The organism is Chryseobacterium sp. TQ-BC-N36 (assembly GCF_058382295.1).
Genome location: NZ_CM178175.1, coordinates 3,111,961 through 3,169,631, shown reverse-complemented (window position 1 = coordinate 3,169,631; position 57,671 = coordinate 3,111,961). Strand labels below are relative to the sequence as shown.

Genomic DNA, 57,671 nt, shown 5'->3' with positions numbered 1-57,671 from the left:
AATCAAAATGGTCTTTTATCCTGTGATAAAGTTCTTTTAAATGTAAATTTTCTTTTGGATGAATATAAAGCACGGGATTTTTAGGATTGGAAAAGCTTCCGAATCCATCCAGTTCTATCTCAAAAGGAGTGATATCTGTATTGATTTTCTGAAAAGCAGTGTGAATATCATCTTCCAGTTCAAATTCTCTTGAAAAAGGCGGCAGAAGAGTAATGTGAGCTTCATTCTGCAAAGCTTTGGAATTGTCATAGTGAATAGCCAGATCTGTTTTAAAGATTTTTACTTCTTCAATAATCTGTTGTGGAGGATAAATCGCTATGAAGTACATTTTTTTCATAAGTAAAACTAAAAATTTTACAGTAAATCTATATACATAAGAAAATTATGCATAAGTTTGCAATATATATAAATCATTTCATGAAAAAGAATAGTCTTTACAAAGGTACCCTGCAGAATATTATTTTAAAGCTCCTTTCAAAGGAAGTTAAAATGTATGGCTATCAGATCACCCAAAGAGCCAAAGAACTGACTCAGGGTGAGCTTGAAATGACAGAAGGTGCACTTTATCCATTACTGCACAAACTGGAAAGTGATGGAATGATCACCTCCGAAATTCAGAAGATTAACGGAAGAGACCGGAAATATTACCTGCTGACTGAAAAAGGAAAGAAGCAGCAGGCAGAAAAAGAGACTGAAATGAAAAGTTATTTTCTCAACCTTCAAGCAATATTCAATATATGATAACCGAACTACAGGAAAGTAAAATTACAGAGTATCTGATCGCTCAGCAACTTTCATTGGATATTCTGGTAGAAATCAGAGATCATATGATCAGCCAGATCTCAGAGCTTCAGTTCAATGAAAATCTGGATTTTGAAGCTGCTTTTCTGAAGATAAAAGAATCCTGGAATGGAGAGTTTGCAATGGTTAATTACGTGTTGTTTTATCCCGCTAAAATTCCTTTGATTGCCAAAAGAATTATTCAGGAGAGATACAATGGACTTTTTAAAAAATCACTGATGGTAGGATTGCTGGCTTCAGTAATTAATTTGTTGTTATTATTGATAGCGGGAAGTAAGGAGGAATATACAGTCTTTTTCAGATTACTGAACGCATCATTTGTAGTAATGACAATATTAATCTGGGTTTTTAATTATAAAATCTGGAAATACTTAAAAGCAGATTTTAAATACAGAGGGAAATGTCTTTACACAATGTATCAGCAAAATCTGGGATTGATGGTTGTATGTGCCAGCTCTATGACACAAGTGGCATCAAAGAGCGGATCTTATGCCTATCAGTTGATCAGGGAACAAAATCATCATGATGTTTTGACAGGCCTGATTACGTTGATTCTCCCTTTTATACTGCAGACCGCCCTTACCTTTGCCTTATTTAATTTTATTGAACATAAAAAGAATCTTGTAAAAATGCAGGAGTTTCTGAAGCCGGTATAGGTAATAAACTCATAAGACACTAATGCTTTGATCTAAGCTGTGAAAGTGTATTTTCAAGATGATCCGTGATCTTTTTTACTTCAATATGAGGTCTGAAGATGGCTCCTTTTCCTTTTTCTTCATCTGCTATATTGGATAAAATAATGACAGATGTTTTTGTATCCGGATAATAAATATTAAGAGAAGGAGAGCCCTTTACGTAGCCGCTGTGAAAATAAGAACTGGGCTGGCCGATATTCAGCATAATTCCATAGGCATACCCCATTTTCCCAAAGATGGCGTGGTGTCTTTCTGCGCTTTTAGCCATAAAGAGTTTAAGAGTTTCCGGTTTTAAGATTTTTCCACTGTACAGTGCATTGTTCCATGAATGAAGATCCTGAACGGTAGATAATATTCCCCCTGCAGGAGTTCCGATTTCCTGGCTGCCTAACCTTTTCGGCATGTTGGGAACTTCCTGAAATTTGGCAGGTGTACCAATATAGGCACTGGCAAAATTATTTCCTTTAAAATTATTTTCCGTCGAAGAATGCGTCATCCCTGCCTTTTTGAAAAGTTCCTGGGCATTTTCATCATAAGATTTACCCGATACTTTTTCCACAATTTTTCCAAGAGTATTGAAACCGTCGTTGGAGTAGAAGAAATCCGATCCGCTTTTAAACATCAGCTTTCCACCTGTCATATTCAATCCTGAAGTATGATTTAATAACTGATGGATTGTTATGTTTTCATATTCTTTAATCAGGAATTCTTTCAGGTATTTTGAAACTTTATCTGTTACATGGAGTTTTCCCTGTTCCATCTGAAGCAGGATCAGAACAGCGGTGAATTGTTTGCTTACAGATCCTATGGCAAAAATAGTATTGCTGTCAATTTTAATCTTTCTCTTAAAATCAGAATAGCCGTTTTCTCTTCTGTAAAGGGGTATAGAATCTTTAAAGACGGCGATGCTTCCATTAAAATGATACTTTTTAAAAGTAGAATCAATCTGCTGTTCCAAAAGTGTTTTCTGAAAAGCAGCAATGGTAGAATCAATAATTGTTTTTTTATCAACAGGAGAGACTTTTGGCGCCAGCGTTTCAGTTGTACAGGAAAACATTAAACAGAAAAGGGACAGGAATATTAAATTTTTGATCACAGGTGTTATTTTTTAATGTTGATTATACTCTTAAAGATACTAAAATATCAAAAAGAGGATTAAAGGAAGCAAATTGTGTGCTAGAAAGGGTTTTTACATCCGTTCAATATCGTTTTATGGATCTCTTTTAATACTTTTGAATATAATTTGTCACAAAAACTATGAATGAACATTTGAAAAACGATTCGAAAAACATCGGACATTTACTTAATCTCATAAAAGAACAGGGAACAGCATATTTAGACACCATAGAAGAGAGGCCTACATCCATAGTTCTCCACCACCCGGCCGAAAAACAGGAGTTGCCGGAATCAGGATTGGGGACAGAAAAAGCGCTGAAGGTTTTCAATGAAAAATTTGAACCGATAATGGTGGCTTCCTCGGGACCGAGATACTGGGGATTTGTAACAGGCGGCGCCACTCCGGCATCGGTTGCAGGAGATTGGCTTGCATCTGTTTATGATCAGAATACACAGACTATGAAAGGTCAGGGGGATATTTCAGGAATCATAGAAGTGGAAGCTATACAACTTTTGCTGGACCTCCTTCAGCTTCCGGGAAATTTCATGGGAGGTTTTGTAACAGGTGCTACGATGTCTAATTTTACCTGTCTGGCTGTTGCCCGTCAATGGCTGGGAAAAGAACTGGGAAGAGATATAGCCAGAGAAGGGGTTTCCGGAAGCATAAAAGTGTTGGGTGCTACTCCTCATTCATCTTCAATAAAGTCATTGGCTCTTTTGGGCTTAGGCAGTAATAATATCGTTCGGATTAAAATTCAGGAAGGAAACAGAGAATCTATCTGCATTCAGGATCTTGAAGAGAATATACAGAAGCTTAACGGTGAGCCGTTTATCTTAATTTCAAGCGGAGGAACTGTAAATACGGTGGATTTTGATGATTTTAAGGCAATCAGTAAGTTAAAAGAAAAATATAACTTCTGGTGGCATATTGATGCTGCTTTCGGTGGTTTTGCTGCCTGTTCAGAAACCCACAGACATCTGATAGAGAACTGGGAGTTTGCGGACAGTATTACAGTAGACTGTCACAAATGGATGAATGTCCCTTATGAGAGTGCGGTCTTTCTGATCAAAGAGCAATACAAGGTTCTGCAGATTGAAACTTTTCAAAATTCAAATGCTCCTTATCTTGGAGACCCTATGGAAAACTTCAATTATTTAAACTTTCTTCCTGAAAATTCAAGAAGGCTGAAAGCATTGCCGGCCTGGTTCTCTCTTATGGCTTATGGTAAAAAGGGATATCAGGAAATTGTAGATAAAAATATATCATGGGCACAGCTGTTGGGAAATCTGATTGAAAACAGTAATGATTTTAAACTCCTGGCCCCGGTAAGATTGAATACGGTCTGCTTTACATTAAAAGATGAAACAAGACAGGATGAGGTAGATGCATTTCTTGAAAAAGTTAATGATACAGGGAAAGTCTTCATGACTCCTACATTTTATAATAACCATAAAGGAATAAGAGCCGCTTTTGTCAACTGGATGACCAGTGAAAAAGATATTCACATGGTATTTGAAATCATGAACGGAATAGCTCCATTAAAATAATACATTAAAGCCTGTGGATATTAATCTACAGGCTTATTTTAGTAGCAGATCACAAAACCAGAAAATATATTCTCCACTTTCTTCTTCAGGAGCAGTTTTAGGTTTAGGATAGGTTTTCTTTACCGTTTCTCCGATTTCAAACTGAACCGGTTTTTTGAAAATAGGGCCATCAAAAGTGAAAGTATGGAACTCTCCGTTTTCTCCGCACGGATCTACATTTCCGGGAAGATCATCAATGAATTTCTCATCAATAATACGCCCTGCAAAACTTTTATCCAGGTAAGATCCGTTCACACAGGTTACAATAGTCTTAAAATCAAGTTCTAAAAATTCCCGGATGAGGTTGGATGTATTTTGCTTCCAAAGCGGAAATACGGCTTTCATACCGATAGCATTTAGTTGGTCTTCTCTGTATTTTCTCAGATCTTCCAGGAAAATATCCCCGAAAACGGAATGTGTAATACCCTGAGACTGAATTTCAGCCATCGTTTTATTCATGATTTCCTGATACTCTTCCATGGATGGTTCTTTAGGAAGCTCCATTTTAATCAATGGAATTCCCAGACTTTCAGCCTGTTTTTCTAAAAGGGAAATAGGTACCCCATGCATGGAAATCCTTTGAAATTCCTCATTGATGCTGGTAAGCAGTGTCGAGATCTCATATTGATCCTCCTGCAGTATTTTGTAAAGGGCAAGTGCAGAATCTTTTCCGCTGCTCCAGTTGAATAAAGCTTTTGGTTTCATTGTATAATAAAAATCTCCCAAAAATAGGGAGATTTTATTGATTTGTTTTTTTATAAAGAATTGAACAAAATAGAGAAGAAATCAATGGTATATGATTTCTGTCTTTTCGTGAAATTTACTTTTGGTAAGGTATTCTTTTTTTAATTGTTCGCTTGCTTGAGTATCAACAAGTTTTGATGTATATAGTTCTTCAAAATCGGAGTAACTGATTTCTCTTTTGTATTGAGTGTTGGAGTCAAAGGATTCACTATCTTTTTTTTCATATGTTGTAAGATAAATATGCTCCTGGATTAGAAGTTCAATCCAGTTCTTATGTTTATCAAACTGATAGGTGCTTTTTGTAAAGACATTATCACCTTCATTCCGTATTTCTTTATCATAAGTAATATACCCGGAATCATCATATGAAAGCAGATGATGCGTTTTGTTTTCATTGATCGGGCTCTCTTTCAGGCTGTTGCTGTAATTTTTTGTTATTGTTATTCTTTCTGCCTGATTTTTTGAGTTAAAAATTGTTTTATCTACGGAAGAGAATTTTAGTGGTTCAGAATCTAATGAATTATAAATAAGATCTCCATTATCATTATATTCAAAGACTTCAGTTTCCTTATTATTTCCAACAAAATTATGGGTTTCTTTTTTTGTTACTTTTTCAGGAAACTTTGAGTTGCCATAATAGAAGATCCTTTCATATTTTAGTTCAGACTTATTGGGAATGCGTAAAGCTCTCTCTTCTTTGGTCATTCTCTGCTGTTTGTCAAAAGTGAGTTTTCTTTTTTCGATATTTAATCCTGTTCTTTTTTCAATGATGTATACCTGCACAATTATATTGCTGTTTTCAATATGATATTGATATTCAGTATAATTTCTAAAATCAAGGTTTCCATCTGTTCTATTGTACTCATATTTACTTTTCAGGTTACCAATATTATCATATGTATATTCAGTTACAGCGTCGTAGTCCTCATAATAATCTATTATATGAGAAATAAGAGCATTTTCATTATATATGATTATTGAACGGAATCTGTCAGAATACTGTTGTACACTATTTAATTTTCCTAATTTGTTAAAATGTATTTCTGCAAGTAGTTTTTTTGCGTCTTTAGGGTTCTTTTCCAACAGGTATTCTTCATAAATCTTTGCAGAACCGATAGGATGATTAAAACTAAATCCTTTTTCAGGATAACGAAGGGCATAATAGGTAGTAAGTAAAAAGTTTTGCCCTAAAATCATTTCCAGTTTTTCAGGTGGTAAATAATTGTTTTTATTTTTACTCTGGGTAAAATATAAGTTGAAAATAAAAATTAGAGAAAGGAATATGGTTTTAGTCATTGAGGTTAGTTTAATGTTAAAAATACAAAACCTCAAAGAAATCCTTTGAGGTTTAATTTATAAAAAATGGAGTTCCAATTACGGATTACATATTTCTTCTGTATTTACCACCTACTTCAAATAAAGCATTGGTAATTTGCCCTAAAGAACAGTATTTCACAGCATCCATCATCACTTCGAATAAGTTCTGCTGATTGATCGCTGAGTGCTGAAGTTTTCTTAAAGCTTCCTCAGATCTGTTTTCATTGGCTTTCTGGAAATTGTGAAGAGATTCAATCTGTGCTTGTTTTTCCTCTTCTGTAGAACGGATGACTTCTCCAGGTAAAACCGTTGGAGAACCATCTTTTCCTAAGAAGGTATTTACTCCGATGATCGGATATTCACCGGTATGCTTCAGCCATTCGTAATGCATAGATTCTTCCTGGATTTTTGAACGCTGATACATCGTTTCCATTGCTCCAAGAACACCTCCTCTTTCTGTGATTCTGTCGAATTCTGCATATACTGCTTCTTCTACAAGATCCGTTAATTCTTCAATGATAAATGATCCCTGAAGCGGGTTTTCATTTTTAGCCAAGCCTAATTCTTTATTGATAATCAGCTGGATTGCCATGGCTCTTCTTACAGACTGCTCAGTAGGAGTGGTAATCGCCTCATCATAAGCGTTGGTGTGTAGCGAATTACAGTTATCATAGATGGCATACAATGCCTGAAGGGTTGTTCGGATATCATTGAAATCAATTTCCTGAGCGTGCAGAGAACGTCCTGAAGTCTGGATGTGGTATTTCAGCATCTGGCTTCTTTCATCAGCTCCGTATTTTAATTTCATTGCTTTTGCCCAGATTCTTCTTGCCACACGCCCGATTACTGAATATTCAGGGTCGATGCCATTGGAGAAGAAGAAAGATAAGTTAGGTGCAAAATCATTGATGTCCATTCCACGGCTTAAGTAATATTCCACGTAAGTGAAACCGTTAGCCAGTGTGAATGCCAATTGGGAAACCGGATTGGCTCCTGCTTCAGCAATATGATATCCTGAAATGGAAACAGAATAGAAATTTCTTACTTTTTCTCTGATGAAATATTCCTGAACATCACCCATCAATCTCAGAGCAAATTCAGTAGAGAAAATACAGGTATTCTGAGCCTGGTCTTCTTTTAAAATGTCAGCCTGAACGGTGCCACGAACGGTAGCAATTGTTTTAGCTTTAATTTCTGCATACACTTCGGCAGGAATTACTTCATCACCGGTTAATCCTAAAAGCTGCAGTCCCAAACCATTGTTGGATGGAGGAAGTTCACCATTGTATTTCGGTCTTTCTAATCCTTTATCGTCGAATTTTTCTTTAAGTTTAGCCTCTACTTTAGCTTCTAAACTGTTTTCTTTGATGTATTTTTCAACATTCTGGTCGATGGCTGCATTCATAAAGAAAGCCAGCAGCATTGGCGCAGGACCATTGATTGTCATTGAAACTGAAGTCAGTGCATTCACAAGATCAAATCCTGAATACAGCTTTTTAGCATCATCCAATGTAGCGATAGAAACCCCTGCATTTCCGATCTTACCATAAATGTCCGGTGGTAAAGCGGGATCCTGACCATATAATGTTACAGAATCAAATGCTGTAGACAGACGTTTCGCAGGCATTTCTGCAGAAACATAGTGGAATCTTCTGTTGGTTCTCTCAGGACCTCCTTCTCCCGCGAACATCCTTGTCGGATCTTCACCAGTTCTTTTGAACGGATAAATACCTGCTGTATAAGGGAAGCTTCCCGGAAGATTTTCCTGTCCTTTCCATTTGATCAGATCACCCCAGTCATTGTATTTTGGTAATGCAATTTTTGGAATTCTTAGGTGAGATAAAGATTCTGTTGAGGTTTCAACTTTAATTTCTTTTCCTCTTACAAAATAAGAATAGAATTCTGCGTGGAATGCTTTTTTCGTGTCATCCCATGTCTTAAGGAAGTCAATGTTATCCTGTTGAAGTTCTTTTTCAGCTTTTTGGTATTCAGCATCCAAAGTTTCATTGGAAATAATATTCTTAACCCCTTCAATATGATACATCTTTCTGGCAAGCTCAGCCTGTTTTTCAACATTGGCATCATATTGTTTGTTGTTTTCAACAATTTCAGAAAGGTAACGAACCCTTTTTGGTGGGATAATGGTTACTTCATCTGTGATTTCCTGCTCAACAAAAGTATTTAAGTGTAAATCAGCAAATTTCTCGTTTACTTTTGAAACCAATCTGTTGTATAATTCAGTAGTGCCATGATCGTTGAACTGAGATGCTTTTGTTGCATAAACCGGCATATCCTCCAGCTGACTTTCCCACAAAAGGTGGTTTCTCTGGAATTGTTTTCTTACTGCCTGAAGAGCATCCAATGCACCACGCTTGTCAGATTTATTTAATGCAACAAGATCCGCATAATCCAGCATGTCTATTTTTTCCAGCTGCGTAGAAGCTCCATATTCAGGAGTCATTACATACATGGAAACATCTGCAAAATCCGAAACTTCTGAACCAGACTGTCCGATCCCTGATGTTTCAAGGATAATAACATCCGGATGAGCCAGTTTCAGTACATTCAATGCAGAATGAATAAACGGAGAAACGGAAACGTTATTTTCTCTGGTTGCCATAGAACGCATATAAACTCTCGGATCATTGATCGCATTCATACGGATTCTATCACCTAATAAGGCGCCTCCTGTTTTCTTTTTGGAAGGGTCTATAGAGATAATGGCAATTTTTTTATCAGTATTGGAACGTAAGAAACGTCTTACCAATTCATCTGTTAAAGAAGATTTACCTGCTCCTCCGGTACCTGTGATACCGATAATCGGAATGGTTAAATCCTTGGATTTTTCATCAATAGCTTTTACAAGTTCAGGTTTCTCCTCTGAAAAGTTTTCAACAGCAGAAATAATCTGAGCAATGCTGGAAGGGTTTTCAAAACTGATATCCTCAAGGTCTTTTGCAGTAACATCTTTTCCTGTAGCAAAATCTGATCTTTGAACCAGATCATCAATCATTCCCTGAAGTCCAAGTTCGCGGCCGTCATCCGGAGAATAAATTCTATCGATTCCGTAAGACATAAGATCTTTAATCTCTTCCGGCAGAATTACACCGCCGCCGCCACCAAAAATCTTGATCTGAGGAGAATTTTTTTCTCTCAGCAGGTCGTAAATATATTTAAAATATTCATTGTGACCTCCCTGATATGAGGTTAATGCAATGGCATTGGCATCTTCCTGGATCGCTGTATTCACAACTTCCTCTGCTGATTTATCGTGTCCTAAGTGGATCACTTCGCATCCTGTTCCCTGAATAACACGACGCATAATATTGATCGCAGCATCGTGGCCGTCAAATAATGAGGCCGCAGTGACGATTCTTACCTTGTTGGTTGGAGTATATTTTTGGGTTTCCATAAAAATTTTAGAAAGTTTCTAAGTTTCCAAATATAATAATAAAAAAAGAACCATGTGTTTGGTTTTATTTTATTGATTTTCAGTTTTTTATTTGTGTTTGTTGAATTGTATCTCCCCTTTTTGAGCCAGAGATCTGAATGTTTGGAAACAGAGTTAAAGTCTGATGAATTGCAGAGGCTTTATTTTGAAATAGACACAGTTTTACATTCTCAAATTAAATTCTCTACTTTTGCAGAATATTTTCACAGACATGCAAAAAGCTTTGATGTACTTCGCTTTGGGAACGGTAGTAAGCTTCCTGATTAATTATTTATTTTTAAGTTCGGAAAATATCGGACTGGATATTTATTATGCTTTTGCCTTTGGCTCTGCATGGGGAATTGCTTATTATCTGGATACCCCTGATTTTACACTGCCTAAGAAATTAGGACTGTCATTTGTAGCGATGGGAATTCTGGTTCTTATAGGAACTTTAATTTTTACACTTGAACTGGCGATTCCTTCTATTCTGAAGTTTTCAACGGTTTTTGTAGCATATTATCTATTTGCAAGCTTCAGAGGGAATAAGTCCCTCAGAAACTAGTGCAGCATAATAAAGCTCAGATACATCAGAACCAGAAACATCAGAATCAATCCGATATAATTGACAATAAATAATAAGGAGCCTTTCAGTATGCTTATTCTTTTCTTGGTTTCATATACCTTGTGATGGGCTGCAAAGAAATAGATTGTCATATAGGCAGCCAATCCTAAGAATCCTAAAACATATAATAAGGTAAGTATATTATTGTCCGGTAAGAAGCTGGTGATTTTTTCCCCAACGATAAACATCAGCACCCCTAATAACAGGAAAGAGAAATAGTGAAGCGTAAAAATTCCATGATCAAAATACCACCATTTCTTCTTGTTATGGAACAGCCATAAAAAGAATGCAAATATCGGAAGGTATGCAAACAGTGCTTTGGGAATCGTATGAATGAAATTTTCCTTATATTTTTCCCAAATCTGATGCTTGCTGTATCCTTCTTCTTTTAATTCAAATACTTTTTTTGCAATAGGTCTTGCCATGGTATAAATCCCTGTATTGTCTTTGGCAAGGATGGAATCATATTGTTTCAAGGTGTAGGCATTCATAACGGATGCTTCCTTGGTGTCAAATGTACGGTCAAGAATTTCGTCTTTTTCCTTCGCATCCTTAAGTTTAATACTGTCTCTTACTTTTAAAGTATCTAATGCTCTTTGAGCAGTAGCTGCTGTTTCATGGGAAAGTATTCCTTCTTTTTGCAGATCTTTTACAAGATCTTTGGATATCTCTTTCTGTTTTTTTGTTTTTGCTTCTGTTTTAACATGGCTGGGCTTTTCCGCTTCTTCTTTGGCGTGGGGTAAGATGTTGGGAAGGAAGAATGTGATAAAACTTATAAATATATAGAGTTTTACAGGAGCCACATATAATTGTCTTTTACCAGCCAGATATTCTTTGGTAAGTGTGCCGGGACGGGTAAAGAGATAGTGTATGGTTTTCCAGAACTGTCCGTCATAATGAGTGAAATCCTCAATAAAGTGAGTAAAGAGAAAATGAAAAGGCTGTCTGCTTTCAATATTTTCCTGCCCGCAGTGGGGGCAGAACCTTTCTTCAACCTGGTGCCCGCAGTTGAGGCAGGTTTTGTCATCTCTTAGTTTTCCGTGGCTCATGAATTATGGAATATAATTGACGCAAATATAATTATTTCAAAGAAACTGTAATTATATTAATGTGTTTTACGGAAATCGTTAAAGTAAATTTAATAAAAAAAGAGTTGAGGGAATGAACTCTTTTGGGTATCATTTGTGTTTTTAGAATCTTCGAAGTGTTTTTTTCATCGCAACAACAGTTCGCAAGATTTGTGCCAAAAATGTTAAAAATGTTAAAAATGTTAAAATCTATTGATACAGGGCTACACAGGTCATAATATATAGATTAAATAAAATATGTTTTTGGGTTACAAAAATAATTTGTACCTTTGCACACCCTTTTAGGGGTAAATTATGTTTAATCTTTAACTAAAACGTGTGAATACATTAAGTTACAAAACTGTTTCAGCGAACAAAGCTACTGCTAATAAAGAATGGGTTGTGGTAGACGCTGAAGGACAGCCGTTAGGTAGATTAGCTTCTACGGTTGCAAAGATTTTGAGAGGTAAGCACAAAACGAATTTTACACCTCACGTAGATTGTGGTGATAACGTAATCGTTTTGAATGCTGGGAAAATTACACTTTCCGGAAACAAGTGGGCTGATAAGACTTATATCTGGCATACAGGATATCCTGGTGGACAGAAGTCTATGACTGCGGCTGAACTTCAAAAGAAAGATTCTTTAAAGGTATTGGAGAAATCTGTAAAAGGTATGTTGCCTAAAAACAGACTAGGTGCTGCTATCCTTAAGAACCTTTATTTATATGAAGGAACTGAGCACAAACATGAAGCTCAACAGCCTAAAACAATTAATGTTAACGAATTTAAATAATTAATTATGTCTATAGTTCACAAAATCGGAAGAAGAAAAACTTCTGTAGCTAGAGTTTATGTAAAACCAGGGTCTGGTGTTATTACAGTAAACGGTAAAGATGCTAAAGAATATTTCTCTACAGATGTAATGGTTTACAAATTAAACCAACCGTTCATCCTTTCTGAGACTGTTGGTCAGTATGACGTTACCGTAAACGTATTCGGTGGTGGTAATACAGGTCAGGCAGAAGCTATCAGATTAGGTATTTCAAGAGCTTTATGCGAAATCAACGCTGAGTTCAGATTAGCATTGAAGCCAGCTGGTTTACTTACAAGAGACGCAAGAATGGTGGAAAGAAAGAAGCCAGGTCAGAAAAAAGCAAGAAAGAGATTCCAATTCTCAAAACGTTAAGATTTCTCGTTGGCAGATGGCTTATGGCTATTGGCTACAGGAATGTATTAAATTTTTTTTAAACTTAATCTCGGCGAAAAGCCAATTGCCAAAAGCAAAAAGCAAACCGCCAATTGCCCGTTACGTTTAGCATCCAAACACTTCTCCCATCTAAAGAAGTTGTTGATTGTTTAAAAGACGGAAAGTAAACTAACAAAAACAGAAAACATGGCAAAAGCAAATGTAAAAGACCTTTTAGAGGCTGGCGTACACTTCGGTCACATGACGAGAAAGTGGAACCCAAATATGGCTCCATACATTTTTATGGAGAAAAACGGTATTCACATTGTAGACTTACATAAAACAGCAGTTAAATTGGACGAAGCTTGCAACGCTTTAGAAAAATTAACTTCTGCAGGTAAAAAAGTTCTTTTCGTAGCTACTAAAAAGCAGGCGAAAGAAGTGGTAGCAAAACACGCTTCTGAACTTAATATGCCTTATATCACAGAAAGATGGCCAGGTGGTATGTTAACGAACTTCGTTACTATCAGAAAGGCTGTAAAGAAGATGAATGCTATCGACAAAATGAAAAAAGACGGTACATTCGAAACTTTATCTAAAAAAGAAAGATTACAAGTAGACAGACAAAGAGCTAACCTTGAGAAGAACTTAGGTTCTATCGCAGACATGGTTAGACTTCCATCTGCTGTATTTGTAGTTGATATCTTAAGAGAGCACATCGCGGTAACTGAAGCTAAGAAACTAGGTATTCCAGTTTTCGGTATCGTTGATACAAACTCTGACCCTAGAAAAGTTGACTTCGTTATCCCAGGAAACGATGATGCTTCTAAGTCTATTGATATGATCCTTAGCGTAGTTTCTGAATCTATCAAAGAAGGTCAGTCTCAAAGAAAAGCTGATAAAGAAAAATCTAAAGAAGAAGGAGAAAAAGTATCTGCTGATACAGATGCTGATTTCGATGCAGAATAATTAAAGATTTTCTTTACTATAGGAAAAACGCTGGATTTTGGTCCAGCGTTTTTTTATTGTTGATATACTAAGACTATTTTTTAGGACATACCAGCATATCTCCAAGATCCGGATCTGTGCTGGGCACAACTACACCGATTCTGCATACTCCTCCGCAGCAGATTTCCCCGATTTCCATACTGCAGCCATCCAGGCAGCTTCTGTATCCCCCTTTAATTGTTCTTAGTTCACTTCTTGAAACTTTTTTAAAATTTTTCATGGTTTTTAGTTTTAGTTTTTTCCTACTCTTTATGCTTTTCGGATACCGCAATTTTATGTTTTTAAATATAAGTAAATATTTCGTAGGTATACCATCTGAAAATAATATTTTGATTTCGTGAAGTTTAGACTTCAATAGTGCTGTTTTAAAAGGTCTGCAGAATCATAGGCCTTAGATACTTTGGTATTAAAAAACCTGCAGAATTCGCAGGTCTTTATGATTTTTAATTTGAAAGTTTTATAGAATAGGAAGTCGTTATAAATTTTGTAGACTGATAAGTAGCGTTACATAGAGTTCCGGATAATCTGTAATTTTGATTTTTAGGAACCATTGTATATCCTATTTTTCCGGCCCCGATGGGGATCTTTTTGAAAAAACTGCCCCCACTTACTGTAAGCACCATATTGCATGGAGATTTATTTTCTACTGAAATAGAGGTTCTGGGGTTCTTAGGATCATCATTGTTCAGAAGATCATTAAGAACGTCAGCTGTTTCCGGTTTATAAGTTTTCAAGAGCTCATTATACTCTCTTTCCGTATTGACACTGCTCCCTGTATTCCTGTTGGGGTAAGGGTAGGAGGTTCTTCCCGGATAGCCAGTATAGTTTGCATTACAGCTGACAAGAATCAATGAAATGCCGGTAAGAACTAATAGCTTTCTCATCCTATTTTACTTTTTGATTTTTGTTTTTTCGGAGATTGTTCTGAAATCGGTTCCTTTTGGGTAGATTTCAGCTCCATCCTGGGTTGATTCGGATTTTCTATGGTTACAAATATACTTTTTTTAATATCTTTCTGGGAAGAATATTTTATATCACAGATATTACTGCTAAGTGTATATGAGTCCTTTGTGAGTATAATAAAGTTTTCTGCGCGGGCAGGAACAGCCAGATTGTAGAATTCATTTCCTTCAATTCTAAGGACGATATTACAGTCTGAATTATTTTTGAATAAGAGAATCGCTTCATTACGGTTAATGTCCTCGTTAAACATTGCATTCAGAAGCTTCACTGTTTTTTCTTTGTGTTCAGAAGATGTTTCGGCAATGAGCTTTTTAAACATTTCGGCATCGTCTGAATTGGGATTTCTCATAGCATTTTTAGGGATATCTCCAATAACAGGCCTCGCTTCCATAGGTTTGGCTGTACGGGCTCCCTTTGTCCATTCGGCGTTCTTTAAAGCTATGAGCTTGGGTTTCAGCACACTCTTTTTAGGGTCATCAGGGTGTGTATTCTTTAGGTATTCTTCAATTTCTTTAATGTTTGTGCTTTTCAGAATGTCTTTACTGCCTTTTTGGGCTTGGGTAAAGTTGGAGAAAAGAAATGTAAAGAATAAAATTGTTAAAAAATTTTTTTTCATCAATTTTTTATTTCATCAGCTTATCCGAAATTTAATGTAGGTAATAGTTTTTCCTTTTGCTGAGAAAAGCTCTTCATAATATGTTTTGATATCTCTCAGGTGTTCCGTATCGGGATTATATTCAGGTGCTCCATAGATATCATGGTGAGCGGTGATAATTTCATGTCCTGCTCCCTGTAAATAGCCGAGTGTATAACCATGTAAGAATTCTGAATCGGTTTTTAAATGGATAATACCACCTGGCTTCAGAAACTTTTTATATCGGTTTAAAAAATCTGGGTGAGTAAGTCTGTGCTTTGTTCTCTTGTATTTGATCTGCGGGTCCGGGAATGTGATCCAGATTTCATCCACTTCATTTTCCGCAAAAAAATAATCAACAAGTTCTATCTGTGTTCTCAGGAAAGCTACATTATTCATATTGTTTTCTACCGCTTCTTTGGCGCCAAACCAGAATCTTGCTCCTTTAATATCAATTCCTATAAAGTTTTTTTCAGGAAAAGTTTTGGCGAGTCCTACAGAATATTCTCCTTTTCCACAACCTAGTTCAAGAACAATCGGATTGTTATTTTTAAAGAAATTCTCTCTCCATTTCCCTTTAAGTTCGAATCCTTTTAAAGCCTCTTCCCTTGTAGGCTGGATTACATTTGGTAATATTTTGTTTTCTGCAAATCTTGCTAATTTATTCTTGCCCATTGAGTTATAAAATGAGTGCAAAAATAGTGAAAATTTATGGAGTATTTTTGCCTTTTCGTGGTAAAAGACATAGAGATAATTCGTTTTTGATTGAAATTATTGGCCTCCTAAAGCTACCATAATTGCCCGCTCAATTGTTTTTTGTGAAGCATATTGAGCTCCGCAAACAAGGCTGGTAAAAAGATACTGTCCTTTTTCTATAACAATTGAACCTTCACCATGAGCAGGAACGGCAAGTCTGTATTTAGTAGTGCCTACCCCTTCCATTCTTACAATGATATTACAATCTGATTTATTTTGGATTAATATGATAGCTTCTTTCGCATTAGGGTCATTATCAAATAAAGAGTTAAGGATTTTTACAGTTCTGTTTTTATGCTCTACAGGAGAGACAGCCATCAGCATGTTGAATTCTTCAGCTTCAGTATTGGGAATTGCCGTATTAGCAGTGGCATTTACAACATAAGTATTCTGAGCAGTACTTGGTGTATAAACCGTAGTAGGTTGTTTTGCAGCCAGTTCAGCTTTATATTTTGCAATCTGTTTCTGTTTGATAATGGCGTTCATTTCATCAAAGGTGATTTTTGTAGATGGCCTTCTTCTCAGCATAGCGAGCATTTCCTGCATGTCTTTTACTTTTTGATCAGCAGGATGGGCATTCTTGATGTATTCCTTCATCATTTCCATTACCCTTGGTTTTAGAACGGATCTTCGGGGATCATCAGGGTGGGCATCTCTTAAAAAGGCGTTGATCTCATAGATGCTATTACTTTTTAGGATGTTACTGTAATCTTTTCCTCTTTTCTGAGCAGACACAGTAAATAAAAACATACAGGCAAGAAGTAAAAATACTTTTTTCATTAATTAATATTAAGTTAGAATTGGGATGCTTCACACTTAATTTGTGTTTTGGTTTAATTAGTTTTACTTGATAACGAAATCTTGGTGTTTTTATTTTAAACACATATTTGTGAGATAAATTTAAACATATTTTTGAAAACTCGTGAATGATATATTGTAAAAGTTGTATAATTCATATAAGGAATATTGTATCGTCCCAGATAGAGAGTTCCCAGCAGTGCACAGCAAAAAAAATCCATGTGTATCACATGGATTATAATATAATTTTAAGGTTATTTCACAGAATTTTTAGTTGCTGCTTACAACCTCCTGGAGGTGTGAGCTTCTTAGTCTTTTCTGATAGATTGGGAGGTATTTTTCAATAGGAATTTTTATCGCTTCAAAGTTTCCTGCTAATACATATCCCTGGATATTTTCAGAAGTATAAACGAACTGAAGAAAATTGTCAATTAAATTTTCAGGAATTTTAAATTTTGTAAAATAATCTTTACCCAGATAATTTTTGATCTGTGCTACAGAGCTGTTCATTCTTTCGTAAGCCTGATAGCGCTGTTTTTTCTTTCTTTCCCCGGAAAGGATATCATAAATACTTTCAAGACTGAAGGTAAGTCCGCCATCACGCAATCCGGCAACAGGAAGCTCCGGTGGGGTTCCGTCGCCTTTTGGTTCAGGAAGTCCAATTACTTTTTTAAGAGCATATGCTTTATCTTCTTTTCTTAGAGAGTTTACGTCATACCGAAGGTTTCCTGTAGGCTTGAACCTGCTGAGTACAATTTCCTGGATTTCATAATAGGCTATTTTAAGCTCAACCAGGTTTTTTTGTTGCATTGATTGGGGGGGCAATTTGATGTCTTTTCTTTCGGTGACAATAGAAGTAAAACGTATCACATCCCCGGCATTGGCAGGGATATTAAAATTACCATTGTAATCCGTAAGAACGGTTTTCTGCGTATTCAGGTTTGTGACATAAACCTGATTGAGATATAAAATAGAGTTGTCTCTCAGAAATACCTCACCGGAATATATTTGTGCATTAATTTTTGCCAGAAAAACCAATAGCAGTAGAGTAAACAGTTTCTTCATATAATGCGCAAAATTACGTAGAAATAAAGCAATTTTGTATAATTAGATGAATAATAGTGGTTAAAGTTATATTAAACTTTAGGATTTAATTGTTAAGGAGTGTTAGAAACCAGCCCTTCAGGTAATAATATTTAGATTTAAATAAAAATTCCGGAAGAAAGAACAGCTGAAATTCAGTATTACTTTCTTCCGGATTTCTTTTTATCTGTGTTTTACCAGAAGCCAGCTGGAATACTTTACAGTGAGTGAAGAGCCATATTCTGTCCAGGTAATAAAATACCAGTAATTTGCTGTCGGAACATATCTTCCGCCAACTCTTCCATCCCAGGTATATCTGTTTTCTGGAGTGCCTCTGAAGACCTCTGCGCCATACCGGTCAAAAATACGGAATACAAGATTATCATTCTTCATTAAGGCAGAGTAATCTATTCCTTCATTATGACCATCCCCGTTAGGAGTAATGGTGTTGATCAGATTAATAATGGCAAATGATTTTATAACGTCTTCACACATTCTGGAGTCCCTTACAAATATGTTGTGCGCTCCTCTGGGTACATTATAGAAAACATTGGAACTCTGCCACAGAACACCGTCCAGAGAATACTCGTAAGGAGGTGTACCGCCGCTTACCCCTATCTTTACTGTTGCTCCGTCAATTTCAATAGATGTAATTACGGGAAGCGGCAATTCTGTTACGCTGACATACTGTTTGTAAACACAGCCATTGAATGTGAGTTCTACCCAATAATTTCCAGGAGCAACATTGGTGATGGAAGGTGTGGTTGCTCCTGTACTCCATAAATATCTTTCAAAACCGGGCCCTGCATCAAGTTTTGTAGTGGTTTTCGGACAAATCGTCTTATCTTTTAATATATCCGATTTCTTAGGAACTTTAATGTTGATAATAAGAGTGCCTACTTCCGGACAGACTCCGTTTTTTTGGAAACGGATATAATAAGTCTGGGAAGTTATTATATTTACAGGTAATGAAACTGCATTTACATTGTTCTGAGCATCTGCTAAGGTTGCATGAAAAGTGAACGTAATATTCGGATCCAACGTAAACTGAGGAATAAACTGAGCTAAGTTGACACTTTTTATTCCATCCAGATCATCATCACAAGTGCTTTCTGTGACGGTTTTAGTGATCAGTGTTAATCGGTCTCCAATACTGAATTGTAATGGGTTAATGACAGAAGCACATCCGTCAGGGGAATCTACTCTGATGTAAATCGTGGTGGTGGCTGTATAGCTCCAGTTATTAGGAAGCGTATTGTTATTTCCTGCATTGGCATCTGCCAGGTTTGCATAATACCTTACATTGGTAAAATAACTTGGATTATTAAGTACAATAGGGGTGATATTGGAAAGTATAACATTAACTGTTCCGTCCAGATTATCATCACAGAAAACGCCATTGTAGTTATCCAGAATGATAGCTTTGTTGAAAAGAGATAACGTTATTTGTGCAATAGCTTTACATCCAATGTTATCATTTACAACGGCATATATGATTGTCCCATTAGGGGCAGTGTAAGCTGTTGTATTGGTTATTAATGCTGCTGCATTTTCATTCTGGGCATCTAAAAGGGTAGGATAGTAAGTAATAGTGGCAGGAGAGCTGGTAACATTTGCTGCAGTCAAGTTGAAGGTTCCCTGTCCGTTAATATCACAAGCAAATAATGTGGGATTTGTTACTGTAAGAGTCTGAATATTGATAGTAACAGTTACTGCTTCGCAATCTGGGAAGTCCGGATCATTTCCACAGAATGCATAGGCGAATGTATCTGTTCCTGCTGTGCCAGGGGTATTTACAGTATAAGTAATGGCTCCAGTAGTAGGATTTATTACAACTGTACCCAATGAAGGAGCTGTGGTAATAGCAACAGTACCGGGAACAGGAGTTTGAGATGAACTACTGAATGTAGGAGTTATAGTTTTAGTGCTACATACGTTATATGATGTATTCGTCAGTTTTGTACAGTTTAGTACTTTAAATTGTTCAGTAACTAAAGGGGCACAGCTTCCCATGGTTACAGAGCATGTATAATATCCTGGTAGTGCAGGAGTAATTGAAGAAGTTGTGGCTCCTGGAACAATATTTCCGTTTCTGTACCATTGATAAGTATCATAGATGAGAGGGTCTACAGTAAGAACCACTCCTGGAATACAGCCGTTACCAGATTGTAAAATAACGGGTTGGGTAGGAAAGCCTGCAAAAAAACCTCCATATCCTACTGCATCACTTCCTGCAGTAATTCCAGCCATAATGGCCTTGTTTGAAACTACAGTAATATTCCCAGTTACATTGGGAATCCCATAGGTAACCCAATTGGTAGTACCTGTCATATTATAAGGTCCGGTTATTGCTGGAGGATTTACTCCATTTACTGTAATGCTAGCCCCTCTTTCCGTAATGATATTCAGTTTTGTAGGAATGTTCAGGATACCTCCAGGGTTACCATTAGAATGAACAAAATTTTCATTAATAAGCCCGAGTTCATTAATCTGTTTAGGAAGATAACAGTTCAAGGCAGGAATAAAATTAAATCCTCCGGTATATATTTCACTTCCTGCATTCGAATCGCCTGCTAAAATCTGGTAGACATAAGCGTTTTTAGATGTTTTAAGATATAGGTTATAATGATTGCTTCCCTGAAGAATATACTTGGAGTCGGGCACAACGAAATATTTTCCTGCATTAATGGTTGCTATGGGAGGGATTTCATTATTAACGAAGATTTGAGTATTGTCTTCAGTAGCAATTACGATGGCTCCTTCCGTGTGGGAACCAATAGGTCCACTACCTTTTACAATGGCAAATTCATTTCCGAGCCTGTTAACAGGCACTGACTGATCCATTAGGATATCTGAACTGGATGGAAAATTTCCGGCATATTGTCCATTAAAATTTCCATTGGTGACATTGATAGGTTTATTTGAAGTAATTTTTGAGCCAATGAAACCATTAAAATTTCCTGCTATGTTACCGATTCCGTCAATAATGTAAGATTGTCCTTTATTTAAAGTAAATGTTAATGTAGGATTGGTAGCGCCGGTCATCCCGTTGGAAAACTGAACGTTAGGATTGTATCCGGTAATGGTAACAGTTGTATTATCTTCAGTTGCGAGTACACTGGTCATGAAATTTAGAATGGGGTTGCTCACAGTGATAGGAGCAGATGCAGCGTAAAATTTTTGTCCCGTGGAGGAAATTCCTTTGGATGTAATGATTTCTGCATGGTTGAATACTGAAAACCTTAAATTGGCATAAAAAGGAAATTCTGCCTTAAGATATAAACCTTTCGTCGTTGTGGTGAATAGATCTGTCTGAAGTTTGGTAATGATATAATCTCTTAATACATCAAATTTCTGCGGATTATTTTTACTGATATTCACTGTCCCAATCAGAACGTTATTATTATAAATATTTACAGGAAAAGGGATTGTTCTGTTGGTTGATAAATATAGTTTCTGATAAGGATTGGGAGCAGCTGTTCTATCTATCATCGGTGCAAACCAATGCTCTCGGTCCAATTGGGCAAAGGCAGAGGTGAAAATGCAAAACATAAATAAAAAAGATAAAATTTTTTTCATTCAGCAGTAGTCTTTCCCACAAATTTAATAATAAAAAGTATTAAATTTTTGAAAACAGAATAAAAAAAGCCACGATTTAAACATCGTAGCTTTTAAAATTTATATCGGCCAAATTACTCCCGGTTTTTTACCATAATCCAACCTGTGAATTTTATTGGGGTTTGTCTGGCATTGGGTTCGTTCCAGCCAACTTCATACCAGTAGTTTCCTGTTGGTACTCTTTTGTTTCCGTCAGTAGTTCCATTCCATTTATAACCGTTGGTTTTATCTGCCTGGAAGATCTTGCTTCCATATCGATCAAAAATGTTAAATACAAGATTGTTTTTAATGGCTAGTGAAGAGTAATCTACCAAGTCATTTACTCCATCATTATTAGGGGTAATCACGTTGATCAGATTTGGGATTGTGATATCTACTTTGATGGGTTCACAATTATAGTCGTCTTTCACATATATGCTGGCATTTCCTCTTGAAATATTGGTGAAGATATTAGAATCCTGCCAGTTGATATTATCCATTGAGTATTTATATGGAGGGGTACCTCCTATAACATTTACTGTTACTGTATTGTTTGAAATATTAATATTTGAGATAACGGGCTGTTCAGAAGCGTACACTTTTACTGTCTGCGTGGTGATACATTCTCCGGTTTTCAGTTTTACCCAATATACTCCTACTCCTACATTTTTGATAGTTTGAGTTGTAGCACCGGTACTCCATTCGTAACTTTTAAATCCTGGTCCTGCATCAAGGGTTGTTTTTCCTTCCATACAGATAATTTTATCTGCCAGTACATCGGATTTTACAGGCGGAAGAACAACCAGTGTTACCATGGCCACCCTGTAACATCCGTTCGCATTGATTACTTTTATATAAACAACACCATTCGGAGCAATGTAATTTGATGGGGTTAAAATTTCGTTTGTTCCGGCATGTGCATCTGCAAGAGAAGGGTAGTATTTCTTTGTAACTCCTGTAGCTAAGGTTACGCTGACATTTATAAGGTTAAATAATCCGGTGGCAGGATTAGCTTCCAGGAAGCAGGTTCTGATTAATGCGTCATTTACCACAGGACTTTCAGAAACTGTCAGATTCAGAGTGACTTCTTCACAGTCTGTAAAATCAGGATTGTTTCCACAGAATTTATAAACAATTTTATCCGGTCCTATATAGCCATAAGCCGGTGCATAGCTAATCACTCCTGTCACAGGATCAATAACCGCATTTCCATTAGCAGGAGGTGTCAGTATGGTTACTGTTCCCGGTACTACAGTTTGTGTAGAGCTGGAGAATGTTGGTACAATCTGTTTTACCCCGTCACATACTGTATCATTTATTGTGGTTTTCTTAAGGCAGGTATATACTTTATATACAGGTGTAATTACTGGTGGGCATGATCCTACCGTAATTCTTACGGTATAATTTCCAGATTGGGTAGGTGTGTATGAGTGGCTTGTTGCGCCGGGGATAGGATTGTTTTCCTTATACCATTGGTAAGTGTCAAAGCTGTCATCAACTTCCAGTACAATTCCCGGAATGCAATCACCATTTTGTTTGGCGATAACAGGGATTGAGGAGAATCCTGCAAAATATCCGCCATATCCCACAACACCACTTCCACCTGAAATACCTGCAGTAACAGCTTTTGTAGAGTTAATAGTAACATTTCCTGTAATATCCGGGACGGAATAAGAAACCCAGTTTGGAGTTCCTGTCACCTGGTAAGGACCATAGGAGGGAAGTAAAGGACCTCCGTTTATGGTAACTGTGGCTCCTGCTTCTGTCAGGATATTCAGTTTTACGACGTGCCCGGACAAAGTTGTAGAATAAGGAAGGTCTTTGATTTTTCCAATTTCATCAATTTTTCTTGGAAGATAACAGTTTAATGGGGGAATATAATTGAACCCAAGTGTCGCATTGCTGGCTCCAACACCTGCCATCAGCTGATATACATATACATTCTTTGTGGTTCTGATGTACATATTGTAATGTTCATTCCCTTGGTTGATATAGTTGGTATTACTGATTTTATTCACTCTGTAGCTTTCACCCTCAGCCAATGTTGCTGCTGGTGTTGTGCCGTTATTGATGTATACCTGTGTTCCTCCTTCTGTAGCAACAATAAGGGCATCTTCCATTCTTCTGCTAATGTCTCCGTTTCCTTTTACAACTACAAATTCATTTCCTAGCCGGTCTACCGGAACAGACTGGTCCATAATAATATCAGATCCCTGATAGGAACCTCCGGCGGCCATAGCAAACTGTCCGTTGAAATTTCCATTGGTCACCGATATTGGCTTGTCAGCTTCTATTTTGGCCCCAATGAAAGCTTCTTTATTTACTGTTTTATCACCTATTCCTTCAATAATGTAAGATTGCCCTTTGTTTAATGTAAATGTAAGGGTAGGATTGGTAACTCCGGTCCATCCGTTCGTAAATACAATGTTGGGAGAGTAATTGGAAACCGTTACCTTAGTATTGTCTTCTGTTGCAAGAATTCCTGTTGTGAAATTATACTCACTGTTAAGCTCTTCAATAGGAGCAGTAACTGCGTAGAATTTTGTACCAATTCCGGCTTTCCCTTTTGATGTCAATATTTCCCCATGCTGGCTTACTGAAAATCTGTAAGTAACAAAATAGGGTTTGGAACCTTTGGTATACAATCCTTTATTTCCCGGTGCGAATAATTCTCCATTGGTTGTCGCAACCATTCTGTTTAATGGAATATTAAATGTCTGTGGAGAACCTTTGCTGATTGTTACAGTACCTAATACCGTATTATTGCTATAGATGTCTACTGTAAACGGAGTTGCAGAATCTGTAGAAAAATAAAGGGCCTGCATCGGGGTTACCACTTTGGGAGATCTGGCAGCCATGGGAGCGAACCAGTGTTCTGTATCTCTTTGAGCAAAAAGCATATAGCTTGAAACAAAAAATAACAGAAAAATCGATAGAGTTTTCTTCATGGATATTTAATTAGAGTTTTTACAAAAATAAAAGAATAATTGATTAATTGTTAAAATATTTAATGTATTTAGTATTAATGTGATAAAAATAAGCCACGATTTTATAATCGTGGCTTATAAATATAGCTTTAAACTAATTATTACTCTCTGTTTTTAACAAGAATCCAGCCAGTATATTTTATTGGAGTCTTTTCTTGGTTGGACTCATTCCACGTGATATGATACCAGTATGTTCCTGTTCCTAATTTCTTATCAAAGTGTTTTCCGTCCCATCTGAAGTTGTTGAACTTATTTCCGGTAAATACCATATTTCCATATCTGTCATATACTACAAAAGAAAGATTTTCTTTATAAGCCAGTTCACTGTAATCTATATAATCATTTACATTATCTCCATTAGGCGTAATAGCATTTAACAGATTAGGAACCGTAACTTCTACAGCTACTGGAGTACAGTTATAGGCATCCTTTACATAGAATGTGTGCTGTCCCCTTGTTAAACCTGTGAAGGTACTCGAATCCTGCCAGGTGGCAGTTCCGTCAACAGCGTATTTATAAGGGGCTTTGCCTCCATTTACAATTACTGTTGCTGTATTATTATTGATCTCAATGGTTTGGATTACCGGATCTTCAACTTTTTTAACCCTTACTGTCTGTGTAAGGAAACATCCGCTTTTGCCAAGAACTACTGTATATTCTCCAACACCTACATCTCTGATACCTGAAGTGGTAGCACCCGTACTCCATTGGTATGAATCATATCCAGGGCCTGCATCCAGGTTAGTCTTAGCATCCATACAGATATACTGATCTACCAGAACCGGCGATTTTTTGATTGGAAGTACAATTAATTCAATTTTAGCATTTGCCGTACACCCTTCAGCGGTGGTTACTTTTACATATACAAATCCTCCTGTTGAAGGGAAGTTTTCCGGAGTTGTAATTTCATTAATCCCTGCAGTAAGATCATTCAGTGTACGGTAGTATTTTTTTACAACAGCGTTATAGTCTGTTACCTTAGCTTTTGTAAGATCAAAATAAGCATAAGGAGCTACGTCATACCAGCATGCCTTAATAGATGTATCTGTTACAATAAATGGTACTACAGTAAGGTTTAATGTTACCTGCTCACAATCTGTAAACTCAACTGAGTTTCCACAGAATTTATAAATGATTTTGTCCGGTCCTAAATATCCGGGGTTGGGATTGTAAGTAATTGTTCCGTTTGGATTCACTACAGCTGTTCCTTTTGTAGGAGGAGTTAAAATTACTACTGTACTTGGAACCACAGTTTGTGTGGAAGAAGTAAATGCAGGAGTTATGATTTTTGTAGAACAGGCATTAAGTGCTTGTGTTGTTTCTTTTAAACAGTTTTGTACTTTATAGACAGGAGTTGTCACAGGAGGACATGTTCCCATGGTTACCTTTACGGTATAGTTCCCTGACTGTGTAGGTGTGTATGTATAAGTAGTGGCGCCAGAAATAGCTACTCCTTCACGGAACCATTGATATGTTTCATATCCGTCGTCTACTTCAAGAATGATTCCCGGAACACATTCTCCTGCTTTTTTAGCAATAACAGGAATGGATGAAAATCCTGCGAAATATCCACCATATCCTGCAGTACTATATCCTCCATTGATACCGGCGGTTACAGCTTTGGTAGAAGTGATCTTAATATTTCCTGTTACTCCTGTTATTCCGTAGGTAACCCAGTTACTGTTTCCTGTTAATGGATATGGGCCGTCTGAAACGGCAACTGGATTGTCGTTTACAAGCACTGTAGCACCCGCCTCCGTTAGAATATTTAATTTTACAATTAAGTCGCCTTGCGTCACACTTGTTCCACCTGGGCCAAGAGGCATCTCATTAATTTTTCCGATTTCATCAATTTTTCTTGGCAGGAAACAGTTTAATGGCGGGATATAGTTAAACCCATTAGTTGCTGCATTGGAGCCAATTCCTATAAACTGATAAAGATATACATTTTTAGTAGTGGAAATAAACATATTGGAATGTCCCAAAGTGCCTTGTGCCACATAACTCGTTTCGTTGATTCTATACCATTGTCCTGAAGCAAGGGTCGCTACTGGAGTAGTGCCTCCATTCAGGTATACTTCAGTATTATCTTCCGTTGCAATAATAAGTCCTCCTTCCATATTCAGATTGGGGGCTGTAGATCTGGTTTTTACCATGGCAAACGTATTTCCAAGTCTGTCTACCGGAACTGATTGGTCCAAAATAGGATCTGTACCGGATGTTGGTGTTGAAAAGTTACCGTTGCAGCTTCCATTGGTAAGAGTTACAGGTTTGTCTGCAACCACTTTAGCTCCTATGAAGCCGGTTTTATTAGCCGATTGAGAACCAGAGCCTGCGAAAATAAAAGATTGTCCTTTCTGTAATGTAAAAGTATGAGAATTACTGGTAGGAGTTCCGTTGATAAAAACTACTCCTGCAGTAGGGTTCCATGTTACTGTTACACTGGTATTATCTTCAGTAGCCAGGATACCGGCTGTAAAGTTGTAAAAACTGTTGGTGTCTGTATTAGGGCTTTGAGCAACAAAAAATGTTTTTCCAATTCCGGCTTTTCCTTTACTGGTAATAACTTCCCCATGGATATCCTGGGCAAGTCTTAAACTGCAGTAGAAAGGTTTTGCTCCTTTCAGATAAAGTCCTTTATTACCCACAGTGAAAGCATCAGTTGTTGTACCTGTGGAAATAAGATTGTTGGCAACCTTATAAGTTTGAGGATTACCTTTGCTGATGGTAACTGTAGTAACCACAGCATTGTTGTTATAGATCGTCACATCAAAGGGGGTTGGCGAGTCAGTGGAAAGATATACCATGTTGTTATAACCTCCGTAACTGTCATAATAAGGAGCGATCCAGTGCTCGGTGTCCCTTTGTGCAAAGAGCGTATTAATTGTCAAAAAAATTAATACCAGACTGAGTAGAAATCTTTTCATGTGTATGGAATTAGGATTTCTACAAAAATAAAATAAAAAATGAAATACTTTTAATAAAATTTAAATAAATGTTAAAAAAATACTCTCTATTTTTTAACTAAAAGTCATATTGAGTGTGAAACTGGTAATTGGGAACAAGTGGCTGCTTTCGGTTTATATACAATATATTTTTACGGAAATGCTCTCTTCATTGGCCTTCTGGACAGTCTGAAGATATAATATAATCCATACTTGAAAAAAAAAATTTTGATTTATTGGCTGGGTTATATTCTTGTTAATAATCCTTAAATTTTTAAGCATAAAAAATCCCGGTGAATTGCACCGGGATATTATATTTTTTGGAGAGGGCTTATTATAAGCTTACTCTTACAAATCCTGTTACTTTTAGCTCTGGATTTACAGATTTTACATAATCAGCAACTGAAATAGAGCTGTCTTTGATGAAATCCTGGTGTACCAAAGTGTTGTCTTTGTAGAATCTCTGCATTTTACCTTTCAGGATATTGTCGATAATGTTTGCAGGCTTACCTTCTTCAGTAAGTTTGTGTCTTTCGATTTCTAATTCTCTGTCAATAGTTTCCTGAGAAACAGCGTTTTCGTCAAGAGCGATTGGGTTCATTGCAGCAACCTGCATAGAAACAGCTTTAGCAGCTTCGTCAGCTCCGTCTACTTTAGCAGAAAGAGAAGTGATTGCAGCAATTTTGTTTCCAGCGTGGATGTAAGCTCCTAAGAAATCTCCCTGGATTCTTTCGAAAGAACCGATTTCAATTTTCTCACCGATAACTCCTGTTTGCTCAACTAATTTTTCAGCAACAGTGATTCCGTGGAAATCCGTAGCTAAAAGCTCTTCCTTAGTAGCAGCAAAGATTGCCATTTCAGCCAATTCGTAAGCCAGCTCAACGAATGCTTCGTTTTTAGCAACGAAGTCAGTTTCACAATTTAAAGAAATTACAGCACCTAAAGTGTTGTCTTCGTTTACTCTTGCGATTACTGCACCTTCAGTAGACTCTCTGTCAGCTCTGTTAGCAGCAACTTTTTGTCCTTTTTTTCTAAGGATATCTACCGCTTTTTCGAAGTCTCCTTCAGCTTCAACTAGAGCTTTCTTGCAGTCCATCATACCTGCACCTGTTTGGTTTCTTAATTTAGCTACGTCTGCAGCAACTGGTGTATAAGACATAATATCTATTATTTTTTATTTAAGATTAGTATTAATTTTTAGCTTAATTTTAGAGCAGTGCAAAGATAATGATTTTAATGATAAACTAAAAAATGACTTTTCACGTTATTAATATATTTAATACTATTTTAAAGATTTGATTAATGAAAAAAATCTTCTTCCTTCTATTTATATGCATTTTTTCACTTGGTTTTTCCCAAAAAAAGAAAAAAACAAAATCAAAAGCTGTTGTTGAAAAAGAAACCGTTATTATCTATACAGAACAGGAGGCTGAAACTTCAAAGGAGGCAAGAGTGATTGCAGGCTTTTTGAAACAGAATCCCGGACATGCCAAAACAGATTATTTTAAAAGAAAGCTGATTGATATTATTATGGCAGGTAATTCTCCCGAAGCTAAGCCTACCATAAGACCTATCAGTAAGGATAAGATTGAGAATATCGTTAAAAATAATGAGCTTAACAGTGGTAAAACGATTGCAGCCAATAAAACTTATACCGCTAACGGGAAGCCTGTTTCCAATAATACAGCTGCTGCTATAGAAGCTCTTAAGGAAGAAAGAAGAACTACCTATGCATCTGTAGGTTCTGCAGGATCAGCAAAAAGTGCGGGAACATCCAAGGCGGAGCCAAGCGAAGAAAATAAAAGAAGAGCTGCCATGCTTACCCATCTTTTTAATAATGATGTGAACAAAAATGAGGCATACGTTAATATTAAAAATAGATCTGCCTGTAATCTTATTGTAAAAATAAGCGGGAAAAAATATTACAACCTGAGTGTCCCTGCAAAAGGCGAAAACTTTATCCTTATAGATAAAGGAGAATATGTGATGACAACAATGGTTTGTGATGCAAAATATTCTGCATTGAAGAAAATAGATCAGGATATTGAAATTGCACTCAATGTTGCAGAATAAGAAGAGAAGAAAACTAAAGAAAAAAGGTTAAGAAAATTTTTCTTAACCTTTTATTTTATCCTTTAAACTGACCCATCGCAATGAATTTATCCTGTCTTTGGGTTTCAAGCTCCTGTCCTGTAAATTTAGAAAAAGCTTTGATGTTTTGTAAAATAGAATTTTTCAAGTTCAGATAGGTAGTCTCCTGATCATAATGAGCTCCTCCAAGTGGTTCTTCAATGATTCCGTCGATGAACTTTTCTCTTAAGGCATCCTGTGGAGTAAGGTTTAATGCATTGGCTGCATCTTCCTTGTGATCCCAGTTTCTCCATAAAATCGAAGAACAGCTTTCAGGGGCAATTACTGTATACCATGTATTTTCCAACATGTATACTTTATTTCCAACACCTATTCCTAAGGCTCCACCACTGGCTCCTTCTCCAATGATGTAAGTAAAGATTGGAGTTTTCAGCTGCACCATTTCAAAAATGTTTCTTGCAATAGCTTCTCCTTGTCCTCTTTCTTCAGCTTCCAATCCAGGGTAAGCTCCCGGTGTATCTACTAAAGTCACCACAGGGATATTGAATTTCTCAGCAAGCTTCATCAGTCTTAAAGCTTTTCTGTATCCCTCCGGATTTGGCATTCCAAATCTTCTGTGCTGTCTTTCTTTTGTCGTTCTTCCTTTTTGAGTCCCTATGATCATTACTCTTTGACCATCTAAGGTAATCAATCCTCCAATCATTGCCGGATCATCAGCGAAATTTCTGTCTCCATGAAGTTCTAAGAAACTGCCTTTGTCTGCCATTCCCTTAATATAGTCCAATGTATAAGGACGGTCCGGATGGCGGGACAGCTGTACTCTTTGCCAAGGTGTAAGATTTCCGTAGATTTCTTTTTTCTTTTCCAGAATCTTATCCTCAATCTGGCTGCATGCTAATTTTACATCAACACCACTTTCTTCTCCTACTAAAGAACAGGTCTGGTATTGATCCATCAATTCTTTGATAGGAAGTTCGAAACTTAAATATTCCATTTCTTGAAGTAAATTAAATCTTTCAAATGTATGAAAAATTATGGTTATTCTATTTAAAATTATTTATAGCATTGTTTATTCTGCTGATACTTTCCTCTTTACCAAGGGTTTCCAGGATATCCGGAACGTCCGGTCCTTTCAGCTCTCCTACTAAAGATAGGCGTAACGGCATCATAACTTTCCCCATACCCAGACCTTTATTTTCAGCGAAATCATGCATCGTTTGTTTCAATGTTTCTGCAATAAATTCTGTGGATTCAAAACTTGAAGCCAATTCTCCTAAAACTGCTGAGGTTTCATCATTCCATGCTTTTTTAGATGCTTTTTCATCATAAGATGTTGGAGCTTCGAAGAAGAATTTTCCGTTTTCATAAATATCTTTTGGGAAAGTTGCTCTTTCTTTCATCAGATGAATAACTTTCAACAGTTTTTCATCTGAAACCCCTGAAAGTTCAAGATCTGTATTTTTAAGTACCTGAAGAAGTTCTTCATCAGATTTCATTTGTATATACTGGTGGTTGAACCATTCAGATTTTTCCTTGCTGAATCTTGCTCCGGCTTTATGTACTTTATGAAGATCAAATTCTTTGATCATTTCTTCTAAAGAAAGAATTTCTTTATCATCTGCAGGCGACCAGCCCAGTAATGCAACCATATTAATAAATGCATCAGGAAGATAACCATTCTCTCTGTACCCTTTGGAAATAACTCCTGTAGCAGGATCTTTAAAGTCAAGCGGGAAAACAGGGAATCCGAATTTGTCTCCATCTCTTTTGCTTAATTTTCCTTTTCCTTCCGGCTTTAAAATTAAAGAAAGATGTGCAAACTGTGGTGCTTTCCAGCCCATTGCTTCATATAAAAGTGTGTGAAGCCCTAAAGACGGCAGCCATTCTTCTCCACGGATTACGTGAGAGATTTCCATTTCGTGATCATCAATGATGTTCGCAAAATGGTAGGTTGGCATTCCATCATTCTTTACCAGAACTTTATCATCTAAAGTGTTGGTATTCACTGAGAATTTACCACGGATAATGTCTTCAAGATTTAATACCCTGTCAACCGGCATTTTGAACCTTACCACATAAGGAGTTTTTTCATCCAATAATCTTTGAACCTCTTCTTCTGAAAGGGCAAGGCTGTTTCTCAGATGATTTCTTGTTTTATTATCGTAAGAGAAAACATCACCTCGTGCTTCGTACTCCGCACGAACTGCATCCAATTCTTCTGCGGTATCAAAAGCAATGTATGCATAATCTGTTTTCAGGATCTGCTCTGTATACCTGTCATAGATATCTCTTCTTTCAGACTGTCTGTAAGGGGCGAACTTTCCTCCTTTCTTAGGGCTTTCATCAGGGATGATTCCGCACCATTCCAATGCTTCTTCAATATATTCTTCAGCGCCCTCTACATATCTGGCAGTATCCGTATCTTCAATTCTTAATACAAACTCACCACCTTGATTTTTAGCAAAAAGATAATCATATAACGCAGTTCTTACGCCTCCCAAATGTAACGGCCCTGTAGGACTTGGAGCAAAACGTACTCTTACTTTCTCCATTTCAATTTTTAATTTTTGCAAATTTACTTAAAATTATGCGTTTACGGGATGATTTATCATCGTGTATTATATTTTTGATTCAGGCCTTTCTGTTTATTTCTATAGATATTCATAAAATACTGTTGAAATGTATCTTCGTCCGGAAGGTGACTGGTTGTAGAATGTAAGTATAGCTGGATTGCTAAAATTGAAATCATAAAGAAAATATTTTGGATAAATAATATAAATAATAAGAATGCTTTTTATATTCATTGAATAGGTTTTGTTTTGATTATAAATCTCTTATTGGTGACTATATTTTATTTTATTAATCGATGTTTTTATTAGTCATTAAATTCACTATAAAATGATATATATCACCTGGTATTACTTACTTCACTCAATGTGGAGTTTTATATTTGTGGAGAATTTTTGAAATAATACTATGAAAAAACAAATTTTATTTTGCTTCAGTACAGCACTGATGCTTTTTATGGGATCATGTTCGTCAGAGCAGTTAAGTAATGAAGCAACGCCTGATAATCCCACAAAATCCAATCGTTTGTCCGCAGCTAAATTTGCAGGAGATGGGGTTTATGATGTCTTAGGGCATGGTTTTGATGCCGCAGGTGAGTATGCCAACGCAAATTCTGCTGGTTTTAAGGTCATTGATATCGACAGATTCAAAACAGAGCAGGCAGCGAGATTGGTTTCTGAAAATGCCAATACTCAGCAATATGTTGAAGAATATGGAGAGAATGCTCAGACTTATTCCAAAATGGTTTCTACAAAAGTAGATGCTACTGCCGGAATTCCTTTGTTCAAAAAAACATTATCAGTAGGATTCAATTCAGCAGTAACTACTAATCATAAATTTGATGCAAAATATATTTATGGTAGCTACAACCTTTTGATTAAACAGAAAAGACTGAGATTTAATGCTACAACGGATATGCTTGCAGACTATGTAACTCCTGAATTTACACAGGATTTGCAAACTAAATCTCCGCAGCAGATTGTACAGGACTACGGAACTCACGTAATGGTTGATATTTATACTGGAGCTAAAATGGATATCATGTTCCAATCTGAAACCAGTAATGAAAGCCGTGAGCGTGCTGCAAGAATTGGAGTGAAGATCGGAATGCTTAAAGTTTTTGATGTAGATGTTCAAAATGATGTTAATACATCAGAATCTTCCATGAACTATTCTAAAAAACTGTCATACAGAACAAGAGGTGGGGATCCTTCAAAAGGTCTGGTAGGAGAATTAAACCTTGACCAGAATACACCAAAAATAAATATTGCTAACTGGCAAAACAGTTCGACAGTCAATAATTCAGTTTTGGTAGAATTTGGAAACAACGGATTGGTTCTTATTTATAATCTGGTAAAAGATCCTGCTAAAAAAGCTCAGCTCAAGGCATATGTAGATCAGTATTTGATTGATAACCAGATTTCATTGGAATATAATACTACTATGTTGTATGGTTATCAAAATCAGGCAGACAGTAATCATTATTTTACTTTTAATACCAATCTTCAGCCATCTTCTTATTGGACAAACGAAGGGCCTACATTTAAAGTTTTCCAATATAAAGCACCTAATACAGTTCCTATATACTGTTTCAAAAGTACCTCAGGTGCCCATCATTATTTCACACAATCAAGCACATTGCAGCCTTCTTCATATTGGGATGTGTATATGGGGATAGCATTTTATGCATATAAAGATCCTGCTGGTGACAGAATTCCGGTTTATAACTATAAAGCAAGAAATCAATCAGATCATTATTTGACTGTAAATCCTAATCTTGGACCAACAAGTTATTGGGTAAAAGAAGGAATCGCTTTCTATATTCCTGCTAACTAACTTTTAGAAATATAAATCAATTTGTGGTCATTATAAAAGTAAAGCCAGTTATTTCCTGTTTCACTTTTTGTTTAATCATCATTTGGTTTGAAATGAAAGCATATTTTTTATTACGATTTAAATTGTTGCCAGTTTAAGTGATTTAAAAATGCTTATTAGAAGAATCTGAATAGAGTGTAAATTCTTATACAATGATATATACTCATTGTGTAGTTGTTTCCACTTATTGTCGAATAGCATATTTGCGAAAACTTTTATTAATCTATGAAAAAACAAATTTTATTTAGCTTCAGTACTTTACTGATGCTTTTTATGAGTTCTTGCTCTACAGAACAGCTCAACAATGAGGTAACACCTGAAAACCCTGCGGCAAAGACCAATAACCGAATATCTGCTGCAAAATTTGCAGGCGACGGAATTTATGATGTCCTGGGACACGGTTTTGATGCTGCTGGTGAATATGCCAATGCCAATTCTGCCGGGTTTAAAGTAATTGATATCGATCGTTTCAAGGCAGAACAACCTGGAAGATTGATCTCTGAAAATACTAATGCACAGGAATATGTAGAAGAATATGGTGAAAATGCAGAGTCTTATTCTAAAATGGTTTCTACGAAAATCACTGCTACTGCAGGAATTCCATTATTTAAAAAAACTCTTTCAGTTGCTTTTAACAGTGCCGTTACTAATACAAATAAATTTGATGCAAAATATATTTATGGGAGTTACAATCTTACCATAAAGCAGAAGAGAATAAGATTTAATTCAACAGTAGATGCTTTGGGAGATTATTTAACTCCGGAATTTACTCAGGATTTGCAGACAAAATCCCCTCAGCAGATTGTAAATGATTATGGAACCCACGTAATGCTTGATATTTATACAGGGGCAAAAATGGATATTTTATTCCAGTCTGAAACAAGTAATCAAAACAGAGAACATGCAGCCAGAGTTGGGATAAAAGTTGGAATGAAGGATATTTTTGATGTAGATGTAACCAATGATGTGAACACTTCGTCTTCTAACCAGAACTTTTCTAAAAAATTATCTTATAAAACAAGAGGAGGAGATCCTTCCAAAGGCCTGATGAATGATCTGAACTTAGATCAGAATAATCCAAAAATTAGCATTTCAGCATGGCAAAATAGTTCTACTCCGAGTAATTCTGTTCTGGTAGACTTTGGTTCTAATGGGCTGATACTTATTTATGATTTGGTAAAAGATGCTGTTAAAAAGGCCCAGCTTAAAGCTTACGTTGATCAGTATTTGATTGATAATAAGGTTTATTTACAACACAATACGGTCCCTGTATATTCATATTACAGTTCTAAATACAATGATCACTACTATAATACATCAAATGTCACTCCTAATTACTATGTAAATGAAGGAGCTGTTTTTAATGTTTTAAACTATAAGGCAGCTGGGGCAGTACCTGTTTATGGATATTACAGCAGTAAGTATAATGATCATTATTACAATACTTCAGCGGTTACTCCGAATTATTACATCAATGAAGGTGTTTTCTTTTATGCTTACACTTACCAGGCTCCCGGAACTGTTCCTGTGTATGGATTCTATAGTGGAAAATATCAGGATCATTATCTTTCTAAAAGCCCGGCAACACCTAATTATTATGTAAATGAAGGAATTATGTTCTATGCATATTAATTAAAAATATTGATATTTTACAGCAAAGAAACCGCCTCAGCATAGGGGCGGTTTTTTTACAATAAAAACTTAACCGCTGGATTTCTGCTTAAATAATGGGCCTTAAGAGAAAGGAATGAGATTCAATTAAAAAAAGGATAATTGCTAAATTATCCTTTTTAAGTTATCGTATAATATTATTCCAAATATTTACAGTATCACCGGTCTCATTTTTTAAACTATAATTTTCTAAAATGAAATGAGAAGAAAGCTTTCCTTTATTTAATATTTCCTGAGAATTTTCCTCATAAATTTTTATTGTTTCTTCTATTTTTTCTACAAACTCAATAATATTACCATCTTCTATAGGCGTAGAAAACTCAGGCTTTAGATATTCTTTTCCACCCTGGCCGGAATATCCAATTACATAACAACCACAAGACATAGCTTCCGCAGGAGGAAGGCCAAAACCTTCTTTATGATTAAAGCTCAGAAAAATAGCACTTTCTTTCATGATTTCTGCTACTTCCTGCTCTGTTTTGTTATCTATAGCAACGAGGTTCCATCCTCTTAATGTATTTCTTTGTTTTAATATACAAATAACCTGTGTGACATCATCGCCAAGCTTTCTTGGCATAAAACAAATTTGCTTTTTTTTATTTTCACCGTAATTAAATATTTGATTGTCAATGCCTAATCGCATTTTGAAAACTTTAGAATCGGGAAACGTATATTTTAAATATCTTTCAGCATCCTCTGAAGCTACAATTGTAGCCAGCGTTTTAGGATGATTATAAGGATTCACTTCATAGTTTTCATAGATTGAAAAGTAACCAAATGTATAATAACAATTTTGATTAAAGATCACTTTGGAGTTTTCAGGAGCTAGTTTATGAATATTTGGGCCATAAATTTCAGGAAAAACGAGAATAGCATCTTTTTCAATATCGATACTTTGAGTTTTTAAAAAACTTAAAATTAATTTTTTAAAGAAATTGATCTTTTTTCCTTTATACAGATATTTCAGCTCCTTGAATAAGTATGGGCTAACTTTTATCGGAACATTATTATTGAACCAGTTTTCCTTTTTTCCTCTTTTTTTAAGTAACAAATAAGCTTCGAATCCATTTTTGTTTAATGTTTCGACTTGTCGGTAAATTTGTTTCACACCTCCGCTCGCAAATTTATTAGTGGGGCATACAAAATAAATTTTAGTTTTCATGAAATGAAAGTATTGTTTTTATCCAGTTCTTAATATAATACTTTTCTTTTATCCAATCTTCAGCAGGTTCATAATCTTCACTTAAGAAGTTCTTGGGAATTGTAAAGTTTGAAATATCTTTAATGACAAAAATATTGTTTGGATTATAAAAATCATATGTGATGATTTCCTGGTTGGTTGTTATCAGTTTTTTATTTAAACCAATGGCTTCGTATGGTCTGAATGATAATCCTTTCTGATGAGGATGTGCTATATCAAGAATGATTTTACTATCTAAGTAATATTTATATGAATTTGAAAAAGGAATGATTTCATGAATGACCTGAATATTCTTAGGAAGTTTTTCTTTAATGGGAATAGACTTGTAAGTAAATAATTTCCCTTTTGCAGAGATATTGTTATCGTTAAAATATTCGAAAAGAATTTGTGCTTCAGCTATTCTTTTATCATAAGTTGCTAAATAGCAAACATCAAAATTTGTGACTGATTTTTTGTCTTTGACAAAGTAAAAATTGGTCACATAATTTAAATTATAATTCTTACAGTCATCGCTGTCAAAACTGCAGCATATATCAAACTTTTGAATATAGGCTTCCTGAGAAGGTATTTTCTGAATACTGTCCCAAAAGAGAACAATAGACTTTTTAGATTTATCAAGAGCAGAATTTAGATCATCATTGCTCAATACATCAGGTCTGTTTACTAATAATACATCATAATCATGAAGTTGAATGATCCGTTGAATATGCTCTCCTCTTTTTATATTTTTGAGATTTTTTTTAAGAAAGGTTTTTAAAAAGAAATTATATATCTTTTCAAAAATATTTTTGTACTGATATGGCAAGGTTGAATTAATATGAGTGACATCATACCCACTATATTTTTTCAGACCTTCAAAAACGACATCATTAAACCCATAATAACCAGGAGCGATAAATAAAAGTTTTTTTTTCATAAATTATTGCCATTATCAGCTATTTCAAAAACCTTGTTCACCCAGCTGTCCAACGTATATCTGTAATAGATTTCCTCCGGAATTTTTTCATAGGGTTTCTCAAAGAAAGATTTGTCAAGATTACTAATATTTTTGTTTAAAATCAAAATATTATTGGGATTGTAAAAATCATACGTTTTAATGGCTTCATTATCAGTAATGATTTTCTTTTCCAGAGACATGGCTTCAAAAACCCTGAAGCTGAGGCCGTATTGGCCTTCGCGCATCAGATCAAGTAAAACCTTTGAATTTTTATAATACCTTGGAAGATCATTATGAGGAATCTTTTTGATACTGAAAATCAGAAAAAGGTTTTTAGGTACTGTTGTAAAGATATTGGTCAGCTGATGTTTCCAAGACTTTTTTCCAATAACCATAATCTGAAATTTGAGACCCTGTTCAACCAGTTTTTTGGCCAGTTGTTTTATTAGTGAAACCCTTCTGTTATCATAAGATGTAATGTAGAAAAGGTCCATTTCCGGATGTTGTTTGCTTTCCGGACAATGCGGAAGATAGATGTAATTCGTCAGTTTTTCAAAACCATGCTTCTTTACATCGATATGATCAAATGAAAAGACTTTATCAAAAAGATACAGTTTATCTTCTACCGGAACCCTTTCCAGATTGTCATAAAGATAAGTAACCAGCCGGTCTGTATATTTTCGGATTTTTTTTAGAGTGGAAAGATCAAATGTATCCGGGCTCATGACCAGTATCTGGTCCTGATATCCTAATTTTTCCAGGGAGTCCAGAACGTATTTCTGTCTTTTTTCAGTCTTAAGATTTTTGTTTAAAAAAGTTTTACTTAAAGCATTTACAGCTCTTTCATTGAAGTTGGAATGAGTAACGGTACTGATCTTTATATGATGGGCATCAATACCACGTTTGCATAATGTTTCAACAATATACTTATCATAATCCCAAAAATCATAACTAATGATACAAATCTTCATTCAACTAATTTTGCTCTTTTTTTAATGATTCATAGGTCTCGAAAACGCTCAAAGATTGCAGGTAGGACAGCTGATAGCCTTCTTTCCCGTCTAAAATACCCAGTCTCATTATATAGGCTTTAAAAAATTTAAAAGCTGTTTTAATATATTGAATTAAAACATTGTATTTCTTCCCTTTTGCTGCCAGCTCTTTTCCTTTTAAAACGCCGTAATGAACCATTTTTTTTCTATAAGATTCATAATCTGAAACGGAGTAATGAAGCAATTTATTTTTTAAAACTCCGATGGATCCATTTACTTCAAGCGTTTCATGTACCTTTTTTCCTGCCATATATCTGGCCTTCGATTTTCTGAAAAGTCTGAAGTTTTTATCAGACTGTGTTCCTGAAAAATGAATCGGCTTTTGGGCAAAAAAGAATTTCCTGTAAAAATAGTAAGCATCTTTTTGCCCGGGTTTATTCAGTACGTTAATAATTTCCTGCTTCAGGGCCGGGGTAATTCTTTCATCGCCATCCAAAAATAAGACCCAGTCGTTTTTTGCAGCATCCAGAGCCAGATTTCTTTGTTTTGTAAAGTCTTCAAATTTATTTTGAATCACTTTTACATGGGAGAATTTCTTCGCAATTTCTACAGTTTTATCCGTACTAAAAGAGTCTATCACAATTATTTCATCACAAAAATCAAAAGACTCAAGGACATCCTGTATATTTTTTTCTTCATTATATGTTATGATTAAACCACTTATATTCATCACAACGATTTGTTTGATAGGTAACTATGTGAAAATATTTACCTAAAATTGTTTTTTAAAATAGTTTTAATCTTCCAAAGATAAGTTTTAATTTGAATTTTATGATCGAATCTTTGCCTTTTATATCAATTCTACACAGCTCGTATGGATACTGCGTAGGGTAATAATTCACTTTATTACCAATTCTTACTGCAAAATCAATTCCTATTTTTTTCAAAATAGAAAAAAAAGCATGTTTTTCTTTATTTTTATTGGGATATTTACCGTACGGATAGGCCAGAACCCTTGAATACTGTATGTTTTGGGCATCAAGAATTTCCATATTCTTTTTTAGGTCTTTTTCTATAAAATCAGGAGATCCATTTTTAAGATTTTCATGAGCGTGGCTGTGAAGGGCAATCTCAAAATATTTTTTATCCAGACTTCTGATTTCATCAAAGGTCATCATAGGGTAGTTTTTATATCCTTTTTCAATAAAGCCTGTTGGAATAAAGATAGTAGCCTTCAGGTCATACTTTTCAAGTAAGGCAGGCAGGTATTCAAGATTATTTCGATATCCGTCATCAAAGGTGATGATAATATTCTTTTTTGATGGAGTATTAAGCTCTGAAAAAAAATGGGGAGTATATTTTTTATGGTTTAGATAAGAAAACTGCTGCTCAAGATTTTTTAAGCTGACTGTAAGGTCTTCATGGCTTTCTTTTTCAATCTGGTGATACATCAGAATAACCAGTCTGTTATGTGGAAACATAAAAAGGTATAGACGGAAATACACAGCGATAAATGCCGCCAATACAACAGGAATCAGGTATAGGATCATGCTATTTACCGTGTTTTTTCAATTCAGACAGTCTTATTTTTTCACGCAGTTTGATATATTTCAAAAAGGTATAATAGGACATTGTTTTGGCGATATAAAATCCGGGGAATCCATCCAGAAAACCCAGTTTGAAAATAAATACTTTAATAAATTCAAAAACAGGACTGACAATGATTTTGAATCTGTTGATTTTTTTTCCTCTTTCAAACATCTTTTCCGCCATCATATCAGAATATTTATTGATTTTTGATACATGATGGTAAATACTTTTGTAAGTATAATGGTCAAGCTTTCCTTCCAAAAGGCCGGATTTCTGATCGGTAATCAAAAATTCATGTACCTTGTCATCAGAATATCGGGCATACTGTTTTTTGAAAAGCCTGTCACGATATACATTTCCCCACCCTCCGTGCTTGATCAGGTGTATGCCAAGATGGTTACTGAATTTGGCCATATAAACATTGAATTCCGTATTTTCCGAAAAAACAATCTTTTTTATGGATCTTTTCATGTCTTCATCAGGAACTTCATCAGCATCCAGAAAAAGAATCCATTCATGAGAGCATAAATTAAGGGCATGGTTTTTTTGTTCACCATACCCATTGAATTTTTTCTCAAAGAACTTTACTTCAGGATATTTTTGAGTGCAGATTTCTTTGGTCTTATCTGTTGAAAAACTATCGACAATAATGATTTCATCAGCAATATCTGCTATTGAATCTAAAAGTCTTACAATATTTTCTTCTTCATTATAAGTAATGATTGCAAGGGAGAGAGCCATTTTTATCTAAACTCAAGAATAGTCTTTTCTATAATCTTCACACAGTCCAATAATTGCTCTTCAGTAATGACCAATGGCGGAGCCAGTCTGATGATATTACCGTGAGTGGGCTTTGCAAGTAATCCATTTTCTTTTAATTGAAGACAAAGATTCCATGCGGTAGAACTTTCAGGGGTGTCATTGATCAGGATCGCATTTAAAAGTCCTTTTCCTCTCACTTTGGTAATAAGGTCTGTTTTTCCAATCAGTTTTTCAATTTCGGCCCGGAACAGGTTTCCTAATTCTTCTGCTCTTTCAGACAGTTTTTCATCAGCTACCACATCGAGTGCTGCTACTGCTACTGCACATGCAATCGGATTCCCTCCGAATGTAGAACCATGTTGGCCCGGCTTGATTACATTCATGATATGATCATTGGCCAAAACTGCTGATACCGGATACATTCCTCCTGAAAGGGCTTTCCCTAAAATTAAAATATCGGGCTGAACGTTTTCGTGGTGACATGCAATCAGTCTTCCCGTTCTTGCAATACCGGTCTGAACTTCATCGGCGATGAAAAGCACATTGTGTTTTTTACACAGCTCAGAAGCATTTTTCAGAAAGTTTTCATCCGGAACATATACTCCGGCTTCTCCCTGGATTGGTTCTACAAGAAAAGCAGCAATATTTCCGGCTTCTCTGTGTAGTACTTCTTCTAAGGCTGCAATATCATTGTAAGGAATCCTGATAAATCCTGGTGTAAAAGGCCCGTAATTCTGGTTAGCATCCGGATCGTTAGAGAAAGAAACAATAGTGGTTGTTCTTCCATGGAAATTGTTTTCGCAAACGATTATTTTTGCAGCGTTCTCCGAAATTCCTTTTATTTCATAACTCCATTTTCTGGCTAATTTTACTGCTGTTTCCACTGCTTCAGCCCCAGAGTTCATAGGTAAAACTTTATCAAATCCAAAAAGCGCTGTAATTTTCTGTTCATACTCTCCCAGTTTGGAGTTGTAGAAAGCTCTTGATGTTAAAGCCAGCTTTTGTGCCTGCTCTACAAGCGCTCCTACGATTTTTGGATGAGAGTGCCCTTGGTTTACAGCAGAATACGCTGAAAGAAAATCATAGTACCTTTTGCCTTCTACATCCCAAACGAAAACACCTTCTCCTCGGTCCAGAACTACTGGAAGTGGATGATAGTTATGTGCTCCATGTTTGTCCTCAAGGTCAATAAAATACTGTGAGTTTTTTGTTTGTTCTGCTGTTGACATATATTTTGGTTTTCAACAAATTTACGCAATATTAATGATATGCTTAAACAAATATCCAATGTCGTTTTGGGATCAAATAGAAGTAGATTTTAACGCGGAATAATACCGTATAAGAAAATATTTTCTTTGCCAATAGGTTGTTATAGGTATTATATCTTTATAATATCCGAATTTTATTTTTTACTTATCTATTAATTTTTATTAACAATCGGAGAGGATTGTCTTAGTGTGCCTTTTAAGTCTTTCGTGAAAGATTCTATATGATAACCTGAAGAAAAAAACTGCCTCGGAAGGAGGCAGTTTCAATTTTTATTTTACAATAATCTTAGTGATTATCATACTTTCTATCCATTACAAAATCTTCCATGAATTTTGTAGTATAGTTTCCTGAAAGATAATCTTCATTATCCATCAATTGTCTGTGGAAAGGAATTGTTGTTTTTACTCCTTCAATATAGAATTCCTCAAGCGCACGTCTCATTTTTGCGATAGCTTCTTCACGGGTCTGAGCCGTAGTGATCAGCTTAGCGATCATGGAGTCATAATTGGAAGGAATAGTATATCCGGAATACACATGAGTATCTACTCTGATCCCGTGCCCGCCAGGGATATTTAATCCGGTGATTTTTCCTGGGGACGGTCTGAAGTCTGCGTAAGGGTCTTCTGCGTTGATTCTACATTCGATGGAATGCAGTTTAGGGTAATAGTTGATTCCTGAAATAGGAGTTCCGGCAGCAAGAAGAATTTGTTCTCTGATCAGGTCATAATCAATTACCTGCTCGGTAATAGGGTGCTCTACCTGGATTCTTGTATTCATTTCCATGAAATAGAAATTTCTGTGCTTGTCTACAAGGAATTCGATTGTTCCCACCCCTTCATATCCAATGAATTCTGCTGCTTTTACAGCGGCTTCCCCCATTTTCTCACGAAGTTCATCTGTCATGAAAGGAGATGGGGTTTCTTCCGTTAATTTCTGGTTTCTTCTCTGTACAGAGCAGTCTCTTTCTGAAAGGTGGCATGCTTTACCATATTGATCTCCGGCAACCTGAATTTCAATGTGTCTTGGCTCTTCAATCAGTTTTTCCATGTACATACCTCCGTTTCCAAAGGCAGCTACAGCTTCCTGAATTGCAGATTCCCAATGGTCTTTAAGGTCTTCGGCTTTCCAGACAGCTCTCATCCCTTTTCCACCACCTCCTGCAGTAGCCTTGATCATTACAGGATATCCGGTTTCTTCAGCGATTTTTACAGCATGTTCATAAGATTCAATTAATCCGTCAGAACCTGGTACACATGGCACACCAGCTGCTTTCATGGTAGCCTTGGCATTCGCTTTATCTCCCATTTTTTCAATCTGTTCAGGAGAAGCCCCAATGAATTTGATACCGTTTTTCTGGCAGATTCTTGAGAAGTTGGCGTTTTCAGATAAGAATCCGTAACCTGGGTGAATGGCATCCGCATTGGTAATTTCCGCAGCAGCAATAATGTTAGGGATTTTAAGATATGAGTCTTTACTCATTGCAGGACCAATACATACCGCTTCATCAGCAAATCTTACATGAAGACTGTCTTTATCAGCAGTAGAATATACGGCAACAGTTTTGATCCCCATTTCTTTACAAGTACGTAAAATACGCATTGCAATTTCGCCACGATTGGCTATTAATATTTTTTTGAACATCTTAATACGATTTGAAATTTGAAAATTTGAAATTTGAAATTGATTTTATAATCAATCATCAATCATCATTAATCAATATTTAATTAAGATGGATCTACTAAGAATAATGGTTGGTCATACTCTACAGGAGTCGCGTCGTCAACTAAAATTTTAACGATTTTTCCGCTGATTTCAGATTCAATCTGGTTGAACAGCTTCATGGCTTCAATAACACAAACTACTTTACCAACAGAAACTTCGTCACCTACATTTACAAATACGTCTTTATCAGGAGATGGTTTTCTATAGAAAGTACCGATCATTGGAGATTTGATCGTTACATATTTGCTGTCATCAGATGCAGCTTCAGCTTTTTCAGCAACAGGAGCAGCAGGAGTTGCAACAGGTGCCGGAGCAGCTACCGCCTGCGGAGCAGTATGGTATACTGCAGGCTGTGCGTAAACAGCATCGCTTCCAGCTAATGGAGTTTTAATAGTGATTTCGAAATCTTTAGTTTTGTACTTCACTTCTGAAACTTCAGCCTTAGATACAAACTTGATAAGATTTTGTATGTCTTTAATGTCCATAAATTTGATATTTGATTTGATGCCAAAGATACCAAAAAAACGTAAAAAACAACAAAAAACCGCCAAATTTTATCAAAATTGGGCGGTTTTTGTATTAAAATGAGGCTTTTTCAGCGAAAAGCGACTCTTAGTTTTCTTCAGTAGCAGCTACTTCTTTTTCCAATACTACTTTACCTCTGTAGTAAAGTTTTCCTTCATGCCAGTGAGCTCTGTGGTATAGGTGAAGCTCTCCTGTTGTTGCATCTTTAGCTAATTGAGGAACTACAGCTTTGTAGTGAGTTCTTCTCTTATCTCTTCTTGTAGACGACTGTCTTCTCTTTGGATGTGCCATTTTCTAATAACTTTTTTAATTGATGAGCGATGAGATTCATCATCTCATCATATTTAAATTATTCTATTTAATTATTGTCTTTTAATTTTCTTAAAGCATCCCATCTAGGGTCACTTTCATGTTCTTCTTCTTCAGTTACCTCAATATCTTTAGGACTGAACTGATCAAGAATTTTAAGATCATCATCACTTACATTCGGTGAAATTTTTTTCATCGGGATAGAAAGCATTACATTTTCATAAATCAAATGTGCTACATTGAAAGCATGCTCTCCGGTAGGAATGGTAATGACATCTTCATTGCTGTCATCATATTCTTCACCGAAATTCACCAGAATTTTGATTTCATTCTCAATAGGGTAGTCAAAGTTTTCATTTGTAATGTCGCAAATTAACTCGACCAATCCTTTAATTTTAATTTCAAACTCCAGAAAAGTAGTGTGTTTATCAAGTAATACATTCACTTCTATTCTTGGATTCGTAAATTCCTGCTCAGTGTCAAATAATTGAAAGAACGTTTTATCTATCTCAAACTTGAACTCGTGTCTTCCGTTTTTAAGTCCGGAAAAGCTTACGTCATAGTTTCTTAACTTGTCCATAAAATGAGTGTGCAAAAATATGCATTTTTTTTATAATAACAAATAAAATCTGAAACAAATTAATTTAAAATTTGTTTTAAAGATTTATGCTTCAGTTTCCTCTGGCAGATCTTCATCTATTCCATTGTCTACAGCTATTTTTCTCGGCTGGAGACGATCATTCATCAGTTCGGCGTGTTCACTTCTGTTTTTAAAAACCTTAATAGCAGTGAAGATTGCTTCCGTAAAGCTCTGTTCGTCAGCAATATTTTTTCCTGCAATGTCATAAGCAACTCCGTGATCAGGAGAAGTTCTGATAAAAGGCAGCCCCGCTGTATAATTCACTCCTTCTTCATATGCTAATGTTTTGAAAGGTGCCAGTCCCTGATCATGATACATTGCTAAAACAGCGTCAAAGTTTCTGTATTTGTTCGGTTGGAAGAAACTGTCTGCAGGAAAAGGTCCGAAAGCCAGTACTCCATTGTCGGAAAGCTCTTTGATCGCCGGGCTGATGATTTCAATTTCTTCGGTCCCGATAATTCCTCCGTCTCCTGAATGAGGATTCAGCCCCAGCACAGCGATCTTAGGTTTTTGAATACAGAAATCTTCAATAAGCGTCTGGTTTAAAACCCTGATCTGTTTCTTTATTTTTTCTTTGGAAATATTTTCAGCTACATGAGCAATAGGAATATGATGCGTGGAAACGGCTACTTTGAGATCTTCAGTGACAAGGAACATGAGTCCTTTTTTATTGAATTTCTCTTCAAAATACCCCGTGTGTCCGGCATGTTTAAAGCCCATCTTCACCATCTCATCTTTGTTGATGGGAGCGGTTACCAATACGTCGATATCTCCTCTCATCAAAGCTTCAGTAGCGGCTTCCAAAGAATCAATGGCCATTTTCGTAGATTCTTCTGTGGGAACTCCCAACTCAACATTTACGTTTTCTTTGGTAAGGTTCACCATGTTCAATTTTCCTGCCTGGGCCTGTGAAGCTTCATTTACATAATTGAAATTAAGATTCAGCTTGAAAATATTTTTCTGATAAGTGAATAGTTTTCCCGAACCAAAAATTACAGGTGTAAAGAAATCTGTAATAGTTTTGTCTTTCAGAGACTTCATAATGATCTCCGGGCCGATGCCGTTGAAATCACCGATTGAAATTCCTACTCGTACTTTATGGTTTTTTGGGCTCATTTTGATTATCTTTGAAGATTATAATTTACAAATTTAGCAAAAAATAATATGTTCACAGGAATTATTGAAGCAGTTGGTGTTATTGAGAAGATTGAAGAAAAAGGAAGCAATATAGATTTTACGCTGACATGTCCTTTTACAAACGAATTGAAAATTGACCAGAGCCTGGCCCATAACGGTTGTTGTCTTACGGTGGTTGAGATAAAAGAGAGCCAATATGTGGTAACCGCCATTAATGAAACGCTTGAAAAAACAAATCTTGGAAAATGGGAATTGGGTACTGTCGTGAATCTCGAGCGTTGTATGAAGATGGATGGAAGGTTGGACGGACATATTGTTCAGGGACATGTTGATAAAACCGGTGAAGTGGTAAGCATTGAGAATAAGGATGGAAGTTATTTTATTACCATGAAATATGAAAATGACGGAAGTTTTGTAACCGTGCCGCAAGGATCCATTACCGTGAACGGAATCAGTCTTACTGTCGCTAAAAGTGAAGATGCTCAGTTCTCCGTAGCTATTATTCCTTACACCTGGGAATTTACTAATATGAAGCATTTGAAGATTGGAGATCAAGTAAACCTGGAATTTGACATCATTGGTAAGTATATTGCTAGGTTAATTAAAAAGTAGAATGTCAATTAATAAGTATAAAGGATATAGCTTAAGGAACCGGGTGTTTTTCGGATTCCTGCTGGTCTGCTTCTTAAGTGTCGTTGCCACTTCGCTTGTTCCTTATTTTGTTTTAAGGAATAACTCCATGCAGCAAAGTAATATCGATATGCAGGAGAAGACCAATGCTGTAATGCGGTATCTGGACTATGCAGTAAGCCGTACATTGGTAGAAACAAAAGATCTTCCAACAGTTTTAGGAAATAAAATTTTTGAAATAGCGGATATCAATCAGCATGATATTGTTATTTATGATCTGAAAGGAAACTATTTACTTTCCAATAAGGATGAAAGTTTAATAGAGCAGAAAACCATTTCTGTTGATATCATTAATAAAATTCTTTCTACTGATGCAAGAATTGATTTGACAAGATATGATGCTGCTAAGGATGCTAAGCTGACTTCTTCTTATCTTTTGCTGAAAAACAATGAGCTTGAACCGATTGGTATTGTTTATATTCCTTTATATCATAATGAGTCTGCTTATCTGGATGTTCTTCATCAGTATGTAAAATATATTCTTTTAGTTGATATTTTCCTGATCTTGTTTAGCATATGGATCAGTTGGGTTACATCCAACAGTCTTGCAAAAACGATTACAAAATTTTCTGATATGATTACCCGTATTACATTGTTTGAAAATGAAATGCGTCCTATCAGATACTATAAAAATGATGAGCTTAATGCTTTGGCAAGAGCTTATAACAGAATGATTCTGCAGATTCAGGACCAAAAGGAAAGGCTTAGGTTTAAAGCCTCAGAAGAAGCCTGGAGGGAAATGGCCAAACAGGTGGCACATGAGGTAAAAAACCCATTGACGCCAATGAAACTGACTATTCAGAATTTTGAAAGAAAATTTGATCCGGAAGATCCGAATATTAAAGAAAAAGTAAAACAGATGAGTAAAACTATCGTAGATCAGATTGATCTGATTGCCACTGTGGCTTCTGCTTTTTCAGAATTTGCGAAACTTCCTGAAAAAAACAATGAAGTGATCAATCTGAATACTGAAGTCGAAGATATTCTCCGCGTATTCAATGATGACAGTATCTTTATGCATGCCAATAAGAGCAATATTATGATCAATATGGACAGGATTTATCTTTCCAGAATCATAACCAACCTTGTGACCAATGCAAAACAGGCAGAAAGTGACCAGAGAAAACTGATCATCAATGTGGATGTAGAGCAGCATCAGAGAAGGGTCATGATCTCTGTTCAGGATAACGGGATAGGCATTCCTGAGAATATGTACGAAAGAATCTTTGAGCCTAATTTTACCTCTAAAAATAGTGGAATGGGTCTTGGCTTATCTATGGTAAGAAAGATGATTGAAGATTACAAAGGTGAGATCTCTGTGAAATCAGAAGTAGGGAAGGGGTCTACATTCATTATTACACTGCCTACCAATTTATAGTGAAGCCTTTTACATTTAAGCAATTTGAAATTCAGCAGTCTAAAGACGTCTTTCGGGTAGGAACAGATGGTGTTCTGCTTGGTGCTCTGGCTGATGTTGAATATGCTTCCGGTGTTCTGGAAGTTGGAACGGGTACAGGATTAATTTCTCTTATGTTGGCACAAAGAAATCTGCAGGCTAAGTTTTTAGGATTAGATATTAATGAAAATGCTGCAGAGCTGACCCAATTCAATTTTGAGAATTCTCCTTTTCGTGGGAGACTGAAAAATAGCCATCAGGATTTTAAAACTTTTGAAACAAATGATCAGTTTGATCTTATTGTCTCCAACCCTCCTTATTTTGAAGAATCGGGGTCTGAAAAAGATAAAATTGCGCGTCAGACTATAGAACTGAACTTTGTACAGCTAATATCCAAAGCATCCCGGCTTTTATCTGAAAACGGAATTTTTTCAGTGATCATTCCCGCTGATGTGGGAGAACTTTTTGTTTCCATTGGGAAGGAAAATGGGTTGTTCCTAAACAGGAGAATAAGGATAAAAGGAATTGAAAATTCAAAGATCAAAAGACTGATACTGGAATTTTCATTACAAGAGAAAGAGCTTGATGATTCTGAATTTATTATAGAAAAAAGTCCGAGACAATACTCGGACCAATATCTTGAACTCACCAGAGAGTTTCATGTTTTTAAGTAGAGAAGTTAGAAATTAGATTTTAGTTATTTCTAATCTTCTTATTTTTTTATTCTTATTCGAATAACTCAGACGTATCCAATACAGAAACTTTTCCGTCTTCACATCTGATAGCTTCACCAGGGAAGTTTTGAATCATGTGGTAATCGTGTGTTGCCATTACTACAGCAGCGCCGTTTTCAAGGGCAACCTGCTTCAATAATGTCATAATCTCGTTGGACGTCTCAGGGTCGAGGTTTCCTGTCGGCTCATCTGCCAGGATAAGATCAGGGTGATTAAGAAGAGCTCTTGCAATGGCAATACGCTGCTGCTCTCCTCCTGAAAGCTCGTGAGGCATCTTGTGCTTTTTGCTTTTCATGTTCACGCTTCCCAAAACCTCATTGATGCGGTCTTCCATTTTTACTTTATCATTCCAGCCTGTTGCTTCCAGAACAAATTTTAGGTTTTTTTCAACTGTTCTGTCAGAAAGCAGCTGGAAATCCTGAAATACAATTCCTAATTTTCTTCTCAGGTTTGGAATGTCGGAAGGTTTTAGCTTTGCCAGGTCAAATCCTACAACTGCTCCGTGTCCTGATGCTAGTGGGATGTGTCCGTAGAGCGTTTTCAGAAGGGAACTTTTTCCGGAACCTGTTTTTCCGATAAGATAGCAGAATCTACCTTTTTTAATGTTAAGATTTACATCAGAAAGAACAGTGAAGTTTTTTTGCGCAATCTTTGCGTGCTGTAAACTTATAATATTATCTCCGGAGATATTGGTATGTGGCATAATTTAATTTTAAAGGCTGTTTCTTATAAAAATATTTCAACTTCTAAAAATAGAAAAAAGATGTTGATGCGGCCTAAATTTTAGTAAATTTTAACAACAAAAAATGCCTGAAAAGAAACTTCTCAAGCATGTTTTGTATATGATAATGTAGAAATTATCTCTTAGCGCGTGCAGCACTTACAGTTAATCTCTTTCTGCCTTTAGCTCTTCTCGCAGCCAAAACTCTTCTTCCATTTGGCGTAGACATTCTTTCTCTGAAACCGTGTTTGTTTCTTCTCTTTCTTTCTGATGGCTGGAATGTTCTTTTACTCATTACTATATGTTTAAATCGTAATTAATCTATTAATTTTCAGGTTGCAAAGATATATAAAATTTTATAAGTTACAAACTTTAATTATCTTTTTTTAAAATTAAATGTGATGTTTTTCAGTAAGGCATTTTCAAACCCCGATGAGAAAACCGTTTTCGGGTACAAAAATAATATTTAAATGATTTATATAAAAGCTCTATCTTTGAAAACTTTAATTTTAACGAAAATAAACACCGGATGTTTACACCAGCAGAACTTTTAGATATCAATACATTACTTACTGAAGAGCGTAGAATCGTTATCCTTACCCACTATAATCCGGATGGAGATGCTATTGGTTCAAGCCTGGGATTGAAACATTATCTGAAAGCAAAAGGAATTCATGCAGAGGTTATCGTCCCAAATGATTTTCCGAAATTTCTCAAGTGGATGCCGGAGTCTAAAAAAGTAATTATTGCCGAGTACAAAAGAAAGCTGGCATCTGATATGATTGCTGGGGCAGATGTTATTTTCTGCCTGGATTTTAATTCTCCGTCAAGGATCGGATTATTGGGAGACTGGCTGATAAAAGCTCCGGGAAAGAAAATTTTAATTGATCACCATCAGCAGCCGCAACAGTTTGATTTCGTGTATTCAGATACGGTAATTCCGGCGACTTCACAGATGATTTATCATTTCATTGAAGCGATGGATGATGAAAAACTGGTGAATCAGGATATAGCAGAATGTCTTTATACCGGAATTATGACAGATACCGGAGGTTTCCGTTTTCGTTCAACCAGTGCTACTACCCACAGGATTATTGCTAATCTGATTGAAAAGGGTGCAGACCCTGCCATGATCACATCCAATACCTGGGATACCAATACCGTTTCCCGTCTGCATCTGCTTGCCCTGGTTCTTGGAAGGATAGAAGTGGTGAATGATGGAACAGTAGCTATTTTAAGTCTTACCAGGAATGAACTGAAAGAATATGGTTTCCAGAAAGGAGATACAGAAGGTTTTGTCAATTATGGACTGAGTATTGCCGGGGTAAGAATGTCTGCATTCTTTATGGAAGACCTGTATGAAGACTTCGTTAAAATATCATTCAGAAGTAAGGATGATGTGGATGTTAATCAGTTCTCAAGAAAATACTTTAATGGTGGCGGGCATATTAATGCAGCTGGAGGGAAATCGTTGGATTCTTTAGCTGGAACTATAGAGAGCTTTAAAGAGAAAGTAAAGGACGAAAGATTGTAAAGAGGTAAAATAGCCTGTTAATTTCGTTTAGCTAAAATTTCCGGACGATTTAAGAAATCCTTTTTCTTCAAGCTCCTGACAGGTGTATTCATACACTTGCTGAAACATTTCATCCATATACCGCTTATTGAAAAGACTGTATTTTGTCATTTTGGGAGGATCCAGAAAGATATTACAGTATTTCGCTTTTGAATACACAGACTTTGCAATGGCTAGGTGAAGAATTCGGTCAAATTCTTTCATCAGGCTCATTTTTTGTAATTCATCGTAACTGATGGAATTCACATGAGACGCAATCAGAAAATTACATTTGTCCATGATCGGCTCAATAGGGAGGTTGTCCAGAACACCGCCATCCACGTAGATTTTCTCGCCTATCCTTACCGGCGGAAGAATAAAAGGAACACTGGAAGAAGCCAGTAACGGGCCAAAAAGCTCTCCTTCAGAAAAGAAGTCTACAATACCATGGGTCATTTCAGTAGCAGCTACATATAAGGGAATCCCTAAAATACTGAAATTGTCTTCCGGGAAATAATCTTTAAATAGTTTTACAATAAAATTGGAGCTGAAAATCCCATTTTTTGATAATTTTAAAGATGATCTGGAGAAGAAAGAAGTCTGTCTTACAATCTCCATCATCTCATCAGGAGTTTTTCCAAAAGAATAAAATGCACCAATGATAGAGCCGGCACTGGTACCGGAAATAATATGCGGCTTAAGGTTGTATTCTTCCAGAGCTTTCAGTACAGCAATATGAGCAATCCCACGCATTCCTCCGCCTGAAAGTGTAAGTCCGATAACCGGTGGTGCCGGTAGTTTCTTTTTTTTGAATGAGAATAAAGCCATTGCCAAAATTATCCTCTACTAATATACAGGATTTTTTATTAAACATGACTTTAATTAATCGGGAAGCGATTGTTATAAAATCAGTTTTTTGGGAAGATTATGAAGAAGTTCCGTATTGATAATTTCTGCACAGATACCTGGTTTTTCCCAATGTCCGTTGTGTCCGCAATCCAGAATATAAGATTTAATATTTGTTCTGTCCGGAAGATGTTTGATCATCATATCTGTTTTTACGGCATTATCGTGTTTTCCGGCCAATACTAATATTTTAGCTTCAAGATTTTCAAGTATATGTTTTTTGTCGGTTCTTATTACCATGCCTTTCACACAGGCTAACGCACCCAAGTTATTAGTGGAAAGAGCAGTTTCTAGAGCAGTTTCTATTTTTCCTTCTAAGATATCTCTTTCATTTGGGTTGAATAAATTGGGTACTCCGGCTCTTGCATAATGGGCAAAAGCATCTTTTATAATTCTGTAGCTCTTGATGCGCTGCTGTTTTTTCTCTTCATCATCCGGAAAATAAGTAGAGAAAAATAAAGTTAAGCTTTTTAAGGAATCAGGGTATTTTTCAGCAAAGGCGAGTGAGGTGTATCCTCCCATTGAATGTCCCAAAAGGTGAATCTTTTCTAAATGTTGATCATCTAAAACTTTCTTTACTTCTTCAGCCATCAGTTCCATGGTATGAACCTCTGCGATAATTTCAGACTGTCCATGGCCCGGAAGATCAATTTTGAGCAATGAGAAATCTTTGGAAAGATGATGTTCCATGTCGCTCCAAATGGATAAATTCTCCATAAATCCATGAAGAAGTACCAAAGTTTCTTTTCCGTTTCCTTTTCTTTCAAAGTTCAGCATGATTTCAAAATTATAGAAGTTTAAAAATAGTGTAGCCGTTAGGCACTGCAGATTTATTTCTCCTTTCAAATGTAAACAAAAAAGAGCATTTTTTTTAATGCTCTTGACTTTTATTGGGTTAATTCCTTGTAAACTTTTGTTTCCCAGGGTTTGATGTCTGTTACTCCATACCTTTCCTTTTTAGAAATAGCAAGGTTGTCCAGCATGTCTACAAAATTTTTGTAATTGGCATCATCCGTCGGTTTTACAATAACGGTGAATATGTCCGGTGCCGGAGCTTTTTTATAAGCTTCAGCAATGATTTTTGAAATTTTGATTCCGCTGAAATCTGTTTCTTTAAGATTTCCTGTATTCAGATCTTTCTGATTGCTCTGATGATAGAATACACGGTTGTCTTTTCCAAGGATAAAGGTAATCTGGTTTTGATCTCCGATTACATGATCAGTTGGGAGCGGGTTGGGATTATGGTCTTTTGCCGGTAATCCTAAGTCCATTACGTTAGGTTTTGTAAAATTGGTTGTGAACATAAAGAAAGTGATGAGTAAGAATCCCAGATCTACCATAGGGGTCATGTCTACCCGGATCATTTTTTTCTTTTGTTTGCCTCCTTGTTTCTCTTGTGCAATTACTTCTGCCATGATTAAAAATTTTTAAATGTTAAACGGTGTTTGTTGAGAAATTCTTACAAAACACATGCCTTGTTTGATTGATGATCAATAAATTCATGAATCTATTGAATGTTTTTATGGTGATTTTTAAATATTCCCGTGTTTTTAATCTTTTTTAAAAACTGATCACCATGATATAATTGATTTACTGATTAACTTAATTTGCCACAGATTTAAATAAAAAAACTCACACGGTAAAGTGTGAGTTTTTAAATGATATATCAATAATTTATTTATTCTTTTTATAGAAATTAACCCCGCATTCCAGGAATTTTTTGAAATCCTCTTTTGGCATGTATCCTGAAACCGGAGTATTGATCACTTTTCCGTCTGGAGTTACCAATACATAGTGAGGCTGAGAGTTATTGTTAAAGTTAACCTGTTGGAATAAGCTCCATCGGTCGCCAATTGTTTTTACTTTTTTGATCTGTCCGTCACCAAGGTCAATTTTAGTTTTTTGATCCTCAGGAAGCTCTTCTTTATCATCCACATATAAAGAAGCTAATACTACGTCATTCTGTAAGATCGGTAGAATATCTGGCTCACTCCATACAAATTCCTCCATTTTTCTACAGTTTTCACATCCGTATCCCGTGAAGTCGATCAGGATAGGTTTGCCTTCTTTTTTAGCCAGCTCCACCGCTTTGAAGAAGTCGTGTTCCGGGTGCATGCCTAGGATTCCGTCTTTTTCATCATGGAAATAGCTCACATTCAATGGAGGTAAAATTCCACTTAATAGCTGAAGCTTAGGACGGTCAGAAGGGATCAGACCCTGCACCAGGTAGATTACAAAGCCAATTCCCAATGCACCCAATATTTTTCTGGTGATAGAGATTTTAGGTTTCTTATCATCATGCGGGAATCTGATAAACCCTAATAAATATAAGGCCAGTCCTAAGGCAATAATAATCCAGATCGCAATGAAAAGTTCTCTTTTTAAGAAGAATGTTTTAGATACAAGATCTGCTTTTGATAAAAATTTTAATGCCAATGCCAGTTCTACAAAACCTAAAACTACTTTTACTGTATTCATCCATCCTCCGGATTTTGGAAGACTTTGTAATGCCTGTGGGAATAATGCCAGTAATCCGAAAATAATAGCCCATGCCAGCCCGAATCCTGCTAAAGCAAACGTCAAGAGCATCGGAACATTGGAAGAACCTGTTACTGCACTTCCCAATAAACTTCCTAAAATAGGTCCTGTACAGGAGAAAGAAACGATCACCAATGTCAGTGCCATGAAGAAAATACCGATAATACCTCCTGCTTCTTCCGCTTTAGAAGATTTATTGGCAATTGAACTCGGTAAGGTGATATCATAGTATCCGAAGAAACTTCCGGCAAAGAAGATGAATATGATAAAGAAGGTAATATTCAGCCATACACTTGTAGAAATTTCGTTGAAGATATTTCCTGCAATTCCATCAATAATATGGAAAGGAATACTCAATAAAACGAAGATAAGCAGGATGAAGAATCCATAAATCAGAGCATCTCTTTTCCCTTTTGCTTTGTTTTTGCTTCCTTTGGTAAAGAATGAAACCGTTAGAGGAATCATCGGGAAAACGCAAGGGGTAAGCAATGCAATTAATCCTCCGATAAACCCTAAGAATAAATAGGTCCAGTAATTTTCATCCATTTTAGCAGAAGCAGTACCACAGTCAGTCAGCGGTTTTTTGAAATCTATGGTTTCAATCTTCAGCTGCTTAGGATCCAGTTTTGAAGTTTCTGTAATGGTAGCTTCCGTTTTTGCAGGATTTTCAGTAACGGTTTCAGTTATTTTTGCAGAGTCCTTTACAGGAGTTGCTGTTTCTTCAGCTGTAGCCTCTTCCGTTGCTCCTTTTGGAGTAACCTTTTGATTGAATTCTAATGTATTGGGCGCCAGGCATACTCTGTCATCACAGGTCTGATAAGTAATTTCAGAAGTGACATCTGCAGGTTTCGTAGGGTCTTTTAATTTAAATTTCTGCTTGAATCCAGCTGTATTGGAATAGAAAACAATCGTTCCTCCGAATGCTTCAGAAAATTCTTCATGTTTTTTACCCGTTTCAGTAAACTTTCCGATCAGTTCGATATTCTTTCCTGTCACCTTATATTCGGTGGGGATTCCCGTATCTTCCGGTAAATCTTTTGAGTAGATGTGCCATCCGCTTTCCATGGTAGCATTCAATACTGCTTCATATTGATTGTTTCCCAGATCGTTGATGGTAAATTTAAATTTTACAGGGTTTTTTATCTGTGCATTAATTCCCGTTGCTAAAAATAGCAGAATTAATAAAAACCAATTTCTAAATTTCATTGTTCCTTTCATTAAAATTTTGAGACTCCATTCTGTCTTCTCATTCTTTGTATATCTTCTCTATTGCCCGAAAGGGATGATCTAAATACATAATCATCACTGTCAGACAGTATCCAGATTTTTGCCTCGCTAAAATAGATAATTTTTCGTCCCTAAAAAACTTAGAAACTTTCTTTTTTAAGCCTGAGGTTTAAAATATTCCGTCTTTTGTCTTAATAACAATAGAAGTATAACTTATTCTGTCATTTAAAATGATTATTGATTTTGTCAATTTTCCTGACTTATAGCCTTGGCCAGTTAAAAACTTCTGAAAAAATCAATTCAGATTTTTTACAATATCCTCTACAGATGCTCTCTTTTTATAATCTGTATCAAAATGTCTCCATGTAATTTCTTTACCTTCATTAAGGATGAAAGTGGCTGATACAGGAAGTCTTCCTGAATGATCTGATCTGCTGTTAGCGAAATCGTCCTTTAATTTTGAGTTGTAAAAATTAAGAGTCTCACTGTCAGGTGTATACAATACATCAAATGCCTCTGCGATTTTATATCCCTCATCATATAAAACAGTATAGTCTGTCTTTGTTTTGCTGATCGTCTTTTCTATAAATTCCGGTTTTTCAGGAGAGATAATAACGAGCTGCGCATTCTTCGATTTCAGTTCAGGAGCCAGATTTTGTAAAGTTTCAATGTATTTGTTACAGTAAGGACACCATTGTCCACGAATAAATACTACAACCAGTTTTTTGTTTTCTTCTGATGAAGAAAATGTATTGCCCAAGTGGTCTTTCGCCGTGAAGTTATCAATCTTATCTCCTATCATTCTGCCTTTTACCTGATCTAATGTTTTGCCGGATTGGGATGCTTTTTTTTTCAAGACTGAAGCTCCTACTCCTAAAAACTGTTCAGGATTATAGTATCCGAAATCATATTGAACGAGTTTCCCTTTTGGATCCAGGAATAAGAAAGAGGGATAGTTGACCACTTTAAATTCTTTGGCCAGGCTCAGTCCTTCTTTTTCTGCATCTATTGCAATATTCACAAAATTGTTGTTGAACATTTCTCCAATTTCAGAATCTGTGAAGGTATTTTTTGCCATGAGCTTACAAGGCCCGCACCAGGTGGTATACAGATCAATGAAGATCAGTTTATTCTCTTTTGCTGCGATTTTTTTCGCGGCTTCCAAATCAATTTTTTGAAAATTGATGCCCTTGCTTTGTGCATTTATTGAAATTCCTATTGCTATAAGAAAGCTCAATATCATTTTTTTGAACATATATTTCTTTTCTTATTATGTT

General features: G+C 36.0%; 51 protein-coding genes (1 of these 51 running past the window's edge). 14 read left to right on the top strand and 37 right to left on the bottom strand.

What is annotated here, in order from left to right; all coding sequences use genetic code 11:
- Positions 1-337, bottom strand: the 5' portion of a protein-coding gene (locus AC3FI7_RS14150; RefSeq protein ID WP_142725512.1) for a 2'-5' RNA ligase family protein. Its footprint begins 188 nt before the window's first position; the window shows 337 of its 525 coding nt (coding positions 1-337); the start codon lies at positions 335-337; the stop codon falls past the left edge of the window.
- A gap of 80 nt (positions 338-417) precedes the next feature.
- Here AC3FI7_RS14150 and AC3FI7_RS14145 point away from each other — a divergent pair, with 80 nt between their 5' ends.
- Positions 418-741 carry a PadR family transcriptional regulator gene (locus AC3FI7_RS14145; protein WP_491460357.1) on the top strand — a complete coding sequence of 108 codons (324 nt, stop codon included), beginning with the start codon at positions 418-420 and terminating at the stop codon, positions 739-741.
- Entirely contained in the window at positions 738-1,457 is a 720-nt protein-coding gene (locus AC3FI7_RS14140) for a hypothetical protein (RefSeq protein ID WP_343660023.1), read from the top strand. Before AC3FI7_RS14145 ends, AC3FI7_RS14140 begins: the two co-directional genes overlap by 4 nt.
- Before the next feature lie 19 nt (positions 1,458-1,476).
- On the opposite strand, the gene AC3FI7_RS14135 is transcribed toward AC3FI7_RS14140, so the two are convergent.
- Positions 1,477-2,592 carry a serine hydrolase domain-containing protein gene (locus tag AC3FI7_RS14135; protein ID WP_343660022.1) on the bottom strand — a complete coding sequence of 372 codons (1,116 nt, stop codon included), beginning with the start codon at positions 2,590-2,592 and terminating at the stop codon, positions 1,477-1,479.
- Between the two features lie 161 nt (positions 2,593-2,753).
- Here AC3FI7_RS14135 and AC3FI7_RS14130 point away from each other — a divergent pair, with 161 nt between their 5' ends.
- A complete protein-coding gene (locus tag AC3FI7_RS14130) occupies positions 2,754-4,160 on the top strand; it encodes a pyridoxal phosphate-dependent decarboxylase family protein (RefSeq protein WP_142725508.1) in 1,407 nt (468 codons plus the stop codon).
- A gap of 33 nt (positions 4,161-4,193) precedes the next feature.
- Here the strand turns inward: AC3FI7_RS14130 and AC3FI7_RS14125 are convergent, their stop codons facing one another.
- The 3 genes from AC3FI7_RS14125 to AC3FI7_RS14115 all read right to left on the bottom strand — a co-directional run bounded on the left by AC3FI7_RS14125 (position 4,194) and on the right by AC3FI7_RS14115 (position 9,672).
- Positions 4,194-4,904, bottom strand: coding sequence for a Dph6-related ATP pyrophosphatase (locus AC3FI7_RS14125; protein ID WP_142725507.1), 711 nt, complete (start codon positions 4,902-4,904; stop codon positions 4,194-4,196).
- Between the two features lie 81 nt (positions 4,905-4,985).
- The gene (locus AC3FI7_RS14120; RefSeq protein ID WP_491460356.1) at positions 4,986-6,239 is read right to left on the bottom strand and encodes a hypothetical protein; all 1,254 of its coding nucleotides are present in this window, start codon (positions 6,237-6,239) and stop codon (positions 4,986-4,988) included.
- Between the two features lie 85 nt (positions 6,240-6,324).
- A complete protein-coding gene (locus tag AC3FI7_RS14115; protein WP_491460355.1) occupies positions 6,325-9,672 on the bottom strand; it encodes a methylmalonyl-CoA mutase family protein in 3,348 nt (1,115 codons plus the stop codon).
- Between the two features lie 250 nt (positions 9,673-9,922).
- Here AC3FI7_RS14115 and AC3FI7_RS14110 point away from each other — a divergent pair, with 250 nt between their 5' ends.
- Positions 9,923-10,255, top strand: coding sequence for a hypothetical protein (locus AC3FI7_RS14110; RefSeq protein ID WP_491462097.1), 333 nt, complete (start codon positions 9,923-9,925; stop codon positions 10,253-10,255).
- On the opposite strand, the gene AC3FI7_RS14105 is transcribed toward AC3FI7_RS14110, so the two are convergent.
- Complete coding sequence (locus AC3FI7_RS14105) at positions 10,252-11,364, bottom strand: DUF3667 domain-containing protein (protein WP_142725504.1); 1,113 nt, start codon at positions 11,362-11,364, stop codon at positions 10,252-10,254. The genes AC3FI7_RS14110 and AC3FI7_RS14105 overlap by 4 nt on opposite strands.
- Before the next feature lie 357 nt (positions 11,365-11,721).
- On the opposite strand from AC3FI7_RS14105, the gene rplM reads away from it, so the two are divergent.
- The 3 genes from rplM to rpsB all read left to right on the top strand — a co-directional run bounded on the left by rplM (position 11,722) and on the right by rpsB (position 13,539).
- Positions 11,722-12,177, top strand: a complete 456-nt coding sequence (gene rplM, locus AC3FI7_RS14100; RefSeq protein ID WP_027375420.1) for a 50S ribosomal protein L13 — start codon at positions 11,722-11,724, stop codon at positions 12,175-12,177.
- A gap of 6 nt (positions 12,178-12,183) precedes the next feature.
- Positions 12,184-12,570, top strand: coding sequence for a 30S ribosomal protein S9 (rpsI, locus tag AC3FI7_RS14095; protein WP_002976218.1), 387 nt, complete (start codon positions 12,184-12,186; stop codon positions 12,568-12,570).
- 207 nt (positions 12,571-12,777) lie between these two features.
- On the top strand, positions 12,778-13,539 hold the full coding sequence (rpsB, locus tag AC3FI7_RS14090) for a 30S ribosomal protein S2 (RefSeq protein WP_002976219.1): 762 nt from the start codon (positions 12,778-12,780) through the stop codon (positions 13,537-13,539).
- 73 nt (positions 13,540-13,612) lie between these two features.
- Here rpsB and AC3FI7_RS14085 read toward each other — a convergent pair whose 3' ends face one another.
- The 10 genes from AC3FI7_RS14085 to tsf all read right to left on the bottom strand — a co-directional run bounded on the left by AC3FI7_RS14085 (position 13,613) and on the right by tsf (position 28,500).
- Positions 13,613-13,798, bottom strand: coding sequence for a bacteriocin-like protein (locus AC3FI7_RS14085; protein WP_491460354.1), 186 nt, complete (start codon positions 13,796-13,798; stop codon positions 13,613-13,615).
- Between the two features lie 223 nt (positions 13,799-14,021).
- The gene (locus AC3FI7_RS14080; protein ID WP_491460353.1) at positions 14,022-14,462 is read right to left on the bottom strand and encodes a DUF6759 domain-containing protein; all 441 of its coding nucleotides are present in this window, start codon (positions 14,460-14,462) and stop codon (positions 14,022-14,024) included.
- Complete coding sequence (locus AC3FI7_RS14075) at positions 14,459-15,157, bottom strand: DUF6759 domain-containing protein (RefSeq protein ID WP_142725501.1); 699 nt, start codon at positions 15,155-15,157, stop codon at positions 14,459-14,461. The genes AC3FI7_RS14080 and AC3FI7_RS14075 overlap by 4 nt, the downstream gene beginning before the upstream one ends.
- 15 nt (positions 15,158-15,172) lie before the next feature.
- The gene (gene trmB, locus AC3FI7_RS14070; RefSeq protein ID WP_142725500.1) at positions 15,173-15,850 is read right to left on the bottom strand and encodes a tRNA (guanosine(46)-N7)-methyltransferase TrmB; all 678 of its coding nucleotides are present in this window, start codon (positions 15,848-15,850) and stop codon (positions 15,173-15,175) included.
- 96 nt (positions 15,851-15,946) lie between these two features.
- Positions 15,947-16,711 (bottom strand): DUF6759 domain-containing protein, encoded by a 765-nt coding sequence (locus AC3FI7_RS14065; RefSeq protein WP_142725499.1) that lies wholly within the window; start codon positions 16,709-16,711, stop codon positions 15,947-15,949.
- Positions 16,712-16,999: 288 nt separating this feature from the next.
- Complete coding sequence (locus AC3FI7_RS14060; protein WP_491460352.1) at positions 17,000-17,794, bottom strand: hypothetical protein; 795 nt, start codon at positions 17,792-17,794, stop codon at positions 17,000-17,002.
- Positions 17,795-17,995: 201 nt separating this feature from the next.
- Entirely contained in the window at positions 17,996-21,391 is a 3,396-nt protein-coding gene (locus tag AC3FI7_RS14055; protein WP_491460351.1) for an FIDD domain-containing protein, read from the bottom strand.
- A 113-nt stretch (positions 21,392-21,504) separates the two neighbouring features.
- Positions 21,505-24,357 carry a T9SS type B sorting domain-containing protein gene (locus AC3FI7_RS14050; protein WP_491460350.1) on the bottom strand — a complete coding sequence of 951 codons (2,853 nt, stop codon included), beginning with the start codon at positions 24,355-24,357 and terminating at the stop codon, positions 21,505-21,507.
- Positions 24,358-24,497: 140 nt separating this feature from the next.
- The gene (locus AC3FI7_RS14045; protein ID WP_491460349.1) at positions 24,498-27,323 is read right to left on the bottom strand and encodes a T9SS type B sorting domain-containing protein; all 2,826 of its coding nucleotides are present in this window, start codon (positions 27,321-27,323) and stop codon (positions 24,498-24,500) included.
- Between the two features lie 352 nt (positions 27,324-27,675).
- Positions 27,676-28,500 carry a translation elongation factor Ts gene (gene tsf, locus AC3FI7_RS14040; RefSeq protein WP_142725494.1) on the bottom strand — a complete coding sequence of 275 codons (825 nt, stop codon included), beginning with the start codon at positions 28,498-28,500 and terminating at the stop codon, positions 27,676-27,678.
- 143 nt (positions 28,501-28,643) lie between these two features.
- On the opposite strand from tsf, the gene AC3FI7_RS14035 reads away from it, so the two are divergent.
- Entirely contained in the window at positions 28,644-29,414 is a 771-nt protein-coding gene (locus AC3FI7_RS14035; RefSeq protein ID WP_142725493.1) for a DUF6759 domain-containing protein, read from the top strand.
- Positions 29,415-29,469: 55 nt separating this feature from the next.
- Here AC3FI7_RS14035 and AC3FI7_RS14030 read toward each other — a convergent pair whose 3' ends face one another.
- On the bottom strand, positions 29,470-30,426 hold the full coding sequence (locus AC3FI7_RS14030; RefSeq protein ID WP_142725492.1) for an acetyl-CoA carboxylase carboxyltransferase subunit alpha: 957 nt from the start codon (positions 30,424-30,426) through the stop codon (positions 29,470-29,472).
- Between the two features lie 49 nt (positions 30,427-30,475).
- Entirely contained in the window at positions 30,476-31,984 is a 1,509-nt protein-coding gene (gene gltX / locus AC3FI7_RS14025) for a glutamate--tRNA ligase (protein ID WP_491460348.1), read from the bottom strand.
- A 424-nt stretch (positions 31,985-32,408) separates the two neighbouring features.
- On the opposite strand from gltX, the gene AC3FI7_RS14020 reads away from it, so the two are divergent.
- Both AC3FI7_RS14020 and AC3FI7_RS14015 read left to right on the top strand, forming a co-directional pair.
- Positions 32,409-33,836, top strand: coding sequence for an MAC/perforin domain-containing protein (locus AC3FI7_RS14020; RefSeq protein WP_491460347.1), 1,428 nt, complete (start codon positions 32,409-32,411; stop codon positions 33,834-33,836).
- Between the two features lie 264 nt (positions 33,837-34,100).
- Positions 34,101-35,507, top strand: coding sequence for a hypothetical protein (locus AC3FI7_RS14015; RefSeq protein WP_491460346.1), 1,407 nt, complete (start codon positions 34,101-34,103; stop codon positions 35,505-35,507).
- Between the two features lie 163 nt (positions 35,508-35,670).
- Here AC3FI7_RS14015 and AC3FI7_RS14010 read toward each other — a convergent pair whose 3' ends face one another.
- From AC3FI7_RS14010 to pdxA, 12 genes are all read right to left on the bottom strand, one after another.
- Entirely contained in the window at positions 35,671-36,708 is a 1,038-nt protein-coding gene (locus tag AC3FI7_RS14010; protein ID WP_142725488.1) for a glycosyltransferase, read from the bottom strand.
- Positions 36,698-37,663, bottom strand: coding sequence for a WaaS/CpsH family glycosyltransferase (locus AC3FI7_RS14005; RefSeq protein ID WP_142725487.1), 966 nt, complete (start codon positions 37,661-37,663; stop codon positions 36,698-36,700). Before AC3FI7_RS14005 ends, AC3FI7_RS14010 begins: the two co-directional genes overlap by 11 nt.
- Positions 37,660-38,655 carry a WaaS/CpsH family glycosyltransferase gene (locus AC3FI7_RS14000; protein ID WP_142725486.1) on the bottom strand — a complete coding sequence of 332 codons (996 nt, stop codon included), beginning with the start codon at positions 38,653-38,655 and terminating at the stop codon, positions 37,660-37,662. The genes AC3FI7_RS14005 and AC3FI7_RS14000 overlap by 4 nt, the downstream gene beginning before the upstream one ends.
- A 4-nt stretch (positions 38,656-38,659) precedes the next feature.
- Positions 38,660-39,406, bottom strand: coding sequence for a glycosyltransferase family 2 protein (locus tag AC3FI7_RS13995; protein WP_142725540.1), 747 nt, complete (start codon positions 39,404-39,406; stop codon positions 38,660-38,662).
- Between the two features lie 55 nt (positions 39,407-39,461).
- Positions 39,462-40,226 (bottom strand): polysaccharide deacetylase family protein, encoded by a 765-nt coding sequence (locus AC3FI7_RS13990; protein WP_142725485.1) that lies wholly within the window; start codon positions 40,224-40,226, stop codon positions 39,462-39,464.
- Position 40,227: 1 nt separating this feature from the next.
- Positions 40,228-41,007, bottom strand: a complete 780-nt coding sequence (locus tag AC3FI7_RS13985) for a glycosyltransferase family 2 protein (RefSeq protein ID WP_491460345.1) — start codon at positions 41,005-41,007, stop codon at positions 40,228-40,230.
- Positions 41,008-41,009: 2 nt separating this feature from the next.
- Positions 41,010-42,257, bottom strand: a complete 1,248-nt coding sequence (gene rocD, locus AC3FI7_RS13980) for an ornithine--oxo-acid transaminase (RefSeq protein ID WP_491460344.1) — start codon at positions 42,255-42,257, stop codon at positions 41,010-41,012.
- A gap of 325 nt (positions 42,258-42,582) precedes the next feature.
- Positions 42,583-43,938 carry an acetyl-CoA carboxylase biotin carboxylase subunit gene (accC, locus tag AC3FI7_RS13975; protein WP_142725482.1) on the bottom strand — a complete coding sequence of 452 codons (1,356 nt, stop codon included), beginning with the start codon at positions 43,936-43,938 and terminating at the stop codon, positions 42,583-42,585.
- Between the two features lie 83 nt (positions 43,939-44,021).
- Positions 44,022-44,504, bottom strand: a complete 483-nt coding sequence (gene accB / locus AC3FI7_RS13970; RefSeq protein WP_034692974.1) for an acetyl-CoA carboxylase biotin carboxyl carrier protein — start codon at positions 44,502-44,504, stop codon at positions 44,022-44,024.
- A 127-nt stretch (positions 44,505-44,631) separates the two neighbouring features.
- Positions 44,632-44,835 (bottom strand): 50S ribosomal protein L32, encoded by a 204-nt coding sequence (gene rpmF / locus AC3FI7_RS13965; RefSeq protein ID WP_002976251.1) that lies wholly within the window; start codon positions 44,833-44,835, stop codon positions 44,632-44,634.
- 67 nt (positions 44,836-44,902) lie between these two features.
- Entirely contained in the window at positions 44,903-45,433 is a 531-nt protein-coding gene (locus tag AC3FI7_RS13960; RefSeq protein WP_491460343.1) for a YceD family protein, read from the bottom strand.
- 84 nt (positions 45,434-45,517) lie between these two features.
- Positions 45,518-46,609, bottom strand: a complete 1,092-nt coding sequence (gene pdxA, locus AC3FI7_RS13955) for a 4-hydroxythreonine-4-phosphate dehydrogenase PdxA (RefSeq protein WP_343660004.1) — start codon at positions 46,607-46,609, stop codon at positions 45,518-45,520.
- A 48-nt stretch (positions 46,610-46,657) separates the two neighbouring features.
- Here pdxA and AC3FI7_RS13950 point away from each other — a divergent pair, with 48 nt between their 5' ends.
- Genes AC3FI7_RS13950 through AC3FI7_RS13940 form a run of 3 tightly spaced genes read left to right on the top strand, consistent with a single transcriptional unit; the run spans position 46,658 to position 49,390 of the window.
- On the top strand, positions 46,658-47,242 hold the full coding sequence (locus tag AC3FI7_RS13950) for a riboflavin synthase (RefSeq protein WP_142725479.1): 585 nt from the start codon (positions 46,658-46,660) through the stop codon (positions 47,240-47,242).
- Position 47,243: 1 nt separating this feature from the next.
- Positions 47,244-48,698, top strand: coding sequence for an ATP-binding protein (locus tag AC3FI7_RS13945; RefSeq protein ID WP_491460342.1), 1,455 nt, complete (start codon positions 47,244-47,246; stop codon positions 48,696-48,698).
- The gene (locus AC3FI7_RS13940) at positions 48,698-49,390 is read left to right on the top strand and encodes a tRNA1(Val) (adenine(37)-N6)-methyltransferase (RefSeq protein WP_491460341.1); all 693 of its coding nucleotides are present in this window, start codon (positions 48,698-48,700) and stop codon (positions 49,388-49,390) included. Before AC3FI7_RS13945 ends, AC3FI7_RS13940 begins: the two co-directional genes overlap by 1 nt.
- A gap of 52 nt (positions 49,391-49,442) precedes the next feature.
- On the opposite strand, the gene AC3FI7_RS13935 is transcribed toward AC3FI7_RS13940, so the two are convergent.
- Positions 49,443-50,153 (bottom strand): cell division ATP-binding protein FtsE, encoded by a 711-nt coding sequence (locus AC3FI7_RS13935; protein ID WP_076594903.1) that lies wholly within the window; start codon positions 50,151-50,153, stop codon positions 49,443-49,445.
- Between the two features lie 154 nt (positions 50,154-50,307).
- Positions 50,308-50,466, bottom strand: coding sequence for a 50S ribosomal protein L34 (rpmH, locus tag AC3FI7_RS13930; RefSeq protein WP_002976260.1), 159 nt, complete (start codon positions 50,464-50,466; stop codon positions 50,308-50,310).
- 234 nt (positions 50,467-50,700) lie between these two features.
- Between rpmH and AC3FI7_RS13925 the strand changes: the two genes are divergently transcribed.
- The gene (locus tag AC3FI7_RS13925; protein WP_491460340.1) at positions 50,701-51,705 is read left to right on the top strand and encodes a DHH family phosphoesterase; all 1,005 of its coding nucleotides are present in this window, start codon (positions 50,701-50,703) and stop codon (positions 51,703-51,705) included.
- 27 nt (positions 51,706-51,732) lie between these two features.
- Here the strand turns inward: AC3FI7_RS13925 and AC3FI7_RS13920 are convergent, their stop codons facing one another.
- The 5 genes from AC3FI7_RS13920 to AC3FI7_RS13900 all read right to left on the bottom strand — a co-directional run bounded on the left by AC3FI7_RS13920 (position 51,733) and on the right by AC3FI7_RS13900 (position 57,631).
- Complete coding sequence (locus AC3FI7_RS13920) at positions 51,733-52,551, bottom strand: patatin-like phospholipase family protein (protein ID WP_142725475.1); 819 nt, start codon at positions 52,549-52,551, stop codon at positions 51,733-51,735.
- Between the two features lie 72 nt (positions 52,552-52,623).
- Complete coding sequence (locus AC3FI7_RS13915) at positions 52,624-53,406, bottom strand: alpha/beta fold hydrolase (RefSeq protein ID WP_142725474.1); 783 nt, start codon at positions 53,404-53,406, stop codon at positions 52,624-52,626.
- A 110-nt stretch (positions 53,407-53,516) separates the two neighbouring features.
- A complete protein-coding gene (locus AC3FI7_RS13910; protein ID WP_491460339.1) occupies positions 53,517-54,044 on the bottom strand; it encodes a biopolymer transporter ExbD in 528 nt (175 codons plus the stop codon).
- Between the two features lie 259 nt (positions 54,045-54,303).
- Positions 54,304-56,373, bottom strand: coding sequence for a protein-disulfide reductase DsbD family protein (locus AC3FI7_RS13905; protein ID WP_343659997.1), 2,070 nt, complete (start codon positions 56,371-56,373; stop codon positions 54,304-54,306).
- 316 nt (positions 56,374-56,689) lie between these two features.
- On the bottom strand, positions 56,690-57,631 hold the full coding sequence (locus AC3FI7_RS13900; RefSeq protein WP_491460338.1) for a redoxin domain-containing protein: 942 nt from the start codon (positions 57,629-57,631) through the stop codon (positions 56,690-56,692).
- Positions 57,632-57,671 lie beyond the last annotated feature (40 nt).

Coding starts and splice junctions, on each gene's coding strand:
- AC3FI7_RS13950 (WP_142725479.1), top strand. CDS start 46,658: ATGTTCACAGGAATTATTGAAGCAGTTGGTGTTATTGAGAAGATTGAA.
- AC3FI7_RS13915 (WP_142725474.1), bottom strand. CDS start 53,406: ATGCTGAACTTTGAAAGAAAAGGAAACGGAAAAGAAACTTTGGTACTT.
- AC3FI7_RS14075 (WP_142725501.1), bottom strand. CDS start 15,157: ATGAAAAAAAATTTTTTAACAATTTTATTCTTTACATTTCTTTTCTCC.
- AC3FI7_RS13985 (WP_491460345.1), bottom strand. CDS start 41,007: ATGGCTCTCTCCCTTGCAATCATTACTTATAATGAAGAAGAAAATATT.
- AC3FI7_RS14000 (WP_142725486.1), bottom strand. CDS start 38,655: ATGAAGATTTGTATCATTAGTTATGATTTTTGGGATTATGATAAGTAT.
- rpmF (WP_002976251.1), bottom strand. CDS start 44,835: ATGGCACATCCAAAGAGAAGACAGTCGTCTACAAGAAGAGATAAGAGA.
- rpmH (WP_002976260.1), bottom strand. CDS start 50,466: ATGAGTAAAAGAACATTCCAGCCATCAGAAAGAAAGAGAAGAAACAAA.
- gltX (WP_491460348.1), bottom strand. CDS start 31,984: ATGGAGAAAGTAAGAGTACGTTTTGCTCCAAGTCCTACAGGGCCGTTA.
- AC3FI7_RS14020 (WP_491460347.1), top strand. CDS start 32,409: ATGAAAAAACAAATTTTATTTTGCTTCAGTACAGCACTGATGCTTTTT.
- AC3FI7_RS14050 (WP_491460350.1), bottom strand. CDS start 24,357: ATGAAGAAAACTCTATCGATTTTTCTGTTATTTTTTGTTTCAAGCTAT.
- rocD (WP_491460344.1), bottom strand. CDS start 42,257: ATGTCAACAGCAGAACAAACAAAAAACTCACAGTATTTTATTGACCTT.
- AC3FI7_RS14085 (WP_491460354.1), bottom strand. CDS start 13,798: ATGAAAAATTTTAAAAAAGTTTCAAGAAGTGAACTAAGAACAATTAAA.
- rpsI (WP_002976218.1), top strand. CDS start 12,184: ATGTCTATAGTTCACAAAATCGGAAGAAGAAAAACTTCTGTAGCTAGA.
- AC3FI7_RS13935 (WP_076594903.1), bottom strand. CDS start 50,153: ATGCCACATACCAATATCTCCGGAGATAATATTATAAGTTTACAGCAC.
- AC3FI7_RS14140 (WP_343660023.1), top strand. CDS start 738: ATGATAACCGAACTACAGGAAAGTAAAATTACAGAGTATCTGATCGCT.
- accB (WP_034692974.1), bottom strand. CDS start 44,504: ATGGACATTAAAGACATACAAAATCTTATCAAGTTTGTATCTAAGGCT.
- AC3FI7_RS14145 (WP_491460357.1), top strand. CDS start 418: ATGAAAAAGAATAGTCTTTACAAAGGTACCCTGCAGAATATTATTTTA.
- AC3FI7_RS14115 (WP_491460355.1), bottom strand. CDS start 9,672: ATGGAAACCCAAAAATATACTCCAACCAACAAGGTAAGAATCGTCACT.
- AC3FI7_RS14080 (WP_491460353.1), bottom strand. CDS start 14,462: ATGAGAAAGCTATTAGTTCTTACCGGCATTTCATTGATTCTTGTCAGC.
- AC3FI7_RS13990 (WP_142725485.1), bottom strand. CDS start 40,226: ATGATCCTATACCTGATTCCTGTTGTATTGGCGGCATTTATCGCTGTG.
- AC3FI7_RS14125 (WP_142725507.1), bottom strand. CDS start 4,904: ATGAAACCAAAAGCTTTATTCAACTGGAGCAGCGGAAAAGATTCTGCA.
- AC3FI7_RS14015 (WP_491460346.1), top strand. CDS start 34,101: ATGAAAAAACAAATTTTATTTAGCTTCAGTACTTTACTGATGCTTTTT.
- rpsB (WP_002976219.1), top strand. CDS start 12,778: ATGGCAAAAGCAAATGTAAAAGACCTTTTAGAGGCTGGCGTACACTTC.
- AC3FI7_RS13905 (WP_343659997.1), bottom strand. CDS start 56,373: ATGAAATTTAGAAATTGGTTTTTATTAATTCTGCTATTTTTAGCAACG.
- AC3FI7_RS14010 (WP_142725488.1), bottom strand. CDS start 36,708: ATGAAAACTAAAATTTATTTTGTATGCCCCACTAATAAATTTGCGAGC.
- AC3FI7_RS13910 (WP_491460339.1), bottom strand. CDS start 54,044: ATGGCAGAAGTAATTGCACAAGAGAAACAAGGAGGCAAACAAAAGAAA.
- accC (WP_142725482.1), bottom strand. CDS start 43,938: ATGTTCAAAAAAATATTAATAGCCAATCGTGGCGAAATTGCAATGCGT.
- AC3FI7_RS14120 (WP_491460356.1), bottom strand. CDS start 6,239: ATGACTAAAACCATATTCCTTTCTCTAATTTTTATTTTCAACTTATAT.
- AC3FI7_RS14035 (WP_142725493.1), top strand. CDS start 28,644: ATGAAAAAAATCTTCTTCCTTCTATTTATATGCATTTTTTCACTTGGT.
- AC3FI7_RS13920 (WP_142725475.1), bottom strand. CDS start 52,551: ATGGCTTTATTCTCATTCAAAAAAAAGAAACTACCGGCACCACCGGTT.
- AC3FI7_RS13995 (WP_142725540.1), bottom strand. CDS start 39,406: ATGAATATAAGTGGTTTAATCATAACATATAATGAAGAAAAAAATATA.
- tsf (WP_142725494.1), bottom strand. CDS start 28,500: ATGTCTTATACACCAGTTGCTGCAGACGTAGCTAAATTAAGAAACCAA.
- AC3FI7_RS14105 (WP_142725504.1), bottom strand. CDS start 11,364: ATGAGCCACGGAAAACTAAGAGATGACAAAACCTGCCTCAACTGCGGG.
- pdxA (WP_343660004.1), bottom strand. CDS start 46,609: ATGAGCCCAAAAAACCATAAAGTACGAGTAGGAATTTCAATCGGTGAT.
- AC3FI7_RS14055 (WP_491460351.1), bottom strand. CDS start 21,391: ATGAAAAAAATTTTATCTTTTTTATTTATGTTTTGCATTTTCACCTCT.
- AC3FI7_RS14130 (WP_142725508.1), top strand. CDS start 2,754: ATGAATGAACATTTGAAAAACGATTCGAAAAACATCGGACATTTACTT.
- AC3FI7_RS13960 (WP_491460343.1), bottom strand. CDS start 45,433: ATGGACAAGTTAAGAAACTATGACGTAAGCTTTTCCGGACTTAAAAAC.
- AC3FI7_RS14110 (WP_491462097.1), top strand. CDS start 9,923: ATGCAAAAAGCTTTGATGTACTTCGCTTTGGGAACGGTAGTAAGCTTC.
- AC3FI7_RS14005 (WP_142725487.1), bottom strand. CDS start 37,663: ATGAAAAAAAAACTTTTATTTATCGCTCCTGGTTATTATGGGTTTAAT.
- AC3FI7_RS14045 (WP_491460349.1), bottom strand. CDS start 27,323: ATGAAAAGATTTCTACTCAGTCTGGTATTAATTTTTTTGACAATTAAT.
- AC3FI7_RS13945 (WP_491460342.1), top strand. CDS start 47,244: ATGTCAATTAATAAGTATAAAGGATATAGCTTAAGGAACCGGGTGTTT.
- AC3FI7_RS14065 (WP_142725499.1), bottom strand. CDS start 16,711: ATGAAAAAAGTATTTTTACTTCTTGCCTGTATGTTTTTATTTACTGTG.
- AC3FI7_RS14060 (WP_491460352.1), bottom strand. CDS start 17,794: ATGAAGAAACTGTTTACTCTACTGCTATTGGTTTTTCTGGCAAAAATT.
- trmB (WP_142725500.1), bottom strand. CDS start 15,850: ATGGGCAAGAATAAATTAGCAAGATTTGCAGAAAACAAAATATTACCA.
- AC3FI7_RS14030 (WP_142725492.1), bottom strand. CDS start 30,426: ATGGAATATTTAAGTTTCGAACTTCCTATCAAAGAATTGATGGATCAA.
- AC3FI7_RS13925 (WP_491460340.1), top strand. CDS start 50,701: ATGTTTACACCAGCAGAACTTTTAGATATCAATACATTACTTACTGAA.